This window comes from Bradyrhizobium sp. Ce-3, from assembly GCF_022835695.1.
GTDB lineage: Bacteria > Pseudomonadota > Alphaproteobacteria > Rhizobiales > Xanthobacteraceae > Bradyrhizobium.
Genome location: NZ_BQUV01000005.1, coordinates 220,192 through 276,406 on the forward strand (window position 1 = coordinate 220,192; position 56,215 = coordinate 276,406).

53 protein-coding genes (2 of these 53 running past the window's edge) are annotated in these 56,215 nt (G+C 64.0%); 38 read left to right on the plus strand and 15 right to left on the minus strand.

Annotated elements, in window-relative coordinates; genetic code table 11:
• The 6 genes from BRSPCE3_RS18970 to BRSPCE3_RS18995 all read left to right on the plus strand — a co-directional run.
• Positions 1-150, plus strand: the 3' portion of a protein-coding gene (locus BRSPCE3_RS18970; RefSeq protein WP_244067566.1) for a hypothetical protein. The gene continues 234 nt to the left of window position 1, outside the view; the window shows 150 of its 384 coding nt (coding positions 235-384); the start codon falls outside the window, past its left edge; the stop codon is at positions 148-150.
• A gap of 4 nt (positions 151-154) precedes the next feature.
• Entirely contained in the window at positions 155-448 is a 294-nt protein-coding gene (locus BRSPCE3_RS18975) for a hypothetical protein (protein WP_021080409.1), read from the plus strand.
• Positions 449-523: 75 nt separating this feature from the next.
• Positions 524-952 carry a GNAT family N-acetyltransferase gene (locus tag BRSPCE3_RS18980; protein ID WP_244067567.1) on the plus strand — a complete coding sequence of 143 codons (429 nt, stop codon included), beginning with the start codon at positions 524-526 and terminating at the stop codon, positions 950-952.
• 364 nt (positions 953-1,316) lie between these two features.
• Positions 1,317-2,543 carry an acyl-CoA dehydrogenase family protein gene (locus BRSPCE3_RS18985; RefSeq protein WP_244067568.1) on the plus strand — a complete coding sequence of 409 codons (1,227 nt, stop codon included), beginning with the start codon at positions 1,317-1,319 and terminating at the stop codon, positions 2,541-2,543.
• 10 nt (positions 2,544-2,553) lie between these two features.
• Positions 2,554-3,108 (plus strand): flavin reductase family protein, encoded by a 555-nt coding sequence (locus BRSPCE3_RS18990; protein ID WP_244067569.1) that lies wholly within the window; start codon positions 2,554-2,556, stop codon positions 3,106-3,108.
• The gene (locus tag BRSPCE3_RS18995) at positions 3,105-3,791 is read left to right on the plus strand and encodes a TetR/AcrR family transcriptional regulator (RefSeq protein ID WP_244067570.1); all 687 of its coding nucleotides are present in this window, start codon (positions 3,105-3,107) and stop codon (positions 3,789-3,791) included. The genes BRSPCE3_RS18990 and BRSPCE3_RS18995 overlap by 4 nt, the downstream gene beginning before the upstream one ends.
• A 6-nt stretch (positions 3,792-3,797) precedes the next feature.
• Here BRSPCE3_RS18995 and BRSPCE3_RS19000 read toward each other — a convergent pair whose 3' ends face one another.
• Positions 3,798-4,673: a polysaccharide deacetylase family protein gene (locus tag BRSPCE3_RS19000; protein ID WP_244067571.1), complete on the minus strand. Its 876-nt coding sequence runs from the start codon at positions 4,671-4,673 to the stop codon at positions 3,798-3,800.
• Positions 4,674-4,688: 15 nt separating this feature from the next.
• Positions 4,689-5,777 carry an LLM class flavin-dependent oxidoreductase gene (locus tag BRSPCE3_RS19005; RefSeq protein WP_244067937.1) on the minus strand — a complete coding sequence of 363 codons (1,089 nt, stop codon included), beginning with the start codon at positions 5,775-5,777 and terminating at the stop codon, positions 4,689-4,691.
• Between the two features lie 167 nt (positions 5,778-5,944).
• On the opposite strand from BRSPCE3_RS19005, the gene BRSPCE3_RS19010 reads away from it, so the two are divergent.
• The 8 genes from BRSPCE3_RS19010 (at position 5,945) to BRSPCE3_RS19045 (ending at position 14,424) form a co-directional block, all read left to right on the plus strand.
• A complete protein-coding gene (locus BRSPCE3_RS19010; RefSeq protein ID WP_244067572.1) occupies positions 5,945-6,826 on the plus strand; it encodes a xanthine dehydrogenase family protein subunit M in 882 nt (293 codons plus the stop codon).
• On the plus strand, positions 6,823-7,308 hold the full coding sequence (locus BRSPCE3_RS19015) for a (2Fe-2S)-binding protein (protein ID WP_244067573.1): 486 nt from the start codon (positions 6,823-6,825) through the stop codon (positions 7,306-7,308). The genes BRSPCE3_RS19010 and BRSPCE3_RS19015 overlap by 4 nt, the downstream gene beginning before the upstream one ends.
• Positions 7,305-9,695: a xanthine dehydrogenase family protein molybdopterin-binding subunit gene (locus BRSPCE3_RS19020; protein ID WP_244067938.1), complete on the plus strand. Its 2,391-nt coding sequence runs from the start codon at positions 7,305-7,307 to the stop codon at positions 9,693-9,695. Before BRSPCE3_RS19015 ends, BRSPCE3_RS19020 begins: the two co-directional genes overlap by 4 nt.
• 68 nt (positions 9,696-9,763) lie before the next feature.
• The gene (locus BRSPCE3_RS19025; protein ID WP_244067574.1) at positions 9,764-11,017 is read left to right on the plus strand and encodes an ABC transporter substrate-binding protein; all 1,254 of its coding nucleotides are present in this window, start codon (positions 9,764-9,766) and stop codon (positions 11,015-11,017) included.
• Positions 11,018-11,070: 53 nt separating this feature from the next.
• Positions 11,071-11,955 carry a branched-chain amino acid ABC transporter permease gene (locus BRSPCE3_RS19030; RefSeq protein WP_244067575.1) on the plus strand — a complete coding sequence of 295 codons (885 nt, stop codon included), beginning with the start codon at positions 11,071-11,073 and terminating at the stop codon, positions 11,953-11,955.
• Positions 11,956-11,962: 7 nt separating this feature from the next.
• Positions 11,963-12,949: a branched-chain amino acid ABC transporter permease gene (locus BRSPCE3_RS19035; RefSeq protein WP_244067576.1), complete on the plus strand. Its 987-nt coding sequence runs from the start codon at positions 11,963-11,965 to the stop codon at positions 12,947-12,949.
• On the plus strand, positions 12,946-13,716 hold the full coding sequence (locus tag BRSPCE3_RS19040) for an ABC transporter ATP-binding protein (RefSeq protein ID WP_244067939.1): 771 nt from the start codon (positions 12,946-12,948) through the stop codon (positions 13,714-13,716). Before BRSPCE3_RS19035 ends, BRSPCE3_RS19040 begins: the two co-directional genes overlap by 4 nt.
• Positions 13,717-13,719: 3 nt before the next feature.
• A complete protein-coding gene (locus tag BRSPCE3_RS19045) occupies positions 13,720-14,424 on the plus strand; it encodes an ABC transporter ATP-binding protein (protein ID WP_244067577.1) in 705 nt (234 codons plus the stop codon).
• Positions 14,425-14,460: 36 nt separating this feature from the next.
• Here the strand turns inward: BRSPCE3_RS19045 and BRSPCE3_RS19050 are convergent, their stop codons facing one another.
• Positions 14,461-15,855, minus strand: a complete 1,395-nt coding sequence (locus tag BRSPCE3_RS19050) for a zinc-binding dehydrogenase (protein ID WP_244067578.1) — start codon at positions 15,853-15,855, stop codon at positions 14,461-14,463.
• On the opposite strand from BRSPCE3_RS19050, the gene BRSPCE3_RS19055 reads away from it, so the two are divergent.
• The 7 genes from BRSPCE3_RS19055 (at position 15,796) to BRSPCE3_RS19085 (ending at position 21,748) form a co-directional block, all read left to right on the plus strand.
• Positions 15,796-16,803 carry an ABC transporter substrate-binding protein gene (locus tag BRSPCE3_RS19055; RefSeq protein ID WP_021080426.1) on the plus strand — a complete coding sequence of 336 codons (1,008 nt, stop codon included), beginning with the start codon at positions 15,796-15,798 and terminating at the stop codon, positions 16,801-16,803. The two genes, BRSPCE3_RS19050 and BRSPCE3_RS19055, sit on opposite strands and share 60 nt — an antisense overlap.
• A gap of 38 nt (positions 16,804-16,841) precedes the next feature.
• Entirely contained in the window at positions 16,842-17,657 is an 816-nt protein-coding gene (locus BRSPCE3_RS19060; RefSeq protein ID WP_244067579.1) for an ABC transporter permease, read from the plus strand.
• 4 nt (positions 17,658-17,661) lie between these two features.
• Positions 17,662-18,447, plus strand: coding sequence for an ABC transporter permease (locus BRSPCE3_RS19065; RefSeq protein ID WP_244067580.1), 786 nt, complete (start codon positions 17,662-17,664; stop codon positions 18,445-18,447).
• Complete coding sequence (locus tag BRSPCE3_RS19070; RefSeq protein WP_244067581.1) at positions 18,444-19,502, plus strand: ABC transporter ATP-binding protein; 1,059 nt, start codon at positions 18,444-18,446, stop codon at positions 19,500-19,502. The genes BRSPCE3_RS19065 and BRSPCE3_RS19070 overlap by 4 nt, the downstream gene beginning before the upstream one ends.
• 9 nt (positions 19,503-19,511) lie before the next feature.
• Positions 19,512-20,351, plus strand: a complete 840-nt coding sequence (locus tag BRSPCE3_RS19075) for a phosphodiesterase (protein WP_244067582.1) — start codon at positions 19,512-19,514, stop codon at positions 20,349-20,351.
• 260 nt (positions 20,352-20,611) lie between these two features.
• Positions 20,612-21,349, plus strand: a complete 738-nt coding sequence (locus tag BRSPCE3_RS19080; protein WP_244067583.1) for a Crp/Fnr family transcriptional regulator — start codon at positions 20,612-20,614, stop codon at positions 21,347-21,349.
• Between the two features lie 138 nt (positions 21,350-21,487).
• Positions 21,488-21,748, plus strand: coding sequence for a hypothetical protein (locus BRSPCE3_RS19085; RefSeq protein WP_244067584.1), 261 nt, complete (start codon positions 21,488-21,490; stop codon positions 21,746-21,748).
• Between the two features lie 12 nt (positions 21,749-21,760).
• On the opposite strand, the gene BRSPCE3_RS19090 is transcribed toward BRSPCE3_RS19085, so the two are convergent.
• From BRSPCE3_RS19090 to BRSPCE3_RS19110, 5 genes are all read right to left on the minus strand, one after another.
• Entirely contained in the window at positions 21,761-22,855 is a 1,095-nt protein-coding gene (locus BRSPCE3_RS19090; protein WP_244067585.1) for an amidohydrolase family protein, read from the minus strand.
• Between the two features lie 121 nt (positions 22,856-22,976).
• Positions 22,977-24,272, minus strand: coding sequence for a TRAP transporter large permease (locus tag BRSPCE3_RS19095; protein WP_244067586.1), 1,296 nt, complete (start codon positions 24,270-24,272; stop codon positions 22,977-22,979).
• Between the two features lie 14 nt (positions 24,273-24,286).
• Complete coding sequence (locus BRSPCE3_RS19100) at positions 24,287-24,799, minus strand: TRAP transporter small permease (RefSeq protein WP_244067591.1); 513 nt, start codon at positions 24,797-24,799, stop codon at positions 24,287-24,289.
• 41 nt (positions 24,800-24,840) lie between these two features.
• Positions 24,841-25,866, minus strand: coding sequence for a TRAP transporter substrate-binding protein (locus tag BRSPCE3_RS19105; RefSeq protein WP_244067592.1), 1,026 nt, complete (start codon positions 25,864-25,866; stop codon positions 24,841-24,843).
• Between the two features lie 54 nt (positions 25,867-25,920).
• Positions 25,921-26,655 (minus strand): GntR family transcriptional regulator, encoded by a 735-nt coding sequence (locus tag BRSPCE3_RS19110; RefSeq protein WP_244067594.1) that lies wholly within the window; start codon positions 26,653-26,655, stop codon positions 25,921-25,923.
• An 84-nt stretch (positions 26,656-26,739) separates the two neighbouring features.
• Here BRSPCE3_RS19110 and BRSPCE3_RS19115 point away from each other — a divergent pair, with 84 nt between their 5' ends.
• Entirely contained in the window at positions 26,740-27,546 is an 807-nt protein-coding gene (locus BRSPCE3_RS19115; RefSeq protein WP_244067596.1) for an SDR family NAD(P)-dependent oxidoreductase, read from the plus strand.
• 89 nt (positions 27,547-27,635) lie between these two features.
• On the opposite strand, the gene dapD is transcribed toward BRSPCE3_RS19115, so the two are convergent.
• From dapD to BRSPCE3_RS19130, 3 genes are all read right to left on the minus strand, one after another.
• Positions 27,636-28,607, minus strand: coding sequence for a 2,3,4,5-tetrahydropyridine-2,6-dicarboxylate N-succinyltransferase (gene dapD / locus BRSPCE3_RS19120; protein WP_244067597.1), 972 nt, complete (start codon positions 28,605-28,607; stop codon positions 27,636-27,638).
• Between the two features lie 243 nt (positions 28,608-28,850).
• Positions 28,851-29,561 carry a substrate-binding domain-containing protein gene (locus tag BRSPCE3_RS19125; RefSeq protein ID WP_309296321.1) on the minus strand — a complete coding sequence of 237 codons (711 nt, stop codon included), beginning with the start codon at positions 29,559-29,561 and terminating at the stop codon, positions 28,851-28,853.
• A 38-nt stretch (positions 29,562-29,599) separates the two neighbouring features.
• On the minus strand, positions 29,600-30,574 hold the full coding sequence (locus tag BRSPCE3_RS19130) for a tripartite tricarboxylate transporter substrate binding protein (RefSeq protein ID WP_244067599.1): 975 nt from the start codon (positions 30,572-30,574) through the stop codon (positions 29,600-29,602).
• 150 nt (positions 30,575-30,724) lie between these two features.
• Between BRSPCE3_RS19130 and BRSPCE3_RS19135 the strand changes: the two genes are divergently transcribed.
• The 3 genes from BRSPCE3_RS19135 (at position 30,725) to BRSPCE3_RS19145 (ending at position 34,868) form a co-directional block, all read left to right on the plus strand.
• Entirely contained in the window at positions 30,725-31,795 is a 1,071-nt protein-coding gene (locus BRSPCE3_RS19135) for an ABC transporter substrate-binding protein (RefSeq protein ID WP_244067606.1), read from the plus strand.
• 116 nt (positions 31,796-31,911) lie between these two features.
• Positions 31,912-34,011, plus strand: coding sequence for a molybdopterin oxidoreductase family protein (locus BRSPCE3_RS19140; RefSeq protein WP_244067607.1), 2,100 nt, complete (start codon positions 31,912-31,914; stop codon positions 34,009-34,011).
• A gap of 77 nt (positions 34,012-34,088) precedes the next feature.
• Positions 34,089-34,868 carry an enoyl-CoA hydratase/isomerase family protein gene (locus tag BRSPCE3_RS19145; protein WP_244067608.1) on the plus strand — a complete coding sequence of 260 codons (780 nt, stop codon included), beginning with the start codon at positions 34,089-34,091 and terminating at the stop codon, positions 34,866-34,868.
• 229 nt (positions 34,869-35,097) lie between these two features.
• On the opposite strand, the gene BRSPCE3_RS19150 is transcribed toward BRSPCE3_RS19145, so the two are convergent.
• From BRSPCE3_RS19150 to BRSPCE3_RS19160, 3 genes are all read right to left on the minus strand, one after another.
• Positions 35,098-35,526, minus strand: coding sequence for a heme-binding protein (locus tag BRSPCE3_RS19150; protein ID WP_244067609.1), 429 nt, complete (start codon positions 35,524-35,526; stop codon positions 35,098-35,100).
• Positions 35,519-38,497 carry an FAD-binding and (Fe-S)-binding domain-containing protein gene (locus BRSPCE3_RS19155; RefSeq protein WP_244067611.1) on the minus strand — a complete coding sequence of 993 codons (2,979 nt, stop codon included), beginning with the start codon at positions 38,495-38,497 and terminating at the stop codon, positions 35,519-35,521. The genes BRSPCE3_RS19150 and BRSPCE3_RS19155 overlap by 8 nt, the downstream gene beginning before the upstream one ends.
• A 130-nt stretch (positions 38,498-38,627) precedes the next feature.
• On the minus strand, positions 38,628-39,380 hold the full coding sequence (locus tag BRSPCE3_RS19160) for a GntR family transcriptional regulator (protein WP_244067613.1): 753 nt from the start codon (positions 39,378-39,380) through the stop codon (positions 38,628-38,630).
• Between the two features lie 132 nt (positions 39,381-39,512).
• Here BRSPCE3_RS19160 and BRSPCE3_RS19165 point away from each other — a divergent pair, with 132 nt between their 5' ends.
• The 9 genes from BRSPCE3_RS19165 (at position 39,513) to BRSPCE3_RS19205 (ending at position 49,822) form a co-directional block, all read left to right on the plus strand.
• Positions 39,513-40,712: an alanine--glyoxylate aminotransferase family protein gene (locus BRSPCE3_RS19165; RefSeq protein WP_244067615.1), complete on the plus strand. Its 1,200-nt coding sequence runs from the start codon at positions 39,513-39,515 to the stop codon at positions 40,710-40,712.
• Between the two features lie 47 nt (positions 40,713-40,759).
• Positions 40,760-42,043 (plus strand): MFS transporter, encoded by a 1,284-nt coding sequence (locus tag BRSPCE3_RS19170; RefSeq protein ID WP_244067616.1) that lies wholly within the window; start codon positions 40,760-40,762, stop codon positions 42,041-42,043.
• Between the two features lie 128 nt (positions 42,044-42,171).
• A complete protein-coding gene (locus BRSPCE3_RS19175; protein WP_244067618.1) occupies positions 42,172-43,365 on the plus strand; it encodes an alanine--glyoxylate aminotransferase family protein in 1,194 nt (397 codons plus the stop codon).
• 52 nt (positions 43,366-43,417) lie between these two features.
• Positions 43,418-44,215, plus strand: a complete 798-nt coding sequence (locus BRSPCE3_RS19180; RefSeq protein ID WP_244067620.1) for an enoyl-CoA hydratase/isomerase family protein — start codon at positions 43,418-43,420, stop codon at positions 44,213-44,215.
• Between the two features lie 306 nt (positions 44,216-44,521).
• Positions 44,522-45,499, plus strand: coding sequence for a Bug family tripartite tricarboxylate transporter substrate binding protein (locus tag BRSPCE3_RS19185; RefSeq protein WP_375709935.1), 978 nt, complete (start codon positions 44,522-44,524; stop codon positions 45,497-45,499).
• 153 nt (positions 45,500-45,652) lie between these two features.
• Positions 45,653-46,528: an S-methyl-5'-thioadenosine phosphorylase gene (locus tag BRSPCE3_RS19190; RefSeq protein WP_244067630.1), complete on the plus strand. Its 876-nt coding sequence runs from the start codon at positions 45,653-45,655 to the stop codon at positions 46,526-46,528.
• A 41-nt stretch (positions 46,529-46,569) separates the two neighbouring features.
• Complete coding sequence (mtnA, locus tag BRSPCE3_RS19195; protein WP_244067631.1) at positions 46,570-47,670, plus strand: S-methyl-5-thioribose-1-phosphate isomerase; 1,101 nt, start codon at positions 46,570-46,572, stop codon at positions 47,668-47,670.
• Between the two features lie 76 nt (positions 47,671-47,746).
• Complete coding sequence (locus BRSPCE3_RS19200) at positions 47,747-48,289, plus strand: tripartite tricarboxylate transporter TctB family protein (RefSeq protein WP_244067632.1); 543 nt, start codon at positions 47,747-47,749, stop codon at positions 48,287-48,289.
• Between the two features lie 21 nt (positions 48,290-48,310).
• Complete coding sequence (locus BRSPCE3_RS19205) at positions 48,311-49,822, plus strand: tripartite tricarboxylate transporter permease (protein ID WP_244067633.1); 1,512 nt, start codon at positions 48,311-48,313, stop codon at positions 49,820-49,822.
• A 57-nt stretch (positions 49,823-49,879) separates the two neighbouring features.
• Here the strand turns inward: BRSPCE3_RS19205 and BRSPCE3_RS19210 are convergent, their stop codons facing one another.
• The gene (locus BRSPCE3_RS19210; protein WP_244067634.1) at positions 49,880-51,073 is read right to left on the minus strand and encodes a CaiB/BaiF CoA-transferase family protein; all 1,194 of its coding nucleotides are present in this window, start codon (positions 51,071-51,073) and stop codon (positions 49,880-49,882) included.
• A 289-nt stretch (positions 51,074-51,362) separates the two neighbouring features.
• Between BRSPCE3_RS19210 and BRSPCE3_RS19215 the strand changes: the two genes are divergently transcribed.
• The 4 genes in view from BRSPCE3_RS19215 to BRSPCE3_RS19230 are tightly spaced (at most 60 nt apart) and all read left to right on the plus strand, a layout consistent with a single transcriptional unit that may run on beyond the window.
• Positions 51,363-52,916 (plus strand): lipopolysaccharide biosynthesis protein, encoded by a 1,554-nt coding sequence (locus BRSPCE3_RS19215; RefSeq protein ID WP_244067635.1) that lies wholly within the window; start codon positions 51,363-51,365, stop codon positions 52,914-52,916.
• A 2-nt stretch (positions 52,917-52,918) separates the two neighbouring features.
• Positions 52,919-54,757, plus strand: a complete 1,839-nt coding sequence (gene asnB, locus BRSPCE3_RS19220) for an asparagine synthase (glutamine-hydrolyzing) (RefSeq protein ID WP_244067636.1) — start codon at positions 52,919-52,921, stop codon at positions 54,755-54,757.
• Positions 54,758-54,760: 3 nt separating this feature from the next.
• Positions 54,761-55,858: a glycosyltransferase gene (locus BRSPCE3_RS19225; protein WP_244067638.1), complete on the plus strand. Its 1,098-nt coding sequence runs from the start codon at positions 54,761-54,763 to the stop codon at positions 55,856-55,858.
• A gap of 60 nt (positions 55,859-55,918) precedes the next feature.
• Positions 55,919-56,215, plus strand: the beginning of a protein-coding gene (locus BRSPCE3_RS19230; RefSeq protein ID WP_244067640.1) for a methyltransferase domain-containing protein. Its footprint extends 528 nt past the window's final position; 297 of the gene's 825 nt are visible here — the first part of the coding sequence; its start codon is at positions 55,919-55,921; the stop codon falls past the right edge of the window.

Below are 56,215 nucleotides of genomic sequence, written 5' to 3' on the forward strand. Positions count from 1 at the left end.
TACGCAAAATGCGTGATCTGGGACAAAGTTCTTGGGCTTGGCACCACGCCGCAGCTTGCGGGAGACGTGAGCACCTGGGCTGGCATGATCATGGGCTTCTACTTCGGAAAGCGTACTTTTGAGAATGTCGCCCGCATCATACGGAGGTGATCCGATGCACGAAGCCGATATCAAGGCAATCGTGATGGAAACGCTGATCGAACAGGATCGAGTCCGCAGAAGCGACATCGACGCGGTCGTGGTCAAGACCATCGCGACAGTCTTGACTTCATTTGGATTTGAAGAGGGTGACCGGCGAGAATTGCGCGCGGACTTCCAACACCTCCGGCGGTGGCGACGGAGCGTGGAGCAGGCTCAAAGCTACACGTTCAAGGCAGTGATCACCGTGATCGCCACTGGATTCCTCGGCGCCGTCTGGCTGGGTATTAAGGCCACGCTTGGAAAGTAGTTCGTGTTGCGGCTGAAGTGGGCGCGTCTCGCTCTGGGCGGAGAGCCAGGGGCCTGAAATCTTGAGGTGCGAGCAATGTACAGGATACGCGAGGTTGACTCGCAGGACGAAGAGGTCACGGATGCGCTCGCCGAGCTTCATCAGCTCACCTTCTGCGACGGGACTCGTCTGCCCGATTTCGAGCCGGGGTATTGGTGGATTGCTTTCCGAGGGCCAATGCCGATTGGATTCGCAGGCGTCGTTCCGTCAACCCATGTTGCGAACGCCGGATATCTCTGCCGCGTTGGCGTCGTGATGCCGCACTGCGGCCACGGCCTGCAAGTGCGGCTTACGCGGGCGCTGGAAGCGCGAGCGCGGCGGGTTGGCTGGAAAACGATCGTCTCGGATACGACGGACAATTATTTCTCGGCCAACAACTTCATCCGGCAGGGATATAAGCTCTTCGAACCTGCCTCACCCTGGGCATGGCAGCATACGCTGTATTGGCGGAAAGAGCTCGCGTAGATCCCGTGAGGCGCGTCGGGCATTGCCAACAATTCGACGACGTGCCCGGTGGCCGGAGCCACCGGGCATTTTTGCATTTCTGAGCCGTAGCCGGCACGCTAGCAGGCCGAAGTCGTTAGCTGGAGTTCGTGCAACGCATCGGATCTTGGGTGAGAAGATGCTAGAATGCCCAGACCCGTGTAGACGGGCGTCGTTGGAGGCGTTCCCCAACAATGGGGCGCCTTGCGCCGGTCGCGGGACTTGAGGATTGAATTCGCGAGACGCCTCCTGTGCGTCTTGATCTCTGGTGATCGATCGATAAACTGCGCCGTGTGGCTCGATCGCATTGCGCGAATACCTGGGAGATCGAACGAAGGAAGAGACCATGGTTGAGATTGGCCGCGGGCTCGACGCGAAGGTGCCGCCAGGTCCGGATATGGATCGTTATTCGGCTATGGTTGCACGAGCCAGGACGCTCGTTCCGGCTTTGCGTGAACGGGCGTCGCGGACCGAGGAACTGCGCCGCCTGCCCCCGGAGACCGAGCGCGATCTGCATGATAGCGGGCTGTTCCGGATCCTTCAGCCCAAACGCGTCGGGGGCAGTGAGCTCGACTATGTTGCATTGGTCGATTGCGCGGATGCGTTGGGCCAGGGAGATGCGTCGGTCTCCTGGAATTTTGCCAACCTTGCAAGTCACCACTGGATGCTGGGTATGTTCCCGCCCGAAGCGCAGAGCGCGGTGTGGGGCGAGAATCCCGATGCGCTGATTGCATCTTCCTTTGTGTTCCCGGCAGGTCGGGCCAGGAAAGCAAGCGGCGGATATCTGCTGAGCGGTCATTGGCCGTTCTCGTCCGGGGTCGAAGCATGCGGGTGGAACATGCTCGCGAGCGTGGTTGCCTCGGATGACGAGGCTGACGGCGTGGAGTACCGGCTATTCCTGCTGAACAGGCGCGACTACAGCATTGACGACACCTGGAATGCGGCCGGCCTGCGCGGAACAGGATCGAACGATGTACGAGTGACTGACGCATTCGTTCCCGAGCACATGACGGTTGCCGTGAGCGATCTTGCGGGCGGCCCAACGCCAGGCAGTGTCGTCAATCCGAATGCGCTCTACATGCTTCCGGTTTTCTCGTTGTTCCCCTATGTGCTGTCTGGGGTCGGTCTCGGTAATGCCCAGGCTTGCCTCGACGACTATGTCGAGATCGCGCGACACCGTGCCTCGACATATAACCGGGCCAAGCTCGGCGATCTGCAGAGCACCCAGATCAAGATTGCCGAGGCGTCCGCGAAAGTGGATGCCGCGCGGCTGATCATGCGCACGAATTGCATTGAGGTGGTTGCGGAGGTCCGGCGTGGTGAGATCCCGAGCATAGCGGCGAAGACGAGGCTCCGGCGCGATGGCGCCTTCGCGGTGAATCTGTGCACCGAGGCAGTCTCTCTTCTGTTTGCAGCGAGCGGGGCGCGCAGCCTGTTCACCTCCGGGGCGTTGCAGCGCCAATTCCGCGACGCACACGCAGTGAACTCGCACCTCGCCTTCAACTTCGACGCGGCGGGCACCAATTATGGACGGGTGGCTCTTGGACTGCCGTCTGAAAATCTGACGCTTTGAGGCCGGCCGGATGTCCGACTCACCCAAACATCCGCCGGATCCGGCCAGCGAGCTTGCAAGCGACAGTTCGACGATCGATCCTCGCGACTTCCGCAACGCGCTCGGAATGTTTGCGACCGGCGTGACGATCGTCACCGCGATGTCGGCCGAGGGGCGGCCATACGGCATTACTTGCAATTCCTTTGCATCGGTGTCGCTCAACCCGCCGCTGGTGCTGTGGAGCCTGGGGATGTTCTCGCAGGGACTGCCAATCTTCCAGAATGCCAGCCATTTTGCGGTCAACGTCCTTAATGCGTCGCAGCAGACGCTGGCGATGCAGTTTGCCAGGTCCTCGGGTGACAAGTTTGCGGGCCTGAGCTGGACGCCGGGGCTCGGAAACGCTCCTGTGCTAGCGGATGTGGTCGCAAATTTTCAATGCCGTGCCGCCAACCGCTACTACGGTGGAGATCACGTCATTTTCCTGGGAGCGGTGGAAGCCTACGCATATAACGGGAACGATCCGCTGTTGTTCGCGCGGGGAGGTTTTGGCCGGTTCCTGGCTGACGATGGTGGCAAGACATCATGAATCGAAAGGCGCCAGTCAAGCGAGCGCGGGCCAAGCAAAAGCGATTGTCGGCTGACGATCGTCGCAGCGAGTTCGTCATCAAGGCGACCGAGCTGTTTGCAGAGGAGGGATTCGGCGGCGGCACGCGTGCGCTGGCGCGTAAGCTCGGCGTAACTCAGCCGCTGCTTTACCGCTACTTTCCGAGCAAGGATGATCTCATCAAGGAAGTCTACCGCAAGGTATATCTCGAACCCCTGGAGATCGGCTGGGAGAAGGTACTTGCGGACCGGTCGCGTCCGCTTCGCATAAGGCTGCAGGAATTCTACGAAGTCTATACGGATGCGATCTTCAACCGAAAATGGCTGAGGATCTATCTCTACTCCGGCCTGAAGGGCCTCGATATCAATCGTTGGTATGTTGGCATGGTCAAGGACAAGATCCTGACGCGCATTCTCAGGGAATGCCGCCACGACGCCGGCCTCGCCATGCAAAGCAGGCCCAGCGCGGCCGAACTGGAGTTGGCCTGGGTGTTTCACGGCGGCATCTTCTATTATGGCGTACGCAAGTACATCTACGAAGCGCCCGTCCTGGAGGATAAGGCGCGGATGATCAGCGATGCGCTGGATATCTTTCTTGCGGGATTTGAGAGGATGGCGGAAAGCGCGACCGATCGTCGACGGGCGCCGATCAAAATCGTCGGCTGAGCTAGACTATTTCGCCGACATTTGATCCCGGTACCAATCTCCGATCTCGCTCGCCGTCATCAGCGCCACGCCTTCATGGCCGACGACATAATCGAGCAGGGCCTCCAGGTATTTGATTCGATGCGGCACCCCCGTGATGTAGGGATGCACCGAGATTGCCATGATCCGTGCGTTCTCTGCGCCTTCGAGATACAGCCGATCGAACTGGTCGGTACAGCGCGTCAGGAACTGTTCCGATGGGAGGTGCTGCAGCGCGTGAATGACGATATCGTTGGTCTCGACGGAATAGGGAATCGTGGTCACAGTTCCGTGCGGCGTGGCGATATCCTGCGGAAGATCGTCGATCACCCAGTCAGCTACATACTCGATTCCGTTGAGACGTAGGAGATCGAGCGTTTCTTCGGTCTCCGTCAAGCCCGGGCTTTCCCATGACCGCGGTGGCTTGCCGGTAAATCCGGCAATGGTGTCGACCGCGCGCTTGATTGCATCCGCCTGGTTCTCGAGCTTGTGCATCGGCCCCTGGACAAAGCCGTGTCCCATGAATTCGAAGCCCGCTTCGCGCGCCGCCGACGCCACCCGCGGATAGCTGTTGCAGACGTTGGCGTTCGCGGCCAGCGTCACCGGGATCTTTCGGTCGGTGAGGGCCTTGAATTGCCGCCAGAAGCCGGCGCGCATACCGTATTCATGCCACGACCAGTTCGGCACGTCGGGCAGCAGGGGCTGGCCCATCGGCGGGCTCAGCACGGTGCGCGGCATCGCATTCCCGATGCGCCATTCCTCGACATTGAGGATGACCCAGACGGCGAGCTTCTTGCCATCGGGCAATGTCAGTTTCGGCCGATCGACCTGCGCCTGATATGGAATGCGATCAGTGAAAGCCATGTCGAAACTCCTTGATCACGCCGATGATCCAGCATGAATCCGCGGGAGGACCTTCTCGGCCATCAGGATCATCGATTGACGCCCGAGCTCGCGATCCTTCCAATCCTTGCCGGCATAGAGCAGGGTTCCGAAGGTGCCGATCTCTTCCCGGAACGCCAGCAGCTGGTCGGCCACGCTTTCGGGTGTGCCGTAGATGATCAACTTGTCGCAGATCGACTCCAGCGTCACCTCTACGTCAGGTTGGTCTCGCCGCGTCTTGAACAGCTCGAGCCGGCCGCTACGTTTCAGCTTCGTGAACAGCTGATGATAATAGTACACATAGGGACTGTCGGGCGATGTGGCATAGGCCTTCGCGGTTGCTGCGTCCCTCGCCACGAACACGCTCTTGGCGACGCGCCAATTGCCTGGATCGGCTGCCCGGTTCACCCGCGCGCAACCCTCGACATATTTGAGCCAATGGCTTTTCACCCAGGCGGGCATCAGGAAGTTGGCCGAGATCGGATCCCAGCCGCGCGCCGCGGCTTCCGTGACGCCTTTTGAGAATGGCGCAACCGCGGTCACCACGATCGGCGGGTGAGGGGTCTGCAGGGGGCGAGCTACGATTCCCTGGCCGACGTCCTCGATCAGAGTCCTCGTGACCGAGACATTCCAATACTTGCCCTGCAAATCATAGGGCGGTTTGCCGGCCCAGATATCGAGAACCTGATTGATCGCCTCGAGGAACATCGCATTGCGGTCGGCATCGAGATTGCCGAAAATCTCCGCATCGGACAGCAATCCGCCCGGACTTATTCCGAGGATGAAGCGCCCATCGAGCATGTGATCGAGCATGGCGACGGAAGCGGCGACCGCTGCCGGATGGGCGTTCGGCATATTGATAGTGCCGGTTCCCAGCTTGATCTGCTTGGTTGCGGCCGCGAGCCAGGCAATGAATGCGATGCTGGAGGTGATGTTCTCGGCCCTGTCGGTGACATGCTCGCCGACATATGCCTCGGAGAAGCCGAGCTCATCCGCGAGCAGGAAGGCCTCGCGATCCTCCCGGAGCGATTGCCGCCAGTCCTTGTCGAGAGGATGGATCGGCATCGTAAAGAACCCGAGCTTCATGATCCGCCTCCCCGCGTTGAACTTTAGTTGGCTAGAAACCTGCGTCCTTCGCAAGGCGAAGACAAGCCCTGCCGCGTAAATAATCACTCGATAAACAAGCTTGACCTTTGAGCAGGGCGGCCCTCTAATCGGGCAAACCAAAATTGGGTCCGGGAGGCCACGCCCACATGAAAGCTGCGGCTTTCGCCTACGCCCGCGCGACCAGCGTCGTGAATGCGTTGGAGCTGCTCGCCGCGCATGGCGACAGGGCGAAGGTTCTGTCGGGCGGCCAGAGCCTGATGCCGGCGATGAACTTGCGGCTCCTGTCTCCCGACATTCTGGTCGATATCGGCGGCCTCGCCGAGTTGCGCGGCATCGCGGTGAGTGGACGCGCGCTGGTGGTTGGCGCGCTGACCCGGCATGTCGATCTGCTGAGATCGCCGGAGATTGCGCTGCACGCGCCGTTGTTGCGCGATGCCGTTGCCCACGTTGCTCATCCCGCAATCCGAAATCGCGGCACGATCGGCGGCAGCCTCGCTCACGCCGACCCAGCGTCGGAACTGCCGGCCTGTGTTGTCGCGCTCGACGCCACGATCGTTGTGCGTGGCCCGGCCGGCGAGCGCCGGATTGCGGCGACGGAGTTTTTCAGGGGAATCTACGAAACGGCGCTGTCGTCGGACGAATTGCTGGTCGCGGTGGAGATGCCGGTGGCAGGCCACGACGCGTCATTCTTCTTTCAGGAGTTTGCCCGGCGGCATGGTGACTATGCCGTCGTTGGGCTCGCCGCGCGCGCTGTTGTTGCCGCTGGCAGGTTCTCGGATCTTCGGCTCGGCTTCTTTGCTGTTGGCGATCGACCGCTGCTCGCGTCGGCCGCCGGGAAGCTAATCGATGCACCCGTGACGCCCGCCTTGCTCGCGGAGGCGACGACAGCGCTGGCCGATGAACTCGATCCGCAGGAGGATCAGCAGGCGAGCCCGGCGATGCGCCGGCATCTCGCTGGAGTCTTGCTCCGGCGCTGCGTGGCCGCGTTGCTGGCGCGCCCCGAACTGGAAGCAGGAGCGACCAGATGAGCGCTCCGGTGCCGGTCTCACTGCTGGTCAACGGCGAGCCGATCGACGGCCTTGTCCTGCCGCGGCTCAATCTCGCCGATTTCCTTCGGGAAAACCTCAAGCTGACCGGAACTCACGTCGGCTGTGAGCACGGCGTCTGTGGTGCCTGCACCGTCCGGATCGATGGCGAGATCGTGCGCTCCTGCCTGATGCTGACTATCCAGGCGCAGGGCACGTCGGTCGAGACGATCGAGGGATTGTCCGACAACGGCGAGATCGCGGATCTTCAGGCGGCGTTCCGCGAACGCAATGCTTTGCAGTGCGGCTACTGCACACCGGGGATGCTGATGACGGCGCAGGATCTGCTGAAGCATCCGTCCGTGCCCGATCGCCAGACGATCCGCGAACATCTTTCCGGCAATTATTGCCGCTGCACCGGCTATCAAGCCATCGTCGACGCCGTGGAGGCGACCGCCAGGAAGCGTGCGGAGCGCCGGGCATGACAGTCACCCGTGCTCCAGCAGAAGCGCTCTCGGTGCTCGATCGCCCGAATTCCTATATCGGCAAGACGGTGCCACGTCCGAACCTCGACAGGCTGCTGCAGGGGCGCGGACAATATGTCAGCGACCTGGAATTGCCGCGGATGGCGCATGTGGTCTTCCTGCGGTCGCCCCATGCCCATGCCAGAATCGTGGCGATCGATGCCGACGCAGCACGGCGCATGTCGGGCGTTATTGCCATTGTCACGGGTCGCGAGCTCGAGGCGGTCATCACGCCTTGGGTCGGCGTCCTCTCGCATCTGAAGGGATTGAAGTCGGCCCCGCAGCACGCGATCGCGGTCGACCGGGTCTGCTGGCAGGGTGAGGCAGTCGCAGCGATTGTGGCGACCAGCCGTGCGGCCGCGGAAGATGCCATGGAGCATGTATCCGTCGGCTACGAGGAACTCGAGGCGGTCACGGACATGCGCACTGCGCTCGATCCGGCGACGCCAGTCATTCACGCCTCGCTCGGCGACAATCTCGCCTTTGAACGGACGCTTGATGCCGGTGATGTCGACCAGGCATTGTCTGAATCGGAGGTCGTCGAGGCGGACTTCGTGTTTGGGCGCCACACCGGCGTGACGCTCGAACCGCGGGCGGTGGTTGCCGACTGGAATGCGGCGGAGGCGCGGCTGACGATCTATCAGGGCACGCAGGCACCCCATATGGTGCAGAACATCGCGGCTCTGCATCTCGGGCTACGGGAGGCGCAGGTCCGGGTGATCTGCAAGGATGTCGGCGGTTCGTTCGGCATCAAGGTCCACATCTATGCCGACGAGATGGCGACATATGCGCTGTCCAAGCTGCTGCGCCGGCCGGTCAAGTTCGTGGCCGACCGGGTCGAGAGCTTCAACACGGACATTCACGCGCGCGATCATCGATGCAGAGGCCGGATCGGTGTCGGGCCGGACGGCACCATCACGGCCTTCGAGATCGATGACCTAACGGGGATCGGTCCCTATTCGATGTATCCGCGGACCAGCGCCATCGAGGCCAATCAGGTAGTCAATCTGGTCGGCGGGCCGTATGCCACGGCGAACTATCGGGCGCGAGCGCGCGTCGTGTTCCAGAACAAGAACGTGATGTGCCAGTACCGGGCGGTCGGGCACCCGATCGCCTGTTCGGTCACCGAAGGCCTGGTCGACCTTGCCGCAGCGAAGATCGGCATGGATCCCGTCGAAATCCGTCGGCGCAATTTGATCGCCGACGATGCTTATCCCTGTGCATCGCCCTCGGGGATGAAGTTCGAGCAGCTTTCGCACCACGCCTCACTGACCAAGCTGCTTCAGATGATGGACTACGACGCATTGCGGGCCGAGCAGATGGCCTTGCGCGCCAGCAACATTCATCGCGGCATCGGGATCGCCAGCTTCATCGAGGTGACCAATCCCAGCGCCGCCTTTTACGGCGTCGGCGGCGCGCGAATTTCGTCGCAAGATGGCGTTGCGGTTCGGCTCGACGCGCAGGGCTCGGTGATCTGCCAGACCAGCATCACGGAGCAGGGGCAGGGCTCGGAGTCGCTGACGGCCCAGATCGTCGGTAGCGTGCTTGGGGTGTCGATGGAACGGGTCCGCGTGATCCTGGGCGACACCGATAACACGCCCTATGGCGGCGGCACCTGGGCTTCGCGCGGCGCTGGTATCGGCGGAGAAGCCGCGCTGCAGGCCGCCAAGGCTCTGCGAGAGAATGTTCTGAAAGTCGCCGCGGCCATCCTGCAATCGACGCCGGCTGAGCTCGATATCGTCAACGACAGCATCGTCAACGCCGCCGACGGCGCACCGCGCATCGAACTGAACGAGTTGGCGCGGACGGTTTATTTTCGGCCGGACACCCTCCCGCCGGGCATTCAGCCCGAACTGATGGCGACCCGGCATTTCGTTCCGCGCCAGTATCCCTTCGCGTTCACCAACGGCATTCAGGCCGCTTGGCTTGAGGTCGATACCGAGACCGGCTTCGTGACGCTGCTGAAGCATTGGGTTGTCGAAGATTGCGGCACCATCATCAATCCGCAGCTGGTCGACGAGCAGATCCGCGGTGGGGTCGTGCAGGGGCTCGGTGCGGCGCTGTTCGAGAAGTGCATCTATGACGAGCGTGGTCAGCTGACCAACGCCAATATGGCGGACTATCTGGTCCCGATGTCCGCCGAGATGCCCGATATCGAGATCGGCCACGTGGTGTCTCCGACACAGGAATCGGAACTGGGAGCCAAGGGGGCGGGCGAGGCGGGGACTGCCGGCGCGGCGGCTGCGGTTGCCAACGCGGTCAATGACGCCCTCCGGCCATTCGGCGCAATAATTACCGAGATTCCGCTGACGCCTCAGGTTATCCTGACGGCCTTGGGACGGATCTGAGGTGGAGACGTTTCAGGCAACGACAATACGATAAGCAAAACACAGACAGTTCTTGGGGAGGAATAGTCATGACGAGCAAGGTCACCGAAGCTGGATCGATATCGCGGCGTCGCCTGCTGACGACGGCAAGCGCCGGCGCCGCTCTCGCCGTCTCGCCGTTTCGCATCAATCTGCTGCAGGCCGAGGAAGCACCGATCAAGATCGGCTTCCCTGTTCCCTTGACGGGTCCTTATGGGGCCGAGGCCCAGGACCAGGTGCGGGCCGGTCAGCTGGCTGTCGCCCAGTTCAATGATGCCGGCGGCCTCAACGGCCGCAAGGCCGAGCTTGTCGTGCGCGACGACAAGCTCAATCCCGGCGAGGCGGCGACGCGGACACTGGAACTGGTCGAGAAGGAGAAGGTGAACTTCGTCGTCGGCAGCCTGTCCGCAGCGGTTCAGCTTGCGATCAACAACGTCACCAAGGAACGTGGCGTCATCTTCAATTCGATCAGCCAGTCCGACGCCATCAACGAGGCGGCTGACTTCAGCAAATTCACCTTCCACGAAGCGCTGAACCCGCACATGACGTCGGGGGCGGTCGGCCGCTACGCCTTCGCCAAATTCGGCAAGAAGGTTGCGTTCCTCACAGCGGATTACGCTTACGGTCACGAGATGGTTCGCGGCTTCCTCGAGGTCGGCAAGGAATTCAACATCGAGAACCTCGGTGACATCCGCCATCCGCTCGGAACGACCGATTTCTCCACCCTGCTGCCCCGTCTCCAGGCGCTGAAGCCCGATATTCTCTGCATCAGCAATTTCGGCCGGGACCAGCAGATCGCGCTGAAGCAGGCCACCGACTTTGGTATCAAGAAATCGATCCAGATCATCGCGCCGCTGCTCTCGCACGCCAGTCGTGTCGCCGCTGGTCCTCAGGCATTCGATGGCGTCGTCGGCGGCTGCTCGTTCTACTGGGGGATCGAAGACAAGTTTGCCTCGACCAAGGCGTTCAACGACGCATTCCGCAAGATGTATGACGGCAAATTGCCCACCGATTACGGCGCGCTCGGCTATGGTGGTGTTCGGACCGTGCTCGAGGCGGTCAAGGCAGCCGGCAGCGTGGAGACCGACAAGGTGGTCGGGGCATTGGAGGCCCTCAAATACGATTACTACAAGGGACCGCAATACTACCGCAAATGCGATCACCAGTCGGTGCAGTCGGTGCTCGTGATCAAGTCGAAGTCCAAGGACATGAAGAACGAGTCCGACGTGTTCGAGGTCTTGTCGACCGAAGAGCCCAACGAAAAGAACCTGCGCAGCTGCGAAGCGCTTGGTCACAAGAGTTGAGCGCGTGCGATGGCGCGCGCCACAGGACGGTGCGCGCCATATTGGGGTGACAAATGGCGGGCCTGAGCTTTGATCTGATTGCGTTGCAACTGTTCGCCGGGCTGGCGCTCGGCGCGATCTACGTGCTGTTTGCAATCGGGCTTTCGCTGATCTTCGGGATGCTGACGGTTGTCAATTTTGCCCATGGCGCGTTCTACATGGTCGGCGCCTATGTCGGACTCTATCTAATTTCCATCGGAGGCAATTTCTGGATCTGCCTCGTGGCTGTGCCGATCCTGATCGGGTTGTTCGGCCTTGCCGTCGAACGCGTGCTGATCCGGCCGCTCTATGGCCGCGGCATCGACTATCCGCTGCTGCTGACCTTCGGGCTGAGCTATGTGATGGTCGAATGCGTGCGCATTGCGTTCGGCAAGACCGGCTATCCGTTCGATACGCCCGAGGTCCTGCAGGGCGCCGTCAACATCGGTGTCGGCTATTTCCCGCTCTACCGCCTGTTCGTGATCGGCGCGACCGCTGTCGTCCTGCTGGCGCTCTGGCTCTTTCTGGAGAAGACCAGCTTCGGGCTGATTATCCGCGCCGGGGCGCGCGATCCGCAGATCGTCCGCGTCCTCGGGGTCGATGTTTCCAAGGTCTGGCTGATCGTGTTCGGAATCGGCACCGCGATTGCGGGCTTCGCCGGCCTGCTGGCGGCCCCGCTCCAGGGCGTCATCCCGGAGATGGGCGGCACGATCCTCGCCGAGGCTTTCGTGGTGACGGTCGTGGGTGGGATGGGTTCGATCGGTGGCGCGGTATTGGCGGGCCTGCTGGTCGGTGTGGTGGTCAGCATGACCTCGCTGTTTGCGCCCGAGATGGCCAAGGTATCGATTTTTGCCCTGATGGCGATCGTCCTGATCGTCCGCCCCCAGGGCTTCTTCGGCCGCGCCGGATTGATGAGCTGAAGCGGCCATGACCGACGCCACCGAATCCATCAAGGAGCCGCGGACCAGGATCGTCAGCTGGTACGAGTTCGCAACGCGTCATCGCGCCAGCATCGCCGCCGCGGTGATCCTGGTGTTCCCGCTGCTGATGCCGTTCACGGCTCTCGCCGTGAACATCCTGATCTACGGGCTGTATGCTCTCGGCTTCAACCTCGTGTTTGGCTATCTGGGTCTCCTGTCGTTCGGGCATGCCGCGCTGTTCGGGACCGGCGCCTACTTCTGCGGCATCGCCATCGTGCACTTCGGCTGGCCGTGGTATGCCGCGATCGCGGCGGGGATCGCCGGTGGCCTGCTGATGGCGCTGTTGATTGGCGTACTCGCGATCAGAACCCGCGGCATCTACTTCGCCATGGTGACAATGGCGCTGTCGCAATGTGTGTACTACCTGTTCTATCAGGCCGTTGACTTGACCGGCGGCGAAAACGGGCTTCGCGGCATCAACGTCCGCACCATCGATCTGTTCGGCCTGCGGATCGACTTCATCAATCCGATGGTCCGCTACTACGTCATCGCGGCCTTCGTGATCGCCGCATTCTTCGTGATGTCGCGCATTCTGGCGTCGCCGTTTGGGGCGGTCATCGAGGCGGTGCGGGAGAACGAGATGCGTGCCCGTGCGTCGGGCTACGACGTGACCAAGGTGAGATTGCTGACCTTTGTTTTGTCGGGCGGCTTCTGTGGCCTCGCGGGTGCCTTGCAGGCCTTGCATCTGTCGATCGTTCCGATCGAGATCCTGCACTACGAGACCTCGGGTCTGGTGGTGATGATCGCATTGCTGGGCGGCATGGGGACGTTCTTCGGGCCAATGGTCGGTGCCGCGGTCTTCCTGGTGCTGGAGAACGTGGTCTCGGTGTGGACCGTTCATTGGCAGCTCATCGTGGGCGCCATCTTCATCGCATGCGTGCTGTTCTTCCCGGCCGGGATCTGGGGCACGCTGATCGCGCGGGGCAGACGATGAGCACCGCAGCAGGCCAGGCGAACGAAATCATTCTGCGCACCAGGGGCGTCGGCAAGACGTTCGGCAAGTTCGTCGCGCTCAACAACATCTCCGCTGAGTTTGCCCGAGGAGCGATCACTTCCATCATTGGTCCGAACGGTGCCGGAAAGAGCACCTATTTCAATTTGCTGTGCGGCGCCTTCGCTCCCACGAAGGGCAGCGTCGAGTTCGAGGGCAGGGATGTCACCGGCCTGCCGCAACACCGCTTTGCGCATATGGGGATCGCAAAGTCCTTTCAGATCACCAGTGTGTTTCCGCAGCTCACGACACGCGAGAACATCCGCGTCGGTCTGCAGGCCCTGGTGTCGAGATATGACATCTGGCGGCCCCGCGCGCGCCTGACCGAGCTGGTCGAGCGCGCCGACGAGCTGTTGGAGCTGGTCGGGTTGTGGGCATCACGGGAGCGCGCCGCCAAGACGCTGGCACACGGCGAGCAGCGGGCGCTGGAGATCGGCATGGCGCTCGCCAGCCAGCCGCGCTTGCTGCTGCTGGACGAGCCGACGGCCGGCATGAGCCCGGAAGAAACCCGGACCATGATGGATCTGATCGTGAAGCTCGCCAAGGAGCGCACGGTCATTCTCGTCGAGCACAAGATGAAGCTGGTGCTCGGGATCAGCGATCGCATCCTCGTGCTGCACCACGGAGAGCTGCTCGCCGAGGGAACGCCGCAGGAGGTCCGGCAGAACGAGGCGGTAAAGCGCGTTTATCTCGGCCAGCGGGAGCATTGACGAATGCTTGAGATCGGCAAGCTCAATGCCTGGTATGGCGCCAGTCACGCGCTGCAGGACATCAGTCTCGAGGTGACGCGGGGCGAGATCGTCTGCCTGATCGGCCGCAATGGGGCCGGCAAGACGACGACGCTGAAATCGATCATGGGCTTGATGGGGCGGACGCGCGGCTCGGTGACCTTCAAGGGTGAAGAGTTGCTGCATCGGCCGGCGCATGTGCGCTTTGCGCTGGGGCTCGCCTATGTTCCCGAAGAGCGGCGGATCGTGCAGGGTTTGTCGGTGCGGGAGAATTTGCGGCTCGGCCTGGTAGCGTCGCCGGCGAAGAAGCGGGAAGCCGAGCTGATCGACGAGATCGCGGCGATATTCCCCCGGCTGGCCGAGCGCCTGGACCAGGAGGCGGTGACGATGTCCGGCGGCGAGCAGCAGATGCTGGCGATCGCGCGCGCGATGATCGCAAAGCCTGACCTGATCATGCTGGATGAGCCGTCGGAGGGCATCATGCCGGTGCTGGTCGACGAGATGTTCGAGTTGTTCCGCGGCATGAAGGCGCAGGGAACGACGGTGCTGCTGGTCGAGCAGAACGTCGAGCTCGCGCTTGGTATCGCCGATCGTGCCTATGTGCTGGATCAGGGCTCCGTGGTGCACCAGGCGTCCGCGCAGGAATTGCTGGCCGACGACGAGATCAAGGAGCGCTACTGTTCGGTGTGAGCAGGATCGGCTCTCTCGCTAACCCACGAACAAACTTCACTCCGCGGCGCTCGCGATTGCGTCGGCCTTGCGATTGGTCACGACGACCTTGATCGCATCGTCCACGCGGTCCCGCGCATATCTCAGCGCGGTCGGCAGGTCGGCCAGCGCAAACGTATGCGTGTGGATCCTGGTCGCGTCGAACCGCTTCGCGGCCATCAATTCCATTGCGCGGTGGGTGGCGCTCTTGCCTTCGCCACGGATGCCGTAGGCGTAGATGTTGTTCCGCACGAGATGGGCGATGTCCAGCGTCGCGGCTTCGTGCGGGAAGGCGGCCAGACAGATCTTGCCGCCGCGATTGGTCATGTGAATGGCCTGGTTGAGTGTCGCTTCGGTGCCGGCACATTCGACCACATAGTCCGCACCGATCCCCCCTGTGAGTTGCCTTACGACCTCGACGGCATCTTCGTCGTTGATGTTGATGACGCGGTCGGCCCCCAATTCTCCGCCGATCGCGAGCCGCTTGTTGCGCGTGCCGGTCAGGATCACCGGGCTCGCACCAAGCGCCTTGGCCACGGCAACCGCGAGAAGTCCGATCGGCCCCGGGCCGATCACCACGACGCTCTCGCCGGCCACCAATCCCCCCAATTCCGTCAAGCCATACATCGATGTCCCTGCGGTCACCACGAGGGTCGCTTCTGCGTCGCTCATCGTATCCGGGACGCGCGCCAGCGTATTGATATGATTGACCGCGTATTCGGCGAATCCGCCGTCGGTCGTAAAGCCGTTGGCGCGGTGACCCTTCTCCGGCTTTCCATAGTTGAGGCATGACGTGTACATGCCCTGACGGCAGCGTTTGCATTGGCCGCAGCCGGCGTGGATCTCGACGCTGACCCGCTCACCGATCCTGAATTCGTCGACATCAGGGCCAAGCGCGGCGACCGTGCCCATGTATTCGTGGCCCGGCGTGAAGTTCTTGTTGAAGGGCGCGCCCCCCTGAATGCTTGCCGGCGACCCGGCATGGATGATCTCGAGATCGGTGGCGCAGATCGCAACCGCGTCGATGCGTACCAGCACCTCGGCACGCGACGGGACCGGCGTCGGCTTTTCGCGAAGCAGGAGCTGGTCGGGGTCACCAAGGACCCAGGCCTTCATCAGGTCGGGAACGGCAAGGTCGGGCGACGTCTTGACGCCGGGCGGCTGGTACATGGGCGCGTCCTCTTTTGGCAGCCAGCCTAGCGCGAAATGACGGACCCCCGCGAGCATCCGATCGCTGGTGGGCTGTTTGCTGCACGGCAGCAAGCGTCGCAAAACCTTCATACGCGGCCTATACTTGGTCGCTCCGTTGATGTTGAAATCCGCATCGCATCCTCTTCCAGACCGGAGCCTCCCATGAAGACCGTCCGCCTTGTCCTTGCGTTGCTGGCGCTGACACTGATCGCGCCGTGGCAATCCGCCAGGGCGGCCGACGTGATCTGCTACAATTGTCCGCCGGAATGGGCCGATTGGGCTTCGATGCTGAAGGCGATCAAGGCGGACCTGAACTACGATATCCCGCACGACAACAAGAATTCCGGCCAGGCGCTGGCCCAGATCCTGGCTGAGAAGAGCAATCCGGTCGGCGATATCGGCTATTTCGGCGTCACCTTCGGCATGAAGGCCAAGGCTCAGGACGCACTCGAGCCCTACAAGCCGGCGCATTGGGATCAGGTCCCCGCCGGCCTCAAGGATCCCGACGGCTACTGGACCACGATCCACTCCGGCACGCTCGGCCTGTTCGTGAACAAGGACGCGCTCGGCGGCAAGCCGGTGCCGGCCTGCTGGAAGGACCTCCTGAAGCCCGACTACAAGGGGATGGTCGGCTACCTCGATCCGTCCTCGGCTGCGGTCGGCTATGTCGGCGCTGTTGCCGTCAATCTGGCGCTGGGCGGCTCACCCGCCAATTTCGATCCGGCGATCAACTTCTTCAAGGAACTGCGCAAGAACGATCCGATCGTGCCCAAGCAGACGTCGTACGCCCGCGTCGTCTCTGGTGAGATGCCGATCCTGTTCGACTACGACTTCAACGCCTACCGCGCGAAGTACTCGGAGAAAGGCAACTTCGAGTTCGTGATTCCCTGCGAGGGATCGGTGGTGTTTCCCTATGTCGTCGGCCTCGTGAAGAACGCGCCCGACAAGGAGAAGGCCAAGAAGGTGATGGACTATCTCTTGTCCGACAAGGGACAGGCGATCTGGACCAATGCCTATCTGCGTCCGGCGCGGCCGATCGAACTGCCGGCGTCCGTGAAGGGCAAATTCCTCCCCGACAGCGACTATGCCCGCGCCAAGAGCGTCGACTGGGGCGAGATGGAAAACGTGCAAAAAGCCTTCGTCGACCGCTATCTCGCCGAGGTCCGCTGAGGCAATATGGTGCCCCTCGCTGGGGCACTCATCTTCCGATGTCGCAAAAGTCCTTCGTTTGGCTCTGCCTGCTGCCGCTTGCGGTCGTGACCACGGCATTCTTCCTGTTGCCGATGGCGCGGCTCGTGGTTGCCGGCGCCGAGGGGCCGCACGGGATCGCCGGATATCTCGCCATTCTGACCGAAGGCCGTTATCGCGCGACGCTGATCAATACGGTGCTGCTGGCGGCCGCGACTACGGTCGTCACGCTGATCGTGGCGACGATCGCCGGAATGTTCCTGCAGCGGCACCGCTTTCCCGGGCGGGCCGTGCTGATTGCGATGCTGACCTTTCCGCTGGCGTTTCCCGGCGTGGTGGTCGGCTTCATGATCATTCTGCTGGCGGGGCGGCAGGGCCTGATCGGCGATCTCTCCAACCGGATCTTCGGCGAGAAGTTCGTGTTTGCCTATTCGATCTACGGGCTCTTCCTCGGCTATCTCTACTTCTCGATCCCGCGTGTGATCCTCACCATCATGGCGGCCGTGCAAAAGCTCGATGTCGGTCTGGAGGAGGCGGCGCGTTCGCTTGGCGCCAGCCCCTGGGCGGTGCAGCGTGACGTCGTGCTGCCGGCGCTGGCGCCGGCGTTCGTTGCGTCGGGTGCGATCGCATTTGCGACCGCAATGGGCGCCTTCGGCACCGCGTTCACACTGGCGACGAACATCGACGTGCTGCCGATGCTGATCTACACCGAGTTCACGCTGGCCGCCAATTTCGCGACGTCAGCCGCGCTGTCGGTTGGGCTTGGCTTGATCACCTGGCTCATTCTCGCGCTTGCTCGCACGTTCAGCGGTAGCGCCGTTGCGGCTGCCGGGTGACAGCATGCGCGATCGCCTGATCTTCACCGGCCAGTTCGTCTTCACACTGCTCGTCGCGGCATTCCTGGTGGTGCCTGCGGCGCTTTCGATCTCCGCCGGTGTCACCGTCAATTACTTCCGGGGCATTCAGTCCGGCGTGACCTTGCAATGGGTCGCGCAGGTCTGGGAGCTCTATGCCGGCACGATTCTGCTCTCCTTCGTGATCGCATTCGCGACACTTGCCGTCACGCTGCTTGCCGGCGTTCCAGCGGCCTACGCCCTGCATGCGCGGGGCGGCCGGCTTGCCCGCATCGTCGAGGAGATCATCACGCTGCCGCTCGCGATCCCGGGGCTTGCGATCGCGCTTGCGCTGTTGCTCGCCTATGGCAGCTTCGGCGGCTTTCGCCGTTCCTGGCTCTTCATCCTGGTCGGCCACGTGATCTTCACCATGCCATTCATGGTGCGCTCGGTGATGGCGGTGTTTGCGACCGTCGACATCAAGACACTCGACGAAGGAGCGGCCTCGCTCGGCGCATCGCCCTGGCGGCGCTTCTGCGATGTCATCGTGCCGAACGCGCTGCCAGGAATTCTGGCCGGCGCGCTGATGGTGGTCACGCTGTCGCTCGGTGAATTCAACCTGACCTGGATGCTCCATACGCCGTTGACGAAGACGCTGCCGATCGGACTGGCCGACAGCTACGCCTCGATGCGGCTCGAAGTGGCCTCGGCCTATACTCTGATCTTCTTCGTGATGATCATTCCGCTCCTGGTCGCGATGCAACTGCTGGCCGACAGGGATCACAAGCGATGAGTACGGCGGGGCACGGTGCAGCGGTGCGGATCGAGAGCTGCGGCAAGACGTTTGCCGACGGCACGCGCGCGCTCGATCCCGCAACCCTCGACATCGCGCGTGGCGAGACGCTGGTGCTGCTCGGTCCGTCCGGCTGCGGCAAGACCACGATGCTACGCATCATCGCGGGCCTCGAATTGCCGGACGCGGGCGGCAAGGTGCTGTTCGACGGCAAGGACATGACCTCGGTGCCGATCGAGCGGCGCAATGTCGGCATGGTGTTCCAGTCCTACGCCCTGTTCCCCAACATGACGGTGGCGGACAACATCGCTTACGGACTCAAGATCCGCGGTGTTGCGAGGAGCGAGCGTGCCGCGCGCGTCGCCGAGCTGGTGACGCTCACCAACATCACGGGATTGGAGAACCGCCGCATCGACCAGCTTTCCGGCGGGCAGCGTCAGCGCGTCGCATTGGCACGCGCGGTCGCGATCCGGCCCGGCATCTTGCTGCTCGACGAGCCCTTGACCGCGCTTGACGCCGCCTTGCGCGACCGGCTGCGGAGCGAGCTCAACCGGCTGTTGCGGGCGCTCGGAATCACGACGATCTACGTCACCCACGATCAGGCCGAAGCCATGGAATTGGGCGACCGCATCGTCGTGATGCGGAAAGGCGCGATCGCCCAGATCGGTACGCCGCGCGAGGTCTACTTCGCACCGAAGGATCGGTTCGTGGCGGAATTCATCGGCGCGGCGAACATCATCGAGGGTCCGATCGAGAACGGTGTCATGCTTTTGCCCGGCGGACGGTTGCCGGTCGAAGGCGGCGCGACCACGGCGACCGCGACCGTGATGATCCGCCCCGAGACCATTCGCGTGGTTGACGCCGGGGCAGGGCTGCTCTCGGCAACCGTCGACTCCGTCAGCTTCATCGGCGACCGGCAGCGCATCGTCGTGAGCGGCGCATCGGGCAAGCCGCTCAATGTCGACGCGCCCAATTCGATCCAGGCCAAAGTCGGCGATCGAATAGGGCTTGCGATCGCACCCGGCGCCGTTCGTCTGCTTCCTTCCGAACCCTGAGATTGATCGATGCCGTCGAAACCGGTTCTCATCGCACAGATATCCGACCTCCACATCAAGCCGCCGGGAGCGCTGGCCTATGGCCGGGTCGATACCGCGAAAGCCCTCGAGCGCTGTGTGGCGGCGCTCAACGCATTCGAGCCGACGCCCGATTTCGTCGTCATCTCGGGCGACCTGGTCGATACGCCGTCGGTCGAGGAATACGACTGTCTCAAGCGATTGCTCGCGCCGCTGCGCGTTCCGTTTGCCGGAATTCCCGGCAATCACGACTCGCGTGGCTGGATGCGCGCCGCATTTCCTGCCGCACCCTATGTTCACGCAACCGGCGCGCTCGACCAGAAGATCGCGGTGAATGGCGTCGATCTGTTGCTGCTTGATTCAAGCGTCGCCGGGAAGCCGCACGGCATGCTCGAAGCGTCCACGCTGCAATGGCTGGACGCGGCATTGGCGACGGAAGCCGACCGGCCGGCGCTGCTTTTCCTGCACCACCCGCCGTTCAAGGGCGGCATCTGGCATATGGACCGCCAGGACCTCTTCAATGCCGACGAACTGGCTGCAATCGTCAGGCGTCACCCGCGTGTGCGGTTGATCGGCTGCGGGCACGTCCACCGCGCCATGCTGACGACGTTTGCCGGGATTCCCGTGACATTGTGTCCCGCGCCGAACCATGCGGTCGACCTGGACCTCGGGCAACTGCGCGAACCGTCGTTCAAGGTGGAACCGGCTGCATTCCACCTGCACACATGGTTTCGTGGGCCGGAATTTGGACAATTGGTCACGCACCAGGTCCCGATCGGGCAGTTCGACGGGCCACACCCGTTCTTCGGGCCGGACGGCAAGCTGCTCTGAGTCGGCGGCGCTGGGCGGGTCGTGGCCCGGGCATTTCGGGACAAGGCCGGTTCGCTGCCTGCAATTGCGCGTTGCATAGGCACATATTTATTCCAAATTGTACTTTGGCTGCCTTCTATCCGAACCTCACCGGCCCGGACCTTTGGTTGCTGTAGGGCCCCGGTGGGGTTATAATCCTGTCGCTTTCAATGATCGATGGCCCTGTCGGTGTCCGCTGTGCTGGCGGTCGATCGAACGCAACTCAAGCAGTCTGGATCGCGATGACCGGAGCGCCGCCCATAGAACGAACCGCCGGCGCGCTGTCGTTTTCGAACAACAAGCTGTCGGTGCTGCGCAAGCATCCTTACTTCGCCGATCTCGAGCCCGAGGCGTTCGATCAGCTCTGCCGTTACGCCAAGCACACCACGCTGAAGCGGGGCACCACGATCTTCTCCAAGGGCGATCCGGGCACCAGCCTGATCGCGGTGATTTCGGGCACGGTGAAGATCAGCATCTCTTCGCCCGATGGCCGCAACGCGATTCTGAACCTGATCGAGGCAGGCGAGATCTTCGGCGAGATCGCGTTGCTCGACGGTCTGTCGCGCACGGCCGACGCGACCGCCAATACCAATTGCGAGCTGTTCGTCATCGACCGGCGCGAGTTCATTCCGTTCGTGCGCAGCCAGCCGACGCTGGCGATGAAGTTCATCGAGCTGCTGTGCGCGCGGCTACGCTGGACCAGCGATCAGGTCGAGCAGGTCATCCTGCAGGATTTGCCCGGCCGTCTCGCCAGCGCGCTGCTGCGCCTGAGCGACAAGCACAAGCCGCAGGGGCGCACCATCTCGATCACCCAGCAGGAGATCAGCGAGATGGTCGGCATGACCCGCGAGAGCATCAACAAGCAGCTCCGCGCGTGGGCGACACGCGGCTGGGTCAGGCTCGAGCACGGCGCGATCGTCGTGCTGAAACCCGAGTCGCTGCAGGAGCTGGTCGACGCCGGAGCCGATGACGGCGAGTAGCCGCGCCGGCTGCCCGGCTGGTCTCGCATTTCACGAAGCGGTGAGCGGGACAAAGCCTGTGAAACCATTCACATCGGCCCTGCGTGCCCTGCGGTAAGTGACACTTCGGTGGATCACGTCCGCAATGTGGAGGAATCCATGCAGGGCCCTTTCGACAACCGACAGCAGGATCCGGAGAGCAGCTACAGCATCAGGCTGATCGCCGTGCCGGTGCTCGTGATCGTTGCAGTGATCGGGATGCTGGTCAGCCACCCCGCGGCGGTCAAATGGATATCGGATGCGGCGCAGGCCGAGTTCGCCGGAACCGACGCGGTCTACGCCGATCCGGTGCCCAACGTCGCGCAGCTGGCGCCAACGGCCCAGCCGCGCAACGAGATCAGGACGGTGAAAGCCTACTGATCGCCGCCGCCCTCACGCAGCAACACCGAGCAGCTTTGACGCGGTCCGGCCGAGAATGTTGGCCTTGTCGTCGTCGCTCAGCGATGAACAGGCGAAGATGTGATCGACCGGTGCCAATTGCCACGGATAGGGATAGTCGCTTCCGAGCACGATCTGGCCGGCGCCGACCTGGGCGGCGAGGTGCCGGATCGCCTCAGGCGTGAAGATCAGCGAGTCGAAATAGATCTGCTTGAGATATTCGGTCGGTGCCTTCTGCAGCTTGATCTCCGCATTGCATCCCTTGGGTCCGACCAGGCAGGGATGGTCCGAGCGATCGGCATAGGAGGGGAGGTAGCCGCCGCCATGCGCGGCGATGATCTTCAATCCCGGGAAGCGGTCGAGCGTGCCCTCGAAGATCAGATGAGAGAGCGCGATCGTGGTCTCCAGCGGATTGCCGATCGTGTTGCCGAGCCAGCCATTGCCGGACAGCCGCTTGTTCAGCTCGGGCACGCCCTGCGGATGGATGAACAGGGGGACGCCGAGCTCCTCGGCCTTGGCCCATACCGGATGAAATCTGGGATCGGAAAACTCGACGCCATCGACGACACCGCCGATCGCCGCGCCCTTCAGCCCCTGTTTCTTGATCGCGATCTCCAGCTCCTGCACCGCAAGGTCCGGCGCCTGCAACGTCAGCGATGCGAAGGCCGCGAACCGCTCGGGCTTCGACGCGCACAGCTCGGCGAGCTTTTCATTCTGGATCTTCACGATCTTTCCGGCCAGCTCGCGATCGCGGTCGTACCAGAACGGATTGATCGAGAGCACCTCCATATCGACGGCCTGCGCGTCCATCGCAGCGAGGCGCTTGTCGACCTCGACGAAGGCTTCCGCAGCGCCGTTGACCGGCGGCAGTTGATACTTTCCGGCGTCGGCGCCGAGCAGGGCGCCCGCCTCGCGGAAGTGGCAATGCGAGTGAATGTCGATCGTCCTGATGCGCTTGCCGTCGACGGTGACCGGCAGCTTCTGGCGCGACGGCTGCGCGTTCGCATTGTGGACCAGCCCGCAGCTGCAGAACACGATGCCTGCTGCTGCTGTTGCTCCCGCTTTCAGGAAATCCCGCCTTGTGGTCATGACGATCGCCTCCCTGGTCTTGTTTTGTTATGGGCGGGCAGCCTAGGGATGTGGGCTGGTGGTCGCAAGATCACACGCTGTGCGTGTCGCGCAATGTTGATCTGCAAGATGCCGCGCGCCCTCAGTGCAGGACCTGAAGCTGCCGCGGCAGCCATAGCGAGAGTTCCGGCAGATAAGTCACGCACATCAGGACAAAGAACATCACAGCGTAGAACGGCCAGATCTTGCGCATGACCTGCTCGATCGTGACCTTGCCGACCGCGCAGCCGACAAAGAGAATTGCGCCGACCGGCGGGTGGCACAGGCCGATGCCGAGATTGAGCAGCATGATCATGCCGAAATGCACCGGATCGACGCCGAAGTTCTTCATGACCGGCAGCAGGATCGGCGTTGCGATCAGGATCGACGGTGCCATGTCGACCAGCGTGCCGAGTACCAGCAGCAGCACGTTGATCAGCAGCAGGATGACGTATTTGTTATCGGAGATCGACAGGAAGAAGGCGGTCATCTTGGCCGGCATCTGCGTCAGCGCCATGATGTAGCCGACGCTGGAGGCGCAGGCGATCAGCGTCATCACCATCGCGACGGTGCGCAGCGTGCGATGCAGCAGCACCGGCAGGTCGCGCCAGCGATAGTCGCGATAGATGAACATGGTGACGAAGAACGCCCAGATGCAGGCGATCGCGCCGGCCTCGATGGCGGTGAAGATGCCGCCCAAAATGCCGCCAAGGATGATGACGAGGGTGATGAGACCCCAGGAGGCATCGATGGCGATCCGGATCGCGTCCTTGGCCGGCACGGTCTGGCCATGCGGGTGCTTTTCGCGGTAGGCGACGGCCAGGCACAGGATGATCAGCGAGAAGCCGAGCAGTAGCCCCGGGAACACGCCGGCCATGAAGAGGGCGCTGATCGAGATCGTTCCGCCGGTTGCGAGCGAGTAGAGCACCGCATTGTGGCTCGGCGGCACCAGCAGGGCCTGCACCGACGAGGTGATCGTCAGATTGGTCGCGAACACGCGCGGATAGCCGTTCTTTTCCATCTGCGGGATCATCACCGAGCCGATCGCGGACGTGTCGGCGACCGCCGATCCGGAAATGCCGCTCAGGAATGTCGTCGCCAGCACGTTGACGATCGAAAGGCCGCCGCGCAGCCGCGTCAGTCCGACCAGCACGTCCGCGAAGGCAACCAGCCGCCGGGCCATGCCGCCCTCCGCCATGATCGCGCCGGCCAGCACGAAGAACGGGATCGTCAGCATCGCGACTTTGCTGACGCCGTCGGAGATCTTCAGCATCACCGCTTCCAGGGGAATGCCGATCCACAGGGCGCCGACGATCGCCGCCATCGCCAGCGAGTAGGCGATCGGCATGCCGATCACGAAGCAGAACAGCATGGTCGCAAGCAGAATGAGGATGTCCATGTGTGCTCTCGCGATCAATCAACGGGAACGTCGCGGTGCGATGCGATCGGATCGGGCGGCGCGCCCAGAAAGATCCGCTCGATGATGAACAACAGCAGGCATGCACCACCGATCGGAATCGGAAGATAGGTGACGCCGACCGAAAGCGACGGGAAGTCCGCAATCGTGTTGTGCCAGGTTACCTCGACGAGCCGAGCGCCCCAGATGATCATGAACAGCGCGATCAGCCCCATCAGCAGCTGGACGACGAGCTCGGTCAGGTTGCGGAGCGGGTCAGGGAGCTTGTTGGCAAAATAGGCGACGTTCATGTGCAGATTGAGCCGATAGCCGGCCGCCGCACCGATGAATGTCACGACGATGGTGAGCAGCACCGCGAGGGGTTCTGGCCAGGATGCTGCGCTGTTCAGCACATAGCGGGTGAACACCGCCCAGGGGATGACAGCTGAAATCAGGATCAGCGCGGCAGAGCCGGTGATGACGCAGGCAAGATACAGATAGTCCATCGCGCGGCGATATGGTCCGGCCATGTCATTTCCCGTCAGATGTCGATGTCCCGCATGGCGCCGTGTCAGGCAGACTGGATCCGTCCGATCATGTCCTGGTATTTCGGACCATATTTGTCCCACACCGGCCTGACCGCGTTCTGGAACGGCGCCTTGTCGGCAATCTCGATGATCTCGCACCCGGCGGCTTTGGCCTTGTCCATCGCCTGCTGCTCGTAGGTGTTCCAGAGCCCGCGCTCTTCCATCTGCGCCTCGCGGGCAAGCGTCCTGATCAGCGCCTGGTCATCGGCCGACAGCGCGGACCAGGCCCGTTTCGAGAACACCAGCAGCTCGGGAACGATCAGGTGCTCGGTGAGCGAAAAGTGCTTCGCCGCGGTGTAGTGATTGCTGAACACGTAGCTCGGCGGATTGTTCTCGGCGCCGTCGATGACACCGGTCTGCAGCGCGCTGAACACCTGATCGTAACCCATCGCGACGCCGTTGCCGCCGAGGGCATTCATCATGTCGATGAAGATCGGATTGCCGATCACGCGGAACTTGAGGCCCTTGATGTCGGAGATGGTCTTGATCGCGTGCTTGGTGTTGTAGAGGCTGCGCGCGCCGGAATTCATCCAGCACAATGCGACCAGGCCCGCGTTTGGGCTTGCCGTGATCTTGTCCAGCAGCTCCTGGCCGATCGGACCGTCCATCATCCGCTCGGCGTGCGCCATGTTCTTGAACAGGAAGGGCATGTTGACGACGTTGATGTCATCGACGATCGGGCCGATCGAGCCGGCGCTGACACGCAGCAGTTGGATCGCGCCGATCTGGGTCTGCTCGATGGTTTCCTTCTCGCCGCCGAGCTGCATCGAGGGGAACATCTGCAGCGACAGCCGGCCGTTGGTCGCCGCTGCCAGCTTTTTGCCGAGGTTTTCCGTCGCGACCACGGTCGGATAGCCGGGCGGCTGGACGTCTGACGCCTTGAAGACGACCTTTGTCTGGGCGAGCGACGGCGACGTCACAACGGCCGCACCAAGGCCGGCGCCGATCCGGATGAGATCGCGACGGCTAAGCCCCGCAACGCGGCGCTGTGATCGGCGTGCTTGGTCCATGTCGTTTCCTTCCTGAGACGTCTTGCCCGGTTTCTTGCCGGATTCTTCGCTCGACTAGTTCGGCTGGTCGAAGAACTCCGGATTGTTGTGCTTGGTGGTCGCGATATCGGCCAGCAGCCGTTCCAGGTGCCTCGCCATCGCGCTTCCGGCCGATGATGGATCACGCGCCTCGATCGCGGTCATCACGGCCTCGTGCTCGGCGATCACCTCGGCCATTCGCCCGCGCTGCGGCAGGGTGAGACGCCGGAAGCGATCGACGTGAACCTTGACCTGCAGGATCAGCTTCCAGATGCCCGGATATCCTGCGATGTCGGCGATCCCCGCATGAAACGCCTCGTCGGCCTGATGGAAAGCCTCGCGATCTCCGGCCGTATCAGCCTCGTGCTGGCGCGCCAGGATGGAATGCAAGCCAAGGATCTGACTCTTGCTCGCGCGTTCAGTGGCCATGCGGGTCGTGGTTTCTTCCAGCGACTTGCGGACGATGATCGCCTCGGGGAGCGCTGCGAGCGGGATGCGCGACACGAATATGCCGGATTGCGGGAAGATTTCGACCAGGCCCTCGTCCGAGAGGCGCAGGATGGCTTCGCGTACGGGCGTCCGGCTCACGCCATAGGACATCGCGATCTCCGCTTCGAGGATCGGGTCACCTGGCTTGCGACGCAGCGACACCAGTTCGGCGCGCAGGTCGGCGTGGATCCGCGCGGCGGCGGTCTCGGTGCGGGGGCGACCGCCCCGCCTGTGGCCGGCGAGGTTGCGGAGCTCGGACTTTTTCGGCGAGCGGGCGGGCATTCTTTGCTCTCAGAGACTAATATATTAGTATATGAAGTTGTCGTGGAAAGGCAAGCGAGCGTCGCTCGCATCCCGGGAGGTCACATGACCGACTATCGCAAGCTATTCGATCTCACCGGCAAGACCGCTGTCGTGCTGGGAGCAGCCTCGGGGATCGGCAAATCCTCGGCCGAAGCGCTGGCATCGCTCGGCGCGCGCGTGCTTTGCGCCGATCGAACGCAGGAGGGCGCAGAGGCAACGGCTATTGCGATCCGGGAGCAGGGCGGGTCTGCAGCAGCAGCCGGTTGCGATGCGGCCGATCGTGCCGCCGTCGAGGCGCTGGCCGCGAAGGCGCTCCGGGAATTGCAGCGCATCGATATCGCGGTGACGACGCCCGGGCTCAATATCCGCAAGACCATCCTCGACTACACCGAGGAGGATCTCGACCGCGTCATCAACCTCAACGTCAAGGGCACGGTGTGGTTCTTCCAGGCGTTCGGCCGCATCATGGTCAAGCAACAGGGCGGCAGCCTGATTGCCTGCTCTTCGGTGCGTGCGGTGACCATCGAGCCGGGGCTTGCGGTCTACGGCTCGACCAAGGCTGCGATCGGTCTCCTGGTGAAGGGCTTCGCGTCCGAGGTCGGACGGTCCGGCGTCCGCGTCAACGCAATCGCGCCGAGCATCGCGGAGACCGCGCTGACCGGCCCGTTCAAGCAGCGGCCCGACATCTACGATCTCTACGCCGGCCACACCGTGTTCAATCGCTGGAGCAGTGCCGACGAGGTCGCCACCGCCGTCGCCTACCTTGCATCCGACGCCGCGAGCTACGTCAGCGGCAGCACGCTGTTCGTCGATGGCGGCTGGACCGCGGTCGACGGACCGCCGACGGGCCTCACGCAGCTGGCACGCTAGAATGAGATGAGCTTATTGCCGCGACGGGCCAGAAGGCGACATCGCTGCCGCGCCGCGATTGTCGTCGCCGACGTCTTCGATTGAACTGCCTAGCCGTGGAGCTGCGCGTTGAGGCCGTCCCAATTTTGGTTGCGTCTGGTTGCCTCGAGGGCGCCGCTCTGGGAATTGCGACGAAAAAGCAGGCCGTTCTGGCCCGAGAGTTCCTTGGCTTTCAGGACCCGGCCATCTTGCAAAAGGATGCGCGCGCCTGCCGTGACGTAGCAGCCCGCTTCGACGATACAATCGTCGCCCAATGAAATGCCGATACCGGCGTTGGCGCCGATCAGGCAGCGCTCGCCAACTGTAACCCTCTCTTTGCCGCCCCCGGACAGAGTGCCCATGATCGACGCTCCGCCGCCAACGTCGCTGCCGCTTCCCACGACCACGCCGGCGCTGATCCGGCCTTCGACCATGCAGGGACCGAGCGTACCTGCATTGAAATTGCAGAAGCCCTCATGCATGACGGTCGTGCCCGGCGCCAAATGAGCTCCGAGTCTGACGCGATCCGCATCTGCAATTCTCACGTCCGCAGGCGTCACGTAGTCAGTCATGCGCGGAAACTTGTCCACGCCTGTCACCTCGAACCCGAGGCCACGCTTTCGTGCTTCCATTCGCGCGTCGGGGACACGAGAGCCCTCACAAGGGCCGAAGGTCGTCCAGGCAACGTTAGGCAACAGCCCGAAAATTCCCTCGAGGTTCAGGCAATTCGGCTGGACGAGCCGGTGGCTCAGCAGATGGAGTCGAAGATATGCGTCGTGCACGTCGGTCGGCGCAGATGCAAGGGAGCCAATGTCGGTACGGATTGGAACGATGTCGACATTGCGGATGTCGTCGTGCCGCGCATATCCATTCGCCGACTCGCCCAACGATCTCCCGACCTCGTCCTCCGTCAAGCGGACCGTTGCCGCCTTGTCGGCCTCCGCAACCAGGCGCAGCTGAAGAAACCAGGAATCCAACACGCGACCATCAGCGGCAATCGTCGCAAATCCCTCGCCGCTCGCGCCCCTCAGTTCCATCGCCATTTGAATGTCTCACACCTACGATCCTGCAGGTAATGCATACGCGAGTTCTCGTAGAAATGGCAACTTCCGGACGCTCAAACACGGCCGCTTTGGGCCTTTTTCGACGGATTCATCGGGGATTGCCGGCGGTTGATGACAGGCTTCTGCCCGCAAGCGGCGAACCGGGCCGAGCCGGAAGCATTGCCTTTGGCCGGACCGGCCTGATCGAACTCCCAAGCCAGTCTCGCGCCGGGTCCTTGGTGTCTACGACGTCAGGCCGGCGACAAAGCCAGCCCTGCTGCGCTGCTCAGACGTCAGCGGCGATGTCAGTAACGCGATCAGGCGTTGCGCCTGCGACGCAGCCGATGCCTGCGTCGCAACGGCAGCCGTATACATCGTTGCGAGCTCGCATCCCGGCGGCAAGGCGCCGGATAGCACGACACCCCTGGTGCTGATGATCTCGGTCGATTGCGTGCAACCGATCGGGCGTCGGTCAGGGGATTCGGCCAGATGCCGCATCGCTGTGGCACCATTCGGAAAGACTTTCAGCCGATCGGCGACGAGATCGGCAATGCCGAGTTCCGCAAGGACCTTGGCGACGTGGATTCCGGCCGTCGACGCCTTCGTGTCGGGCAGGAAGATCGCGTCCGCAGCGAGCAGCACTGCGCGCAGGCTGATGGCGTCTTTGGCGCTGACAAGGGGATCGCCGGCTCGAACGGCGAGGGCGGTTTCAACGCGGCCGATGTCGGTGATCGACGACCGCAAAACCAGCCCTTCGTCGGCAAGTTTCGCAATCAGGGCGGCGGTCAGGATCACGATGTCGGTCGGAACGCCGGCACGCAATCTGTCGGCCATGGCGCCGACCGCACCAAAATCGCCGGCAATGCCGAGGCCGGTTTCGGCTTCAAACGCGGGCGCGAGGCTGCGCACCAGGCCCTGCGCCGCGCCGCCGCTCAGGATGTTCAACGTCTTCATGCCCACTGTTCCATCGCGACTGTCTTGCCATGCCGTGCTCATTGGGACTTGTCCAGCCGTTTGACGACGTCTGCCCATTTCACGATATCGGCGCGCAGGAATGCGTCGAACGCTTCGGGTGTCATTGTCATCGGCACCGCGCCTTGGGCAGCCCAGAGTTTCTCGACCTCCGGGCGCCTGATCGCGGCGTTCACGGCCGCGTTGAGTTTGTCGATGATCGGCTTCGGCGTGCCTGCCGGGGCCATCAGGCCGAGCCAGATCGTCGCCTCATAGCCGGCAACGCCGGCTTCAATCACGGTCGGAACGTCTGATAGCACCGTCGAACGCGTCTTGCCGGTTGTCGCGAGCGCGCGCACCTGGCTTTCCGCAACATTCGGTGCCATAGCCGGAACGGCATCGATCATCATCTGGACCTGGCCGCCGATGATGCCGCTGCGCGCTTCGCCACTGTTGCGATAGGGCACATGCACGATGTCGATCCCGGCCATCGCCTTGAACAATTCGCCGGCCATGTGATACGGCGTGCCCTGACCCGACGACGCGTAGTTGAGCTTTCCCGGCTGGGCCTTTGCCAGCGCGATGAATTCCTGCAGCGTCTTTGCCGGCACGGCGGGATGGACCACGATCACGAGATCCGACGTGTTCACGAATGCGATCGGGGTCAGGTCGCGCATCAATTCGTATTTGCGCTGTGGCACCAGCGATTCATTGGCGGTCTGGGTGTTCGACATCATCAGCAGCGTGTAGCCATCGGCGGGGGCTTTCGCGACCTCGAGCGCGCCGATCACGCCGCCGGCCCCAGTGCGGTTCTCGACCACGAAAGGCCGGCCGAGGCCTTCCTGCAGGATGCTGCCGATCTGCCGCGCCACGACGTCAGCCGGTCCGCCGGGACCAAAGGGAACGATGATCCTGACCGGCCGCGCGGGGTAGTCTTCGGCCTCCGCGTGCTCGCCCGACATCGACACGGTCAGCAACGCAGCGACAAGAACCAAGGCGTACCGAATACCCGCCATTGATTGTTTCCCCCAACTTTAGTCTTCTTTCTTGGCGAGAAGTCTAGCTGCAACCTGAAGCGTCTGTCGACGACAGACTCCGTCTTCGCGCATCGGAATAAGAGCGAGAAGACGGTGTATCCAACTTCGCCACCGAGTGCGGGGAATCATATGGGGAAAAATCCTGGGCTGTCGCGGCGCGATATGCTGAAAGGCGCCAGCGCCGTGCTGGCAGGCGCCGCCTTTTCAACGCGCGTGATGGCGGCGGCGCCAGCCGCGGAACCGGTGACGCCGGCCTTGATCGCGGCCGCGAAAAAGGAAGGGCAGGTCGTCTATTACACCTCGACCGATCTGCCGGTCGCCGAGAAGCTGGCGCGGGCGTTCGAAGCGAAATATCCTGACATCGCCGTGCGTGTCGAACGCACCGGCGCGGAGCGCGTGTTCCAGCGGGTCGGCCAGGAATATTCCAGCAACATTCACGCGGTCGATGTCGTCAATTCCTCCGATGCCGCGCATTTCATCGTATGGAAGCGGGACGGCATTCTGGCGCCCTATGTGCCGGAGGAGGTCGCACGATTCTATCCGGAGGAGCATCGCGACGCCGATGGGCAGTTCGCAAGCTTCCGGGTCTGGCTGTCGATCATTGCCTACAACACCAACCTCGTGAAGGCCGAGGAGGCGCCGAAGAGCTTTGCCGATCTGCTCGATCCGAAATGGAAGGGCAAGATCGTCAAGGCGCATCCCGGCTATAGCGGCACCATCATGACCGCGACCTATCAGATGCAGCGCGATCTCGGCTGGAGCTTCTTCGAGCAGCTCGCCAAGCAGAACATCATGCAGGTGCAGTCTTCGACCGATCCGCCGAAGAAGCTCGACCTCGGCGAGCGCGCGGTCATGGCCGACGGCAACGAGTACAACATCTTCCAGATGAAGGAGATGAGCCGCCCGGTCGAGCCGGTCTACGCCACCGAAGGATCGCCGATCATTGTTGGCCCCAACGGCATCTTCAAGGACTGCCCGCACCCGAATGCCGCCAGGCTGTTTCAATCGTTCGCGCTCGGCCGCGAGGGGCAGCAGCTCAACATCGAGATCGGTGGTCTCCGCTCGGTCCACGCGCAGGCAAAGGAGAAGGCTGGACGCAAGCCGTTGACGGACATCAAGACGATGAAGGACGATCCGGCGGCGGTGGAGCGGGAAGGGGAATCGATCAAGGCGCGCTATACCCGCATCTTCAGGGTTTGATCGAAGTGCTGCCCGGTCCGGGCGGCGCCTGTCGCATGGCTTATGCGCGGTTTTCGCCCGGACTGGGTCAATAATGCCCCTCGGCGGAGGGGGTATTTGATGTTACCAATCCGGCCATGAACCAGCATGCCAAGGTCGACATCCGCCATTCCACCTGTCCGCACGACTGCCCCTCGGCATGTGCGCTCGACATCGAGGTGATCGAGGGACGTTCGATCGGCAGGGTGCGCGGCTCCAAACGGCAGACCTATACGGCCGGTGTGGTCTGCGCCAAGGTCGCGCGTTATGCCGAGCGGATTCATCATGCCGAACGCCTGATGCACCCGCTGCGCCGGACCGGGCCGAAGGGCTCCGGCCAGTTTGCGCGGATCTCCTGGGACGAGGCGCTGGACGAGATCGCGGCCCGCTTCGACGCCGCCGAGCGGGAGTTCGGCGCCGAGTCGGTCTGGCCCTATTACTACGCCGGCACCATGGGGCTCGTGATGCGCGACGGCCTCAACCGGCTGTCGCATGTGAAGAAGTATTCGCGCTTCTACGGCACGATCTGCGCGACCATCGCCCGCATCGGCTTTGCCGCAGGAACGGGCAAGATCGCCGGCGTCGACCCGCGCGAGATGGGCGTCTCCGACCTCGTTGTGATCTGGGGCACCAATCCGGTGAACACCCAGGTCAACGTGATGACGCATGCATCGCGTGCGCGAAAAGAGCGCGGTGCGAAGATCGCGGCGGTCGACGTCTACAACAACGAGACCATGAAGCAGGCCGACATCAAGATCCTGCTGCGGCCGGGCACCGATGGCGCCTTCGCCTGTGCCGTGATGCACGTGCTGTTCCGCGAGGGATTGGCCGATCGCGACTATCTGGCGCGCTATACCGATTGCCCTGACGAGCTGGAAGCGCATCTGAAGACCCGGACGCCGGAATGGGCCTCGGCGATCTCGGGCGTGCCGGTCGAGGAGATCGAGGCGTTCGCGCGGCTGGTCGGGACCACCAAGCGCTCCTTCTTCCGTCTTGGCTACGGCTTCACGCGCAGCCGCAACGGCGCCGCGCAGATGCACGCCGCGACCTGCATTCCCGCGGTGACCGGTGCCTGGCAATATGAGGGCGGCGGCGCGTTCTTCAACAATGCCGGAATCTGGCGCTTCGACGAGTCGATCATCGAGGGCCACGACGCGATCGATCCGACCACGCGGGTGCTCGATCAGTCGAAGATCGGCCGCATCCTGACCGGCGATGCCGAGGCGCTGCGGGGCGGCGGGCCGGTCAAGGCGATGCTGATCCAGAACACCAATCCGATGACGGTGGCGCCCGAGCAGGCGCTGGTGCGCCAGGGCTTTGCGCGCGAGGATCTGTTCGTCGCGGTGCACGAGCAGTTCATGACCGAGACGGCCCAGATGGCCGATATCGTGCTGCCGGCGACGATGTTCATGGAGCACGACGACCTCTATTACGGCGGCGGTCATCAGCACATCTCGGTCGGCCCGAAGCTGGTCGATCCGCCCGGCGAGTGCCGCTCCAATCACGAGGTGATGCAGGGGCTCGGCCGCCGGCTCAACGCCGTGCATCCCGGCTTCGACATGACGCCGCGCGAATTGATCGATGCGACGCTGAAGAAGAGCGGGCATGGCGACATCGCGACGCTCGAGGCCGAGCTGTGGCGCGACCTGCAACCGGATTTCCGCACCTCGCATTATCTCGACGGCTTCGCGCACGCCGACAAGAAGTTCCACTTCAAGGTCGATTGGGGCAAGGTGCCGGTCGGCAGCGGCGGGCTGATGGGCGCGTGGGACAAGATGCCCTCGCTGCCCGACCACTGGACCATCATCGAGGAGGCGGACGCGCAACATCCGTTCCGGCTCGCGACCTCGCCGTCGCGCAGCTTCCTCAACACCAGCTTCAATGAAACGCCATCGTCGCAGGCCCGCGAGGGCGCGCCGACCGTGATGATCCACCCCGACGATGCGTCCGCGCTCTCGATCGCAGACGGGGATGCGGTAACGCTCGGCAATATGCGTGGCGAGACCACGCTGACCGCAAAGCTGTTCGATGGCGTTCGCCGCGGCGTGCTGATCGCGGAATCGATCCACCCGAACAAGTCCCACATCGGCGGGCGCGGCATCAACATGCTGACCGGCGCGGAGGCCGTCGCTCCGCTTGGCGGCGCCGCGTTCCACGACAACAAGGTTTGGATCAGGAAGGCGTCCGCCGCCGCATAATCCTGCTTGCAGTCGGCGCCGATCCTGCCGCAAATGTGCGCTGACAACAGCAATCAGGCAAGAAACAGGCAGGAAGCATGACCGACAACAGCGTTCTTCTCGAGAAGCGCGGCCAGGCGTTCTGGATCACCATCAACCGTCCGGACAAGCGCAACGCGCTCAATGCCGGTGTGATCGCGGGCATCGCGAAGGGCTATCGCGACGCGCATGACGACAAGGACGTCCGCGTCATCGTGCTGACCGGCGCGGGCGACAAGGCGTTCTGCGCCGGTGCCGATCTGCAGAACAGCGGCGCGGCCTTCTCGATGGATTTCTCGCGCCCCAATGTTGACTACGCCGATCTGTTGCGGCTGTCGCAGAATGCGACCAAGCCCGCGATCGCGCGGGTCGGCGGCGTCTGCATGGCCGGCGGCATGGGGCTGCTGTGCATGACCGACATGGCGGTCGCCGCCGATGGCGTGATCTTCGGCCTGCCCGAGGTGAAGGTCGGGGTGTTTCCGATGCAGGTGCTGAGCCTGCTGCAATCGATCGCCCCGCCGCGCCTGATCAACGAATGGGCGCTGACCGGCGAGCCGTTCGACGCCAAGGCTGCGCAGGCCGCGGGGCTGCTCAACTACGTGGTGCCGGCGGCCGAGCTCGACGCCAAGGTCGATTGGCTGATCGGCCGCGTCGTCGACAAGTCGCCGACCGCGATCCGCCGCGGCAAATACGCGATGCGCGCGATCGCGTCGATGTCATTCGACGAAAGCATCGCCTACACCGAAAGCCAGATCGCGTTGCTGGCGATGACCGAGGACGCCAAGGAAGGCCTCAAGGCCTTCGGCGAGAAGCGCAAGCCGACCTGGACGGGGCGCTGAGCGGCGGACTCTGCTGCTCCTCGCCCCGGGTGCGGGGAGGGCAATTGCCAAAATATCGAAAACAACCCCATGCACAGTAGCCGGGCGGCCGCCGGCGCTCGACACGGCAGCTTGACACGTCGGGCAACTCAGTGGCACAATTCCATTATTCCGAAATCGTGCAAGCGCACTTTGCCCTAACCCTCGCCCCGGGAGAACGGGACGAGGGAGCGCGACGCCCGTTGCGGCTCTAGCCTGCGTTGGCCTTCAGGCCGGCCGCCTCGATGCCGGCCACGGCGCAGATCTCGTCATTGTCCGAGGTGTCGCCGCTGACGCCGACCGCGCCGAGCAACGCCGCGCCGTCCATGATCAGCACGCCGCCGGGGACCGGCACCAGCCGGCCCTGCGCCAGCGTGTTCACGCTGTCGATGAAATAGGCCTGCTCCTGCGCGCGCTGATACAGCGCCCGCGATCCCATGCCGAGCGCCAGCGCGCCATAGGCCTTGCCGTGGGCGATCTCGGCCCGCATCAGGCTGGTGCCGTCCTGCGCCGCGGTCACCTTCACCGCGCCGCGCGCGTCGAGGATGGTGACCACCAGCGGCTTCAGCTTCTTCTCGACGCCCTTGGCGAGCGCGGCATCCAGAATCTTGCGGGCAATATCGAGAGTGAGCTCAGCCATGGGCCTGTTCCTTTATCGGCAATGATGGGTCGGATTTCGATGTCGCACGTTTCAGGCTCATCGCCAATACGCTGGCGACATGCAGCGGCGTGCGCCCGCTGCCGTCCTTGATCTGGTGCCGGCAGGAGGTGCCGTCGGCCACGATCAGCGTGTCCTGCTCGGCGCCGCGCACCGCAGGGAGCAGCGACAGCTCGGCCATCTCGATCGAGGCCTGATAGGTCTCCGCGCCATAGCCGAACGCGCCGGCCATGCCGCAGCAGCTTGATTCAATGGTCTTGACGTCGAGGCCGGGCACCAGCCGCAGCACCTTCTCCACCGGCTTGAACGCGCCGAAGGATTTTTGGTGGCAGTGACCGTGCACCACAGCCTTGCTGGCAACCGCGCCGAGCGGCAAGGCCAAGCGTCCGGCCTCGGCCTCGCGCACCAAAAATTCCTCGAACAGCAAAGCGTGCGCGCTGACGCTCTTTGCCGCGTCATCCGAGCGCAGCGACAGCAATTCGTCGCGCAGGGTCAGCAGGCAGCTCGGCTCGAGACCAATGATCGGCACGCCGCGGGCGGCGAACGGCGCGTAGGTCGCAACCAGCCGGTCGAGCTCGGCACGCGCCTGCTCGACCAGTCCGGCCGACAGGAAGGTCCGTCCGCAGCACGGCGGCCGGGCGCCGTCCGACGGTTTGGGCAGGTGCACGCGATAGCCGCCGGCGACCAGCACCTCGACCGCGGCGTCGAGATTCTCCCGCTCATAGCCGCGGTTGAAGGTGTCGGCGAACAGCACCACTTCGCGGCCATCACGCGGACCCAGCACCTCGGCGTCCGGCCGAAAAGTGTCGCGGCGAAATGCCGGCAGCGCGCGCTTGGCGCTGATCCCGGCGAGTCTCTCGAACAGCGCGCGCAACAGCGGGCTCTTGTTGCGCCAGTTCGCGAGCGGAGCGAAGCGCGAGGCGAGATCGACATAGCGCGGCAGATAGCCGACCAGCCGGTCGCGCAGCGACAGGCCGTGGGTGGCGGCGCGCGCGGCCAGCACCTCAATCTTCATCTTGGCCATGTCGACGCCGGTCGGGCATTCGTGGCGGCAGGCCTTGCAGGAGACGCAGAGCTTCAGCGTCTCCATCATCTCGTTGGAGGCCAGTGCGTCCGGCCCCAGCTGGCCCGAGATCGCCAGCCGCAGCGTGTTGGCGCGGCCGCGGGTGACGTCCTTCTCGTTGCGGGTCGCGCGATAGGACGGGCACATCACGCCGCCCTCGAGCTTGCGGCAGGCGCCGTTGTTGTTGCACATCTCGACCGCGCCCTGGAAACCGCCGCCGGCGCCGGGATAGGCCGACCAGTCGAGCACCGTCTTCAGTTCGCCGACGCGATAGTCCGGTGAAAACCGGAACAGCGAGCGGTCATCCATCTTGGGCGGATCGACGATCTTGCCGGGATTGAGCGTGTTACCGGGATCGAAGCGCTGCTTGACCTCGCGGAAATCGGCAACGATGCGCTGCCCAAACATCGTCTCGTGGAATTCCGAGCGCACCAGGCCGTCGCCGTGCTCGCCGGAATGCGAGCCCTTGTATTCGCGCACCAGTTCGAAGGCTTCCTCGGCAATGGCGCGCATTGCCTTGACGTCCTTCTCGAGCTTGAGATTGAGCACCGGGCGCACGTGCAGGCAGCCCTCGGAGGCGTGCGCGTACATCGTGCCGCGGGTGCCGTGCCTGGCAAACACGGCATTGAGCCGTTCGGTGTAATCGGCAAGGTGCGGCAGCGGCACCGCGCAGTCCTCGACGAACGAGACCGGCTTGCCCTCCTGCTTCATCGACATCATGACGTTGAGGCCGGCGGCGCGGAAATCGGCGATGCCGGTCTGCAGCGCGGGCTCTGTTATCTCGACCACGCCGCCCCATTTGCGCTGCGGCTTGTCCCAGCCGAAACCGAGGTCGCCCATCAGCTCGGCGAGCTGCTTCAGGCGCGCGAGGTTGTCGGCCTGGTCCTCCTCGGCGAACTCGACCACCAGGATGGCGTCCGGATCGCCGTGCACCGCCGCCGAGATGATCGGCTGGAACATCGCGATCTCGCGTCCCAGCGCGATCATGGTGCGATCGACCAGCTCCACGGCAATCGGCCGCAGCTTGACCAGATGCTGGGCCGCGTCCATCGCCTCGTAGAAGCTGCCGAAATGGCAGACGCCGAGCGCCTTGTTGCGGATCACCGGCCACAGCTTCAACTCGACCTGCGTCGTGAAGGCGAGGGTGCCCTCCGAGCCGACCAACAGATGCGCCATGTTGTTCGGCGCATTGCGCGGCACCAGCGCGTCGAGGTTATAGCCGCCGACGCGGCGCTGCACCTTGGGGAATTTGTCCGCGATCTCGGCCGCCTCGCGCTCGCCGAGGTCGAGCATATCGCGGAACAGCCGCGATCCGCTGTCGGCAGAATTGATCCGCGTCAGATCGCGCGGCACTTCGCCGAAATGCAGCAGCGTGCCGTCGGCGAGCGCCGCGTCCATCGACAGCGTGTTGTCGCGCATCGTGCCGTAGCGCAGCGAACGGCCGCCGCAGGAATTGTTGCCGGCCATGCCGCCGATCGTGGCGCGCGATGCGGTCGAGACGTCGACCGGAAACCACAGCCCGTGCTTCCTGAGCTGGCGGTTGAGGTCGTCGAGCACGATCCCGGGCTCGACCACGCAGGTGCGATTCTCCACGTCGAGCGAGAGGATCCGGTTCAGGTGCTTGGACAGGTCGACCACGATGCCGTCATTGACGGTCTGGCCGCATTGCGAGGTGCCGCCGCCGCGCGGGGTGACGATCCGCCCAGCGTCGCGGGCGATCGCAAGCGTCCGCAGCGCCTCGTCGACGGTGCGCGGCACCACCACGCCGGCCGGCATGATCTGGTAGAACGAGGCGTCGGTCGCGTAGCGGCCGCGGTTGAAGGCATCGAAAAACACGTCGCCGGTCAGTTCGGACCGCAGGCGCTGTTCGAGCGAGGAGGCGTTCTTCATCCCAGATCCGATGTGATCCATGACGCCGAGGTCTGCTCATGGATTATGCATTCTCTCGACATGAGAATTATATTATGAATTCAAAATGAGCAAGGACGGCTGCCTCCCAGTCGCTCCTTGGCAGCCCCCTTTAGCCGTTCTGGGGCGTCGTCTCCAAGCCGCCTTCCGGCGCCTCCACGAGATGATCGATGGCGGCGGCCCGCTTGTTGCGCAGGTGCTGGAACAGGATGTCGCTGAGCTCGCTGCCGGCGCGGCGGCGCAGTGCATCGAGGATCGCCTCGTGCTCGCGCATTGCCTCGGCCCAGCGCTGCCGCTTGCGGGCGAAATTCGCGGAATACCGCACCCGCCGGATCCGGCCGGCGAAGTTGGCGTAGGTCGTCTTCAGCGTCTCGTTGCGCGCGGCCGCGACGATGCTCTCGTGGATCTGCTGGTTGGTCTGGAAGTAGCCGTGCATGTCGCGATGCAGATAGTGGCCGTACATCTCGTAATGCAGCCGCTCGATCGCGGCGGTTTCCTCGTCGGTGATCGCCTCGCAGGCCAGCCGTCCGGCGAGGCTCTCGAGCCCGGCCATGACGTCGAACAGTTCCTCGAGGTCACGCTGGCTGAGCCGGCGCACCCGCGCGCCGCGATTGGGCAGCAACTCGATCAGACCCTCGGCGGCCAGCACCTTGAGCGCCTCGCGCAACGGCGTCCTTGAGATCCCCAGCATGTCGCAGAGCTGCCGTTCCGGAACGCGGGCGCCCTCGGCAATGTTGCCTTCCACCACATAGTCGCGGAGCCGCAGCAGGATCTCGCCGTGCAGCGAGGCCTCCTGGCGGTCGCTGCCATTGCCGGCGGCGGGTTGGGTGATTGGAACCCCGGTTTCGGGAATCGCGGATTTCATATCCTGAACAATAATTTGCCGGCGCGGTCGCGTCGATCTCCACAATCGAATACCAAAATTCGATTGAAAAGACAAAAAATGAATGCAAAATGGATGGCAGAAGAGTCGAAATCCGGCGATTGGGAGGATCTCATGCATCAAGGGCGCCATTTTCTACAGATTCCAGGGCCGAGCCCGGTCCCGGATCGCATTCTTCGCGCGATGGACATGCCGGTCATCGACCACCGCAGCGCCGAATTCGCCGAGCTTGGCCGGACGGTGCTCGAAGGCAGCCAGAAGGTGTTTCAGACCAAAGCCCCGGTGGTGATCTTCCCGTCGTCGGGCACCGGCGCCTGGGAAGCCGCGATCGTCAATACGCTGTCGCCCGGCGACAAGGTCCTGATGGTCGAGACCGGCCACTTCGCCACCCTGTGGTGGCAGCTCGCCGGCCGTTTCGGCATCGAGGTCGACTTCGTCCCCGGCGACTGGCGCCGCGGCGCCGACCCGGCCGAGATCGAGGCAAGGCTTGCCGCGGACACCGCGCACAGCATCAAGGCGGTGATGGTGGTCCACAACGAGACCTCGACCGGCGCCACCAGCCGGATCGCCGACATTCGCGCCGCGATCGACCGCACCGCGCATCCGGCGCTGTTGATGGTCGACACCATTTCCTCGCTCGGCTCGGTCGATTACCGGCACGATGAATGGAAGGTCGACGTCAGCGTCAGCTGCTCGCAGAAGGGTTTCATGCTGCCGCCCGGCCTCGGCTTCAACGCCATCTCGGACAAGGCGCGTGCCGCGTCGCGCACCAACAAGATGCCGCGCTCCTATTTCGATTGGGAGGAGATGCTGAAGCCGAACGCCAAGGGCTTCTTCCCCTATACGCCGGCGACGAACCTGCTCTACGGGCTGCGCGAGGCGATCGCGATGCTGCTGCAAGAGGGGCTCGACAATGTGTTCGCGCGCCATCGGCGGCTGGCAGCCGCCACGCGTGCCGCCGTCAACCAATGGGGGCTCGAGAATCTCTGCCAGGAGCCCTCGGAATTCTCGCCGGTGCTGACCGCGGTGCTGATGCCGCCCGGCCATGATGCCGATGCGTTCCGCAAGGTCGTGCTCGACAATTTCAACATGTCGCTCGGCTCCGGCCTGTCCAAGGTCGCCGGCAAGGTGTTCCGCATCGGCCATCTCGGCGAGTGCAACGAGCTGACGCTGCTTGGCGCGCTCACCGGCGTCGAGATGGGGCTGTCGGTCGCCGGCGTGCCGCACCGTGCGGGCGGCGTCGAGGCCGCGATGCGGCTGCTCGAGCAGCGCGACGAGCGCAACGCGTCGCATCTCAAGGTGGTCGGCACCTAGCGCGCACCGACAACACAGACAAAACGCAGATCAGGGAGGGGGAGGATATGAGGCTTCGGTTCAAGGCCACCCATGTCGTGTTGGCCATGCTCTGCGTGATGTATTTCATCACCTATGTGGATCGGGTGAACATCGGCACCGCAGCCGGCGAGATCCAGAAGGAGCTCGGGCTGTCCAACACCGAGCTCGGCCTGGTGTTCTCAGCCTTCGCCTATCCGTATCTGCTGTTCCAGGTGATCGGCGGCTGGGTCGGCGATCGTTTCGGGCCGCGCCAGACGCTGTTCTGGTGCGGCATGATCTGGGCGGCGGCGACCATCATGACCGGCTTCGTCCACGGCCTCGCCGCGCTGTTCGTCGCGCGCTTTGCGCTCGGGTTCGGCGAAGGCGCCACGTTCCCGACCGCGACGCGCGCGATGCAGTACTGGACGCCGGCGAACCGACGCGGCTTCGCGCAAGGTCTGACGCATTCGTTCGCGCGGCTCGGCAATGCCATCACCCCGCCGGTCGTCGCGCTGCTGATCCTCTGGCTGACCTGGCGCGGCGCATTCGTCGTGCTTGGTTTCGTCAGCCTGATCTGGGGCGTCGTGTGGGTCTGGTACTTCCGCAACGAGCCGCGCGACCATGGCTCGATCACCGCGGCCGAGCTTGCGACATTGCCGCCGCGTCCGCAGGGCGCGCGGCCGAAGGTGCCGTGGGGGCCGTTGCTGCAGCGGATGTGGCCGGTGACCCTGACCTATTTCTGCTACGGCTGGTGCCTGTGGCTCTACCTCAACTGGCTGCCGCTGTTCTTCAAGAACAACTACAGCCTCGATCTGAAGAACTCGGCGCTGTTCGCATCCGGCGTGTTCTTTGCGGGCGTGATCGGCGACAGCATCGGCGGCGTCATCTCTGACCGTATCCTCGAGCGCACGGGAAATGTGCGTCTGGCGCGGCTCAGCGTGACGGTCGTGGGCTTCGCCGGCGCGCTGCTCTCGCTGATGCCGATCCTGTTCGTTCACGACATCACGTTGGTCGCGCTCTGCCTGTCGGCCGGCTTCTTCTGCGCCGAGCTCGTGATCGGCCCGATGTGGTCGATCCCGATGGACATCGCACCGAAATATTCCGGCACTGCCGCCGGGCTCATGAACACCGGCTCGGCCTTCGCGGCGATCGTCTCGCCGCTGGTTGCCGGCTTCGTGATCGACGCCACCGGCAACTGGTACCTGCCGTTCCTGATGTCGATGGGCCTGTTGCTGCTTGGCGGTTTCTCAGCGTTCCTGATGCACCCCGAGCGGCCGTTCGAGGAGACGGACGACATGGTGGCACCGGGCAAGGTGGTGGCCGCCGAATGAGGGCTTTTGGCCCCGGTGGAGCGCCGTCAGATATGCATGACGGGCCCCCGCCGGGCCTAGGACAAACCCGGCGAATAGTGATATGCGAGCGGCTTACCAAGACCAAGGCAAGACCGGGAAAGACGCTCATGACCGTGCATACTGGAAGGCATTTTCTGCAGATTCCGGGACCGACCAACGTGCCGGACCGGGTCTTGCGGGCCATGGATATGCCGACCATGGACCACCGCGGTGCCGAATTCGCCGAGATCGGCTTCGCCGTGATGTCGGCGATGCAGCGCGTGTTCCGCACCAAGCAGCCGGTGATCATCTACCCGTCGTCGGGGACCGGCGCCTGGGAGGCTGCGATCGTCAACACGCTGCAGCCCGGCGACAAGGTCTTGATGTGCGAGACCGGGCAGTTCGCGGTGCTGTGGCACGGCATTGCCGACAAGTTCAAGCTCGACGTCGATTTCATCCCGGGCGACTGGCGCCACGGCGCCGACCTCGAGCAGATCGAGGCAAAACTGTCTGCCGACAACGCGCACAAGATCAAGGCCGTCTGCGTGGTCCATAACGAGACCTCGACCGCCTGCGTCACCTATCCGCGCGACGTGCGCAAGATCCTCGACACGCTGAAGCACCCGGCGCTCTTGATGGTCGACACCATCTCGGGCCTCGGCTCGCTCGAATATGAGCATGACGCCTGGGGCATCGACGTTTCGATCGCCGGCTCCCAGAAGGGACTGATGCTGCCGCCCGGCCTCGGCTTCAACGCCGTGTCGGAGAAGGCGCTGGCGGTGGCCAAGGCCAATCCGGGCATGCGCTCCTACTGGGACTGGCAGGAAGTCATCAACATCAACAAGGCCGGCACCTGGCCGTACACGCCCGCCACCAACCTGCTGTTCGGCCTGCGCGAGGCCGTCAAGATGCTGGAGGAGGAGGGGCTGGACAACGTCTTCGCCCGCCACAAGCGCCACAGCGAAGCGACCCGCGCCGCCATCAAGGTCTGGGGCCTGGAGACGCAGTGCCAGGAGCAGGGCGCGCATTCGCCGGCGCTGACCGCGGTGCGCGTGCCCGACGGCCACGATGCCGACCACTTCCGCAAGGTGGTGCTGGATAATTTCGACATGTCGCTCGGCACCGGCCTCAACAAGGTCAAGGGCAAGGTGTTCCGGATCGGCCATATCGGTCACTTCAACGATCTGATGCTGATGGGCACGCTGTCCGGCGTCGAGATGGGCCTCGATCTGGCCAAGATCCCGCATCGCGGCGGCGGCGTGCTGGCGGCGATGGAGGTCCTGAAGGGTCGCGACACCGCACAGGCTACGAAGGTCGCTTAACAAGAAGGCCCTGGCCTGAAAATCGAGTTGTAACGAACAGAAAGAGCGAGACATGAACGCGCCCGTCACATCGACCGAAGACCTGATCTATTCCGTCGAGGACGGGATCGCGCGCATCACGTTCAACCGGCCGCAGGCGCGCAATGCGCTGACCTTTGCGATGTACGAGCAGATGGCTTCGATCTGCGAGAGCATCAATCAGGACCATTCGATCAAGGCGCTGATCATGACCGGTGCCGGCGACAAGGCGTTCGCCTCCGGCACCGACATCTCCCAGTTCCGGGCGTTCAAGACCGCCCAGGACGCGCTGGACTACGAGGCGCGGATCGACCGCGTGCTGGGCACGCTGGAACAGTGCCGCGTGCCTGTCATCGCGGCGATCGCCGGCGCCTGCACCGGCGGCGGCGCCGGGATCGCCGCATGCTGCGACATCCGCATCGGCACCGAGGCGACCCGGATCGGCTTCCCGATCGCGCGCACGCTCGGCAATTGCCTGTCGATGTCCAACATCTCGCGGCTGGTGTCGCTGATCGGCCCGGCGCGGACCAAGGATCTGATCTTCAAGGCGCGCCTGGTCGAGGCGCCGGAAGCGCTGGCGCTCGGGCTGTTGAACGAGGTCGTGCCCGATGTGGAGACATTGCAGCGCCGCGCCAACGAGACCGCGAAGCTCGTCGCCGGCCACGCGCCGATCACGCTGGAGGTGACCAAGGAAGCGGTGCGCCGCATCCGCCGCACGCTGTCGCGCGAGGAAGGCGAAGACCTGATCCTGCGCGCCTATATGAGCGAAGATTTCCGCGAGGGCATGGACGCCTTCCTCAACAAGCGCGCGCCGAACTTCAAGGGCAAGTAGTTCCAACCACCGCTGTCATCGCCCGGCCTGTGCGCAATTGCGCACATGGACCGGGCGATCCAGTACGCCGCGGCCCATCGGTTCAGTAACGACTGCCTCTGGAATACTGGATCGCCCGGTCAAGCCGGGCGATGACACCGTTTGTCAACGCGAACAAAGCGACACACCCACCTCATTCCAAAGTCATAGGCCATGCGGCAGTTCGCGGCTTGAACTCACTCGCTTTCTCGGCACAATGACGGCTATCAGCCTCTCGCAGGTTTTGCCAAGCCGAACAAAGAGATAGGGAAGAAACACGTGGGACAGATTGTCAAAACCACGGCTGCAATCGCGGCCCTGCTGCTGAGCACGCCGGCCTTCGCCGGCTGGGAGCCGAGCAAGCCGGTCGAAATCGTGGTCGCGGCCGGTGCCGGCGGCGCCTCCGACCAGATGGCGCGCATGATGCAGGCGGCGATCCAGAAGAACAATCTGATGAAGCAGCCGATGGTGGTGTCGCTGAAGGGCGGCGCGTCGGGGGCGGAAGCGCTGATGTACATGAAGTCCAGCGAGGGCGATCCCAACAAGGTGCTGATCGCCTATTCGCTGATCTACATGCTGCCGCTGTCGGCCAAGATTCCGTTCAACTGGCGTGACCTGACGCCGGTGTCGGTGATCGCGCTCGACCAGTTCGTGTTGTGGGACAACGCCAACGGTCCGAAGACCGTGAAGGACTTCATCGATGCCGCCAAGGCCGCCAGCGCGCCGTTCAAGATGGGCGGCACCGGCTCCAAGCGCGAGGATCACGTGCTGACCGTGTTCATGGAGCAGAAGACCGGCGCAAAATTCTCCTACCTGCCGTACAAGTCCGGCGGCGAGGCCGCGACCCAGCTGGTCGGCGGCCATACCGAATCCAACGTCAACAATCCGAGCGAAAATCTCGAGGTCTGGCGCGCCGGCCAGGTTCGCGCGCTCTGCGTGTTCGACAAGGAGCGGATCTCCTACAAGACCAAGGTCACCGACACGCAATCCTGGAACGACATCCCGACCTGCAAGGAAGAGGGGCTGGACGTGCAGTATCTGATGCTGCGCGCGATGTTCCTGCCGGGCAAGGTCACCCAGGAGCAGCAGGCGTTCTATGCCGACCTGTTCCAGAAGGTGACGCAGACCGCGGAATACAAGGACTACATGGAGAAGCAGGCGTTGAAGCCGATCTTCCTCACCGGCAAGGACATGGTGGAGTTCCTCGAGGATGACGACAAGCAGAATGCCTCGCTGATGAACGCGGCGGGTTTTGTCGCGAAGTAAGCGCCGAAGCCAGCGCCGACACGCCCCCTCGACCGGCATGTGTCGGCAGCAGGCCCTGCTTTACCTTCCGCTCGGAATCGCCTTGCATCACGCGGTCGCGCCATCGATATTGCGCCGCAGTAAAGCGCCGTTGCGGGAGCGTGAGGAGCGATCATGACCAAAGCCGTTCTCGGTATCATCGGCGGATCCGGCATCTACGACCTGCCGGACCTGGAAAATGTCCGCGAGGAAACCATCGCGAGCCCGTGGGGCGAACCGTCGGCGACGCTGCGCCGTGGCGAGATGGCCGGGCTGCCGATCGTGTTCCTGCCGCGGCACGGTCAGGGACATGCGCTGTCGCCGTCCGACATCAACTATCGCGCCAATATCGACGTGCTGAAGCGGGCAGGGGTCACCGACCTGGTCGCGCTGTCGGCCTGCGGCTCGTTCAAGGAAGAGCTGCCGCCGGGCACCTTTGTGCTGGTCGATCAGTTCGTCGACCGCACCCACAAACGCGAGAGCTCGTTCTTCGGCAGGGGCTGCGTCGCGCATGTCTCGATGGCGCATCCGGTGGCGCCGCTGCTGGTGAAGCATCTCGCCGCCGCTGCCGAGGCCGAGCACATCGCGTTCGCGCGCGGCGGCACTTATCTCTGCATGGAGGGGCCGCAATTCTCCTCGCTCGCCGAAAGCCTGACCTATAAGGCGCAGGGCTATTCGGTGATCGGCATGACCAACATGCCGGAAGCCAAGCTCGCCCGCGAGGCCGAGATCTGCTACGCCAGCGTGGCGATGGTCACCGATTTCGACTGCTGGCATCCGGCGCATGATGCCGTGACGGTGCAGGACATCATTCGCGTGCTGAATTCGAACGCCGAGAAGGCCAAGGCGCTGGTGGCGCGGCTGGCGCGCGATTTCCCGCGTGAGCACGAGCCGTGTCCGATCGGTTCGGATCGGGCGCTGGACACCGCGCTGATCACCGCGCCCGCGGCGCGCGATCCGCAGCTGCTGGCCAAGCTCGATGCGGTCGCCGGAAGGGTGTTGCGGTCGTGAAGAGGTCCTCCATGAAGCGCGTGACGCGAAGGGCGTAGGGCATGAAGGTCGATGGCCGCCATTTCCGCAGCATCTGGCTCGAGCCCGACGGCTGGTCGGTCGGTGCGATCGACCAACGACGATTGCCGCATGAGTTCATCGTCGCCAAATTGACGACCGCGGACGAGGCCGGCGAGGCGATCAGCTCGATGCTGGTCCGTGGTGCGCCGCTGATCGGCGCGACTGCCGCCTATGGCATGGCGCTCGCCATGCGCGAGGATGCCTCCGACGCGGCGCTGGAGCGCGCCGGCAAGATGCTGGCGGCGACCCGGCCGACCGCGATCAATCTGAAATGGGCAATCGATGAAATGCGGCGCGCGCTCGCGCCGCTCGCAGCGTCAGCCCGCGCCGATGCGGCCTATGCCCGCGCCCGCGAGATTGCCGACGAGGATGTCGAGATCAACCGCGAGATCGGCCGCCACGGCCTCGGCCTGATCGAAACCATCGCTGCGGCGAAGAAGCCGGGCGAGCCGGTCAACGTACTGACGCATTGCAACGCCGGCTGGCTTGCAACCGTCGATTGGGGGACGGCGACATCGCCGATCTACCAGGCGCATGATCGCGGCATTGCGGTCCATGTCTGGGTCGATGAAACGCGGCCGCGCAACCAGGGCGCCTCGCTCACCGCCTGGGAACTCGGCCATCACGGCGTGCCGCACACGGTGATTCCGGACAACACCGGCGGCCATCTGATGCAGCATCGCATGGTCGACCTCGCGATCGTCGGCACCGACCGCGTCGCCGCCAATGGCGACGTCTGCAACAAGATCGGGACCTATCTGAAGGCGCTCGCGGCCCACGACAATGGCGTGCCGTTCTATGTCGCGCTGCCGTCGCCGACCATCGACTTTGGTATCGACGACGGCGTCAGGCAGATTCCGATCGAGCAGCGCGCGGCGAGCGAGGTGACGCACCTCACCGGGCGGACGGCGGATGGACGGATCGAGACCGTGCGCGTGGTTCCGGACGGCTCTTCAGTCGCCAATTTCGGCTTCGACGTCACGCCGGCGCGGCTGGTGACGGGATTGATCACCGAGCGCGGTGTCCTCAGCGCGGATCGTGCTGCACTTGCGAGCGCGTTTCCCGAACGTTCCGGCGGTTAGCTGAAGGCTGCATTGACGGTGATTGGTTCAGCACGCTATCCCCATCGTTGCCCTCGCAACCCAGACCGTCCAGTCCATGTCCAACACTGAACTTGAGATCGTCGTCGACGATCCGACCGCGCCTGAAGACAACTCCCCCGCCGTCGTCTCCACCGGCGTCGTCGACGTCGTCGTCTCGCTGCTGTTGCTAGCGCTCGCATTGGTGCTCGGCTGGGACAATTGGCGCACCGGCGCCTCGTGGGACTCGACCGGGCCGCAGCCGGGCTATTTTCCGTTCTATCTCTCGGTGATCCTCGGCGGCGCCAGCCTCTATGGTCTCGGTGCCGCGTTCGTGTCGCGCCGGGAAGCCGCCGAGACCTTCGTCACCCGGGCCCAGCTCCGCCGGGTGATGGCGGTGTTCGTGCCGACATTGCTGTTCTGCCTCGCCACCCAGTATCTCGGCCTCTATGTCGCGAGCTTCCTCCTGATCGCGGGCTTCATGCGCCTGGTCGGCAAGATCGCGCTGTGGAAGTCGCTGCTGACCGCCTTCATCTTCACCGCCGCGATGTTTGTCACGTTCGACGTCGCGTTCGACGTCATCATGCCGAAGGGGCCGCTCGAAGCGGCTCTCGGCCGCTAGCTACCCGACAGGATTCGAACCATGGAAGCCTTCGGTCTCCTGCTGCACGGCTTTGCCGTCCTGCTGACCTGGAAGACGCTGCTGTTGATGATGGTTGGGCTGGTGCTCGGCATCTTCGTCGGCGTGCTGCCCGGGCTCGGCGGTCCCAACGGCGTCGCGATCCTGCTGCCTTTGACCTTCACGATGGATCCGACGTCGGCCATCGTGATGCTGTCCTGCATCTACTGGGGCGCGCTGTTCGGCGGCGCCATCACCTCGATCCTGTTCAACATCCCCGGCGAAGCCTGGTCGGTCGCGACCACCTTCGACGGCTATCCGATGGCGCAGCAGGGCAGGGCGGCCGAAGCGCTCACTGCGGCGTTCACCTCGTCGTTCATCGGCTCGCTGGTCGCGGTGCTCTTGATCACCTTCCTGGCGCCGATGATCTCGTCATTCGCGCTGAAGTTCGGTCCGCCGGAGTTCTTCGCGGTCTATCTCCTGACTTTCTGCTCGTTCGTCGGCCTCGGCCGCGAGGCCAAGCACAAGACCGTGATCTCGATGTCGCTCGGGCTGCTGCTCGCCGGCGTCGGCATGGACACGGTGTCCGGGCAGCTGCGCATGACCTTCGGCTCTTCGGAGCTGCTGCGCGGCATCAACTTCCTGGTCGCCGTGATCGGCCTGTTCGGCATCAGCGAGATCCTGCTGACGATGGAGGAGCGGCTGGCGCTGCGCGGGCATGCCGCCGGCATCTCGCTGCGCGTGGTGCTGTCGGTGTGGAAGGATCTGCCGAAATACTGGGTCACGCTGCTGCGCTCGTCGGTGATCGGCTGCTGGCTCGGCATCACGCCGGGCGGCGCGATCGCGGCCTCCTTCATGGGCTACAATCTCGCCAAGCGCTTCTCCAAGGATCAGGAAAGCTTCGGCAAGGGCCGCATCGAGGGCGTGTTCGCGCCGGAGACCGCCGCTCATGCATCGGGCACCTCGGCGCTGCTGCCGATGCTCGCGCTCGGCATTCCCGGCTCGGGGACGGCGGCGATCCTGCTTGGCGGCCTGATGGTATGGGGTCTCAATCCGGGCCCGCTGCTGTTCGTCGAGCACAAGGATTTCGTCTGGGGCCTGATCGCCTCGATGTATCTCGGCAACGTCGTCGGCCTGGTGCTGGTGCTGACCACCGTGCCGATCTTCGCCTCGATCCTGCGCGTGCCGTTCGCCGCGGTCGCCCCGATGATCGTGGTGTCCTGCGCGATCGGCGCCTACGCGATCCAGAATGCGATGTTCGACATCTGGCTGATGCTGGGCTTCGGCGTCGTCGGCTACGTCTTCAAGAAGATCGGCATTCCGCTCGCGCCGTTCACGCTCGCTCTGGTGCTCGGCAGCCGGGCCGAGGATGCGTTCCGGCTCTCGATGATCGGTTCCGGCGGCGACATGAAGGTGTTCTGGTCGAACGGCCTCGTCGGCAGCATCACGACGCTGGCGATCGTGCTGCTGTTCTGGCCGGTGATCGACAAGGCGATCTCAGGCCTCGGACGGATGGTGCGGCCGGCGCGGGCGTAGTCGCGGTCCGGGATTGGCCGAATCTCGAACCGCTCAAATTCCGGTGGATTGGTACCGTCAAACCACCTTGCGTTGGCGGAGCTCGGCGATCTCGTCGCTGCCGAAGCCGAACTCGGCCAGCACTTCCTCGGTCTGCTCGCCGAATTCCGGCGGACGCGCCACCATCTTGCTCGGCGTCCGCGACAGCGTCACCGGCTGGCTGACCAGCTGGATGTGCCGGTTCTCGTCGTTCGGCACGTGCTGGGCCATGCCGAGATGCTTGACCTGGGCATCCTCGAACATCTGGTCGATCGAATAGATCGGCCCGCACGGCACGCCGGCGGCGTTCAGCTCCTGCACCCAGGTCTCGGTCGACTTCTTCTCGGTCAGCGCGCTGATTCGCGCATTCAGCGCGTCGCGGTTCTTCGAGCGCGCCGGTGCGGTCGCGTAATCGGGATCGGTGACCAGGTCGGGCGCGCCGATCGCCTGGGCGCAGCGCTCCCAGATCCGCCCGCCGGTGGTGGCAATGTTGATGTAGCCGTCGGAGGTCCTGAACACGCCGGTCGGGATCGAGGTCGGATGGTTGTTGCCGGCCTGCTTGGCGACTTCCTTTTCCATCAGCCAGCGCGCCGCCTGGAAATCCAGCATGAAGATCTGCGCCTGCAGCAGCGAGGTCTGCACCCACTGGCCTTCGCCGGAGACGTCACGTTCCAACAGTGCGGTGAGGATGCCGATCGCGCAGAACAGCCCCGCGGTGAGATCGGCCACGGGGATGCCGACCCGCATCGGCCCCTCACCCGGGGCGCCGGTCACCGACATCAGGCCGCCCATGCCCTGGGCGATCTGATCGAAGCCGGGGCGCTTGTGATAGGGGCCGTCCTGGCCGAAGCCGGAGATGCTGCCATAGACGATCTTCGGATTGATCTTGCGGATGCTCTCATAGTCGATGCCGAGCTTGCCCTTCACGTCCGGCCGGAAATTCTCGACGATGACGTCGGCCTGCTCGGCCAGTCGCTTGAACACATCGAGCCCCTTGGGATCCTTGAGGTTCAGCGTCATGGCGCGCTTGTTGCGGTGCAGATTCTGGAAGTCGGATCCGCCGCGCGGGCCGCCCGGCTGCTCGCCGCCGCCGTCCTCCAGCAACGCATCGATCTTGATGACGTTGGCACCCCAGTCGGCGAGCTGGCGCACGCAGGTCGGCCCGGACCGGACCCGGGTCAAATCCAGTACGGTGAAACGGGACAGGGCTTGGGATGCGCGGGGAAAGGGCATTGAGACACCTCTTGTTTGGCGGGCCGCTCTGAGGCTACTGCCTTAGACAATTTGGCTGACCTTTCCAACTGTTACCCGGACAACAAGCGAGTCCGAAACAAACAGCCATGGTTCCGTGACGATCGACTCCCGCCTTGGCCGTCGCGTAGACAAGGCTCACGCCGGCCCGGCGGCCCGCCAACCCTCGACAATCGCGCCGCCGACTGCTAGCCCGTCGCCGTGCCGAATGGGTTTTGCCCTTATGGAAGAGGCACTTGAGGCGTAACGAGGAGATGGACCGAAAGCGGGCATGGCGGTGAAGAAAGGTCCATCCCATCTGCTCGGCAACTCGGCGTGGAACGCGACGGCCTTCGCGGTCGCGGTGCTGCTCAATCTCGCGATTCTCCCGTTCGTGATTTTCCGGCTCGGCCTCGCCGCGTTCGGTGTCGCGGGCCTCGTGACGGCCTGTGTCGCGCCGGCGCTGATGTTCAGCAATGCGCTCGGCCTGTCGACAGCCCGCGAGCTCGCACAACGGTTGGAACCGCAAGATCGCGACGAGGCGCGGCGGTTTTTCGCGACCGCCCTGGCGCTTGCCATCGTGGTGGGCTGTCTGATCGCGGCCGTGCTCGGCCTTGCGGGCGCACCGCTCGCGCGGTTGGGATTTCACCTCGGCGGCGCGGCTGCCGACGACCTCGGGCTTGCCTTCGCACTGGCCGGCGTCGGCTGGCTGTGTCAGTGCCTGCTCGCGGTTTTCCTCTCGCTGTTCACGGCGCGTCAGGATTATCGGCGGATCGCCTCGATCGGTATCACGGGCACGGTGGTGACCACGATGTCGATGCTGCTGCTGATCCCATATGCACCGCGGGCCTCGACCTTCCTCGGCTGTCAGGCGCTGGGCTTCGCGACCAATCTCGTGATGGCCTTCGCCTGGTCACGGCATGCGATCGGCGACTGGCAGGCACGGCCGGCGCTCGATCGCGGCGCACTGCGTGCCCTGGTCAAGCTTGGCGGCTGGCAGGTCGCGGCGCAAAGCGGCGCGCTGTTCGCCGGCCAGGCGGATCGCTATTTGCTCGGTGCACTGTTGCAGCCGCAATTCGTCGGCTTCTACAGCGTCGCGCAGCGGCTGGAGGAGGCGGTCTATATCGGCGTGCTCAAGATCGGCGAGATCCTGTTCCCGTTCTTCAGCACGCTGCAGAAGGAGGATGACGACCGCAAGGTCGACCTGCTGCTGCGCTCGTCCTGGATCCTCAACGTGCTGGCCGCGAGCGCGCTCGGCGGCCTGATCCCGGTCGCAGGCGCTCTGCTGTATCGATGGACCGGCGCCGAGGTCGCCGCCGAAGCGCAGCTGGTGCTGGTGGTGCTTGCGATCAGCGGGATATTGGGCTCGAGCGCCAACGTGTTTGCGTTCTATCTGCTGTCGCAGGGACGCTCCAGCTCCAACGCGCTGATCTCGCTCGTCACGGGCATCTTCACGCTGGCGACCAGCGCGATCGCCTTGCCCTATTTCGGCTGGCAGGCGGCCGGCTGGAGCTCCTGCGTCGGGATGGTCGCGCAGATGGTGGTCACGGTACTGCTGCTGCGGCGGACCTTCAGGCTGTCAGGGATGTGGTCGCGGATGCTGCATTTCGTACTGATCCCGCTCGGCACGGGGATCGCCGTTGCGTTGACGCTGCGCGCTCAGCTCGGCCATGTGTCATTCGACCAGGCGCCGTCATGGTGGTATGTGGTGTCGCTCTACGGCGTGTCGGCGGCCGCGATCTTTGTCGCCGCCGTCGCCGTGTCGCAACTGGGTCCCTATCGCGCCGTCTGCTGGCGCGATCTCCGCATCATCATCACTCGTTTCCTGCCCTTCAAGGCTGTCTAGACATGTGCGGTATCGCAGGCATCGTCAATCTGCGCGGCGCTCCCGTGGAGCCGGCCGACATCTCGCGGCTGACCAGCCTGATCGCGCATCGCGGCCCGTTCGGCGAGGGCACCTGGTTCAACGCGAAGCGAAACGTCGCGCTCGGTCATCGCCGGCTCGCCATCATCGATCCCGGCGAGGGCGGCTATCAGCCGATGGTGTCGGGCGATGCCCGCCACGTGATCGTCTACAACGGCGAGATCTACAACTTCCTCGAACTGCGCCGCGAACTCGAGGCGAAGGGCGCGGTGTTCCGCAGCCAGTCCGACACCGAAGTGATCCTGGCCGCCTGGCAAGCGTGGGGCGAGGACATGCTGCTGCGCTTCAACGGCATGTGGGCGCTGGCGATCTACGACACGGTCACCGACGATCTGTTCCTCGCACGCGACCGCTTCGGTATCAAGCCGATGCTGTACGCGCTGTCGTCCGAGCGGTTCGTGTTCGCATCCGAGCAGCGGGCGCTGGCGCGCAGCGGACTGGTCGAGACGTCGCTCGACGTCGACGTGGCGCGGCGGCTGTTGCTCGACCCGTTCGGCATCGAGGGCAGCGAGCGGACGTTGTTTGCGCAACTCCGCCGCCTGCAGGGCGGCCATTGCATGTGGTTGCGCCAGGGGCGGGTGCAGGTGCGCCGCTGGTGGCGGACCGTGGATCATCTGCCCGAGATCCCGGATACGGAAGCCGAACGCGTCGCGCGGTTTCGCGAGCTGTTCCAGGATTCCGTCGCCTTGCGCATGCGCAGCGACGTTCCGATCGGGACCTGCCTGTCCGGCGGCTTCGACTCGTCAGCGGTGATCTGCGCGATGGCGACCCATGAGAAGGCGGGCATGGGACCGCGGGACTCGACGGCCTGGCGCCACGCCTTCGTCGCGACCTTTCCCGGCGCCAGCAATGACGAACGGCCGATGGCGGAGGAAGCCGCCGCGTGGGCCGGCGTGGCGCCGAGCTTTCTCGAGATCGGACGCGCCGACGCGCTCACCGATCTTGACCGGATCCTCGACGACAATGACGACGTTTACATTGGCTTGCCGAGCGCGCCGTGGCTGATCTATCGCGAACTGCGCCGCCAGAACGTCACGGTGTCGCTTGATGGCCATGGGGCAGACGAATTGATGGGCGCCTATCTGCAGGAAGGCCAGTCGACCGCATTCAAGATCCGCAACGCTGCGGCCGCGCTCACGTCACGATCGCAACTCGCGCAGCGCGGCATCGACTTCCTGCGCGCGCAGATGATCCGGCGCCAGGGGCACTATTTCCTGCGTGGAGGACTGACGGCGATGCCGGCGCCGCTGCCGCTGGTCGCCGAGGACGACGAATTGCCGAGCGCATGGGGCGCGCTGAACCGGCGTCTCTATCGCATGTTCCACTCGACCACGCTGCCCACAATTCTGCGCAATTTCGACCGGCTCTCGATGGCGCACGGGATCGAAGTGCGGATGCCGTTCATGGACTGGCGGCTGGTGACCTACACGATGGCGCTGCCGGAGGCGAGCAAGGCGGCCGATGGCATGACCAAGGTGGTGGCGCGACAGGCGATGGCGAATTTGATGCCCGAAAGCATCCGCACCGCGCGCCGCAAGGTCGGCTTCAATTCGCCGATGCCGGAATGGCTGAACGGGCCGTTGGCGGGCTGGACCGCGGAATTGCTCGATCGCAAGGTCCCGGCATTCGCCGAGTTCGTCGACGAGGCGCCGCTGCAAAAAATGGTCGGTCGCTTGACGACGTCGCAAAGCTGGGATTGGGAATCCGTCGGCCGGATCTGGCCGTATCTGAACATGAAATGGATGTTGGCGAGGACCGCGTAACCGATGCGTCTGTTCCAGAATAGCGGTCTCTATCCGTCCTATCTGCCGCGGCTGAACCAGCTCGCGGCCAAGGCGTCGACCTTCGCGGCGCGCCGCGACGTGTTCTTGGATGATCGCTTTGGCGCGGCGCATTTCCTCAAGCCCGTGCTCGACGGCGCACCTGAGGCCTTCTTCACCAATGCCGACGACGAAGTGCTGCAACGCCAGTGGGCGCGAGAGCAAGGCATGCAGGGCACGCCGACGCTCGAAGCCATCTTGCTTGCGCAGATCGAGCATCACGGAACCGAGGTGTTCTACAATCTCGATCCGGTGCGTTATCCGAGTGCGTTCGTCGCCAAGCTTCCCGGCTGCGTGAAGAAGACGCTGTGCTGGCGCGCGGCGCCATCGGGAAATGCCGACCTGAGCGCCTATGGCGCGGTGCTTGGAAACTTCCCCTCGATCCTCGATGCGTGGCGCGGCAAGGGTTGCCGCGCGGAGCTGTTCTTCCCGGCGATCGATCCTGTGATGGCGCAGTATGGCAACGGCGAACGTCCGATCGACGTGGCGTTTGTCGGCGGATATTCGCGGCATCATAGCGCGCGGGGCCGGACACTCGAGCAGGTCGCGGCGCTGGCGGCCGATCGCAACATCGTGTTCTGCCTCGATGCGTCGCGGCTGACGCGGCTCGCCGAAAGCGCGGTCGGGCGGTTACTGCCACTGGGGAAACACCGGCGCCCCGACGTCATCGCGCGAATCGCTAGGATGCCGCTGTTCGGCCGGGACCTCTACGAGCTGTTCGGGTCGGCGAAGATCGTGCTCAACGGTGCCATCGACATGGCCGGTAACGATCGCGGCAACATGCGCTGCTTTGAGGCGATGGGCTGCGGCTCGCTGCTTGTGTCTGACGCCGGCAACTATCCCGAAGCGATGCAGGATGGTGTCACGATGCGCACCTACGACGCGCCTGAACGGGCCGCCGCGACGATTTCAGGCAGCCTGCAGGATTGGCCGCAATGGGCCGGGATCGCCACTTCCGGCCGGCAGCGCGTGCAGGAGACCTACAGCAAGGCCTCGCAATGGGCACAGTTTATCGATCTCGTCGCGCGGATTGAGCCGTGCTAGAGGGGGCACAGAGCCGGCCAGCGGGCGGGCGATCGGGCCGAGATGATGTCTGGAAGTGACTTGATCCATCAACTGAAATGGTTGGCCGACGGGCTTGCCGTGCCGCTGTTCAGGTTGCGGCCGCGGCCGTTCGGCCCGGGCTATCAGACCGTCAAGCGCGACACGATCACCGGCGCCATCGACGCGGGCCTGCTTCAGGCGGGTAAGGAGCTTCCACCTGGCTACGGCGTCGCCATGGATGAACGCGTGGTGGAATATCCCTGGGTCTACGGCCGATTGAACAATGTCGGCAAGATGCTGGATGCGGGGTCGACGTTCAATCACGACTTCCTGCTGCAGCGTCCGCCGTTCCGTGGT

Coding starts and splice junctions, on each gene's coding strand:
- BRSPCE3_RS18975 (WP_021080409.1), top strand. CDS start 155: ATGCACGAAGCCGATATCAAGGCAATCGTGATGGAAACGCTGATCGAA.
- BRSPCE3_RS18980 (WP_244067567.1), top strand. CDS start 524: ATGTACAGGATACGCGAGGTTGACTCGCAGGACGAAGAGGTCACGGAT.
- BRSPCE3_RS18985 (WP_244067568.1), top strand. CDS start 1,317: ATGGTTGAGATTGGCCGCGGGCTCGACGCGAAGGTGCCGCCAGGTCCG.
- BRSPCE3_RS18990 (WP_244067569.1), top strand. CDS start 2,554: ATGTCCGACTCACCCAAACATCCGCCGGATCCGGCCAGCGAGCTTGCA.
- BRSPCE3_RS18995 (WP_244067570.1), top strand. CDS start 3,105: ATGAATCGAAAGGCGCCAGTCAAGCGAGCGCGGGCCAAGCAAAAGCGA.
- BRSPCE3_RS19000 (WP_244067571.1), bottom strand. CDS start 4,673: ATGGCTTTCACTGATCGCATTCCATATCAGGCGCAGGTCGATCGGCCG.
- BRSPCE3_RS19005 (WP_244067937.1), bottom strand. CDS start 5,777: ATGAAGCTCGGGTTCTTTACGATGCCGATCCATCCTCTCGACAAGGAC.
- BRSPCE3_RS19010 (WP_244067572.1), top strand. CDS start 5,945: ATGAAAGCTGCGGCTTTCGCCTACGCCCGCGCGACCAGCGTCGTGAAT.
- BRSPCE3_RS19015 (WP_244067573.1), top strand. CDS start 6,823: ATGAGCGCTCCGGTGCCGGTCTCACTGCTGGTCAACGGCGAGCCGATC.
- BRSPCE3_RS19020 (WP_244067938.1), top strand. CDS start 7,305: ATGACAGTCACCCGTGCTCCAGCAGAAGCGCTCTCGGTGCTCGATCGC.
- BRSPCE3_RS19025 (WP_244067574.1), top strand. CDS start 9,764: ATGACGAGCAAGGTCACCGAAGCTGGATCGATATCGCGGCGTCGCCTG.
- BRSPCE3_RS19030 (WP_244067575.1), top strand. CDS start 11,071: ATGGCGGGCCTGAGCTTTGATCTGATTGCGTTGCAACTGTTCGCCGGG.
- BRSPCE3_RS19035 (WP_244067576.1), top strand. CDS start 11,963: ATGACCGACGCCACCGAATCCATCAAGGAGCCGCGGACCAGGATCGTC.
- BRSPCE3_RS19040 (WP_244067939.1), top strand. CDS start 12,946: ATGAGCACCGCAGCAGGCCAGGCGAACGAAATCATTCTGCGCACCAGG.
- BRSPCE3_RS19045 (WP_244067577.1), top strand. CDS start 13,720: ATGCTTGAGATCGGCAAGCTCAATGCCTGGTATGGCGCCAGTCACGCG.
- BRSPCE3_RS19055 (WP_021080426.1), top strand. CDS start 15,796: ATGAAGACCGTCCGCCTTGTCCTTGCGTTGCTGGCGCTGACACTGATC.
- BRSPCE3_RS19060 (WP_244067579.1), top strand. CDS start 16,842: ATGTCGCAAAAGTCCTTCGTTTGGCTCTGCCTGCTGCCGCTTGCGGTC.
- BRSPCE3_RS19065 (WP_244067580.1), top strand. CDS start 17,662: ATGCGCGATCGCCTGATCTTCACCGGCCAGTTCGTCTTCACACTGCTC.
- BRSPCE3_RS19070 (WP_244067581.1), top strand. CDS start 18,444: ATGAGTACGGCGGGGCACGGTGCAGCGGTGCGGATCGAGAGCTGCGGC.
- BRSPCE3_RS19075 (WP_244067582.1), top strand. CDS start 19,512: ATGCCGTCGAAACCGGTTCTCATCGCACAGATATCCGACCTCCACATC.
- BRSPCE3_RS19080 (WP_244067583.1), top strand. CDS start 20,612: ATGACCGGAGCGCCGCCCATAGAACGAACCGCCGGCGCGCTGTCGTTT.
- BRSPCE3_RS19085 (WP_244067584.1), top strand. CDS start 21,488: ATGCAGGGCCCTTTCGACAACCGACAGCAGGATCCGGAGAGCAGCTAC.
- BRSPCE3_RS19090 (WP_244067585.1), bottom strand. CDS start 22,855: ATGACCACAAGGCGGGATTTCCTGAAAGCGGGAGCAACAGCAGCAGCA.
- BRSPCE3_RS19095 (WP_244067586.1), bottom strand. CDS start 24,272: ATGGACATCCTCATTCTGCTTGCGACCATGCTGTTCTGCTTCGTGATC.
- BRSPCE3_RS19100 (WP_244067591.1), bottom strand. CDS start 24,799: ATGGCCGGACCATATCGCCGCGCGATGGACTATCTGTATCTTGCCTGC.
- BRSPCE3_RS19105 (WP_244067592.1), bottom strand. CDS start 25,866: ATGGACCAAGCACGCCGATCACAGCGCCGCGTTGCGGGGCTTAGCCGT.
- BRSPCE3_RS19110 (WP_244067594.1), bottom strand. CDS start 26,655: ATGCCCGCCCGCTCGCCGAAAAAGTCCGAGCTCCGCAACCTCGCCGGC.
- BRSPCE3_RS19115 (WP_244067596.1), top strand. CDS start 26,740: ATGACCGACTATCGCAAGCTATTCGATCTCACCGGCAAGACCGCTGTC.
- dapD (WP_244067597.1), bottom strand. CDS start 28,607: ATGGCGATGGAACTGAGGGGCGCGAGCGGCGAGGGATTTGCGACGATT.
- BRSPCE3_RS19125 (WP_309296321.1), bottom strand. CDS start 29,561: ATGAAGACGTTGAACATCCTGAGCGGCGGCGCGGCGCAGGGCCTGGTG.
- BRSPCE3_RS19130 (WP_244067599.1), bottom strand. CDS start 30,574: ATGGCGGGTATTCGGTACGCCTTGGTTCTTGTCGCTGCGTTGCTGACC.
- BRSPCE3_RS19135 (WP_244067606.1), top strand. CDS start 30,725: ATGGGGAAAAATCCTGGGCTGTCGCGGCGCGATATGCTGAAAGGCGCC.
- BRSPCE3_RS19140 (WP_244067607.1), top strand. CDS start 31,912: ATGAACCAGCATGCCAAGGTCGACATCCGCCATTCCACCTGTCCGCAC.
- BRSPCE3_RS19145 (WP_244067608.1), top strand. CDS start 34,089: ATGACCGACAACAGCGTTCTTCTCGAGAAGCGCGGCCAGGCGTTCTGG.
- BRSPCE3_RS19150 (WP_244067609.1), bottom strand. CDS start 35,526: ATGGCTGAGCTCACTCTCGATATTGCCCGCAAGATTCTGGATGCCGCG.
- BRSPCE3_RS19155 (WP_244067611.1), bottom strand. CDS start 38,497: ATGAAGAACGCCTCCTCGCTCGAACAGCGCCTGCGGTCCGAACTGACC.
- BRSPCE3_RS19160 (WP_244067613.1), bottom strand. CDS start 39,380: ATGAAATCCGCGATTCCCGAAACCGGGGTTCCAATCACCCAACCCGCC.
- BRSPCE3_RS19165 (WP_244067615.1), top strand. CDS start 39,513: ATGCATCAAGGGCGCCATTTTCTACAGATTCCAGGGCCGAGCCCGGTC.
- BRSPCE3_RS19170 (WP_244067616.1), top strand. CDS start 40,760: ATGAGGCTTCGGTTCAAGGCCACCCATGTCGTGTTGGCCATGCTCTGC.
- BRSPCE3_RS19175 (WP_244067618.1), top strand. CDS start 42,172: ATGACCGTGCATACTGGAAGGCATTTTCTGCAGATTCCGGGACCGACC.
- BRSPCE3_RS19180 (WP_244067620.1), top strand. CDS start 43,418: ATGAACGCGCCCGTCACATCGACCGAAGACCTGATCTATTCCGTCGAG.
- BRSPCE3_RS19190 (WP_244067630.1), top strand. CDS start 45,653: ATGACCAAAGCCGTTCTCGGTATCATCGGCGGATCCGGCATCTACGAC.
- mtnA (WP_244067631.1), top strand. CDS start 46,570: ATGAAGGTCGATGGCCGCCATTTCCGCAGCATCTGGCTCGAGCCCGAC.
- BRSPCE3_RS19200 (WP_244067632.1), top strand. CDS start 47,747: ATGTCCAACACTGAACTTGAGATCGTCGTCGACGATCCGACCGCGCCT.
- BRSPCE3_RS19205 (WP_244067633.1), top strand. CDS start 48,311: ATGGAAGCCTTCGGTCTCCTGCTGCACGGCTTTGCCGTCCTGCTGACC.
- BRSPCE3_RS19210 (WP_244067634.1), bottom strand. CDS start 51,073: ATGCCCTTTCCCCGCGCATCCCAAGCCCTGTCCCGTTTCACCGTACTG.
- BRSPCE3_RS19215 (WP_244067635.1), top strand. CDS start 51,363: ATGGCGGTGAAGAAAGGTCCATCCCATCTGCTCGGCAACTCGGCGTGG.
- asnB (WP_244067636.1), top strand. CDS start 52,919: ATGTGCGGTATCGCAGGCATCGTCAATCTGCGCGGCGCTCCCGTGGAG.
- BRSPCE3_RS19225 (WP_244067638.1), top strand. CDS start 54,761: ATGCGTCTGTTCCAGAATAGCGGTCTCTATCCGTCCTATCTGCCGCGG.